The sequence below is a fragment of the Acetobacterium malicum subsp. dehalogenans DSM 11527 genome (assembly GCF_000472665.1).
Classification (GTDB): Bacteria; Bacillota; Clostridia; order Eubacteriales; family Eubacteriaceae; genus Acetobacterium; species Acetobacterium malicum.
On sequence record NZ_AXAC01000014.1, the window covers coordinates 1 to 57,671 of the forward strand.

Here is a 57,671-nt window from a genome sequence, read left to right on the forward strand (position 1 = left end):
CACAACCATTGTTTTTACCCGATACATCCTGCTGGAATGGCTTCGCCGAAACGAAAATGATGATAAAACCTTGTGTGAGTTATTCTTCAGGCTTTGTGATGACATCCAGGATATGGCACTCTCAACCGCTCTTCAAAGTTTGATGAGCTTATTTGTTGAACAATTGAATTCGGTAGGCTCTAGAAAGTCTACTCTGTTAAAAAATCAACTCCAGCAATGGATTGAATCTCAGGCCTCTTTTATCAAGGCTTTGTTTGGTCAATTGGGCTGGGAAAGTTGAGTTATTAAATTAATACCAAATCATCCGCCACTGTTAAATTCAAAATGACTGTATAAGAATCACGCCTAACAGTCCCCAGGCGGTTCCCAGCATCGCCCCGCCGAGGACATCCCGGGGGTAGTGCATGCCGACATAGATCCGGGTGATCCCGACCAAAAATGCCAGCAGATAACCAGCCAACCCGATAAAAAAGTTGACGTGAAAATAGGGTAAGAGAAAGGTTGCCATAAAAAAGGACTGACTGGTATGGCCACTGGGAAAAGAACAGCCTCTGGCTCGTGACCCGACAATGCGACTATTTTCAATCTTTTTATAGGGTCGGGTGCGATGAACCAGCATTTTTATCAGTTCTACCACAAACCATAATGATAAGGTGCCTAAGATAAAGGCATAGGCAAGGACGTGGTACCCCAAAAAATACAAAAGAGTGGCCAGGATCATCGCAAAAATCCCGTTGCCAAGCTGCGTCAATAACAGCATCGTCCCATCAAGCCAGCTCCGGCGGCGGCCATGCATATTAAAATAAGTAAAAACCCAGACATCAATCCGTTGACCAACCGACCACACCAGCGAAATCGTGGTTAAAGCAAAAATCAGGACCAGGATCAGCAGCGAATTTTGGCTTTTGACGGCGTCTGAAAAAATGATCCAGACATAATCAGGAATAACGAGCAGAAATGAAACAAGGACAATCGCAACCATAATTAACCAGTAAAGCGGGGGGATATGGCGGATCCCGGTTATGATTTTCTGCCCGGCGTCGCGAATTTTAGCCACCGGTAAGGGGCTTTTTTTAGTTGCTTTATGGCCATTGTCAGTACCGGACTGATCCGGCTTATTGCTCTTCATGTGACGCGGTCGCCCCGACCATAACCGACAAAGCCTGGGGCTGGACTTGGATACGCACCGACCCTTCGCCCAAACTGATGCCATCGGCCATCACCGCCATGGCCGGTTCGGTGTCGATGACCATTTCACGGACCTGATAGTGCAAAATCCGGGGATCCTCGGGGTTATCGGTGCCGACGCCAGTCAGAATATAATTGATTAAATCGAGCTTGGATAGATCGGCAAAAAACATCACATCCAGTAAGCCGTCATGATAGGCATCGGGCGCACCGACTTGGTAATTACGACCGATATAGGGCATATTGGAAATTAATGCGGCATGACCCAACTCGCTGATTTCCTGACTATCGTCCAGAAAAAGATGGATGTCTGAGGGCGGAGCAGTTGTCAGAATGCCCAGAAAATCGCCGATCCGGGTGATGTTACCGTGCTGAATGTCATCCCCGGCGGGGAACAGGGTCGAAAATAATCCCACCGAACAAAGTTCGATAAATGGTGTACTGACACCGTTGCAAATGACCAGGCCGAGATCTATTTTTAAACGCTGTCCTTCGCTGAGGATGGCGACGGCCGCCGCAATATCGGTGGGGATACAGAGACTCAAGGCGATATTGTTGCGGGTTCCGGTGGGAACAATGCCAAGCGTCGCCGCTGAACCGTAGAGCGCCTTGGTGACCGAAGAAACGGTGCCGTCGCCGCCACACACCACAAACAGCTCAATGCCCTGGGCAATGGCCTCATCGACCACTTCCTGCAAGTTACTGTCGGGTTCAATTAAATAAAGTTCCGGGATTAACTGCCGGGCCTGCATTTCTTTAACGACCGCCATGATCTGCAGTGGGGATTCGTCATTCACGCCAGAACCGGGATTAAAAATAAGTTTAACACGCTGTGGCTGTAGCTTGGTATCTACCGTTTTCATCGTTTTGTCCTCCGTTTTTTTGGTTTTTATTTCCTGACTGGGATCGTATACTCAATATAACGGTGCATTTTTCCATCGGCGTGGACCCGGGTCAGGATTTTGCCGATGATATCACCTTCCGGCACAATGCCGTGGTCGCGGATATAGGTCACCAGCGGGTCAAACTGGCGTAAGGTTAAATTGCCATAGTCGCCCAGATCCATCACCGTACACAAACATAAACTCGCCGGCCGGATCTGCACCTCCGCGTTCAGCGGCAGATTTAACAGCGCGGCGTCAGCGCTTTCGACACACAGCCCCCAGGCATCGCGGTCGATGCGGGGGTCGGCGATGTCAGCAAAGGAAATGTGATGGGTAAACTCGACAAAGGGGATTTGCTTGAGCCAGTTGGCAAACAAGGGCTTTTCCTCGACCTCGCCATAATGATCACCGTTTTCGCGTCGGACATAGGTAAAATAACGATACTCGGGGGTATTGACGAACCAATAGCAGCCGACATTGTAGGGCAGACTTGCCAGTTTATCCTTGTAGGCGGAAATCTTGCGCTCCAGCATCTGATAATAGCGCAGTTTTTCATCGATGACCTGTTGTTTAAAGCCAATCCGCTCGACAAAAAAGTCCAGCGAATCATTATGAAGCATCTTGGAAATATCTTTTAACGAAATGTCAAAGCTGCGGTAACGCATGCATTCCATCAGAAAAAAGATATCCCAGGTCTCATAGGTGCGGTAGTCACTGTTTTCCTGACGTTTGGGCGCAATAATCTGCTCTTTTTCATAATAGCGGATGGTCTCCACCGGCAGACCCAAGAGTTTGGAGACTTCCCCAATGCGATATGCCATGATTTTCCTCCCTCTAGTGGCTTCAGTTTTTTTTCATTGTATCACATTTATACACTAAGACAAATAAAAAAGGATAGGGCTTTAAAAAAGCACCTATCCTTTAGACTGTCAAAAAAGATAACCCAGTACCGACAATTGTTACATCATGTTGTACGCATCGGAGCGGACACGGCAGAGCCTGTCCGATTCCGCGGCGAACAACAGATTAACAATTGGTCGGTACGGTAGTTTATAGATAACCTCAAGGATAGGGCTTTTACAAGCACCGATCCTTTTTTTATCTTTAATTGTTAGCGGTGTAGTGGGGGTTACAGCGATAGGCCGGCATTAAAGCCGTCATTGATTGCCACCATGGCATTGCTGGTTTTAACAGCCCCGCCAACGACGATGACGTGGTTGTGAACAGCTGATAATGCTTCGGCCAGCTGGTTGTTGGGACGGTAGCCTAAAGCGATGACGACAGTATCGGCTGGCAGGGTCTGCTGGCCCTGGCTGTTTTCGATGATTACCCCATCATCCAGAATTTCGACCACTTTGGTTTGGGTCATTTGGTTGACCTCATATTCGCAGAGAATTTTCATCAGATTGAACTTGTTGACGCCATCGAGATCGCTGCAGATCTTGGGCAGCATTTCGATGATGGTCACATCCCGTTGCTGCATCGCCAGATGCGCCGCCGTTTCTGAACCGACCTCACCGCCGCCGGCGACAACGATCTGATCACCGGTGGCCACATTGCCCAGTAGGGCATCCTCAGCGGTGACAACCAGGGCTTTGTCGATCCCTTTGATCGCTGGTTTGCAGGGGGTTCCGCCGGTGGCGACGATAACGGTATCCGGTTTTTCAGCGGCGACCAGTTCTTTGGTCACTTGGCGGTTGAGATGAATCGTCACCCCTAACTGATCCAGTTCGCTCGTGATCCAGTTGGTATAAGTGGCCAACTCACCCTTGCAGGGGGGATAAGCGGCGGATTTAAACTGACCGCCTAAAAAGCTGCCCTCTTCATAAAGCGTGACCTCGTGGCCTTTGATCGCCGCAGCGCGAGCCGCTTCCAGGCCACCGGGTCCACCGCCGGCAATGAAGACTTTTTGCGGTTTGGTGACTTTGCTATAATCCAAGTGATATTCTTGGCCCAGCGAGGGATTGACCAGACAGGTGATGGCTTCACCCACCAGTAATTTGCCAACACAGCCTTGCATACACCCGATGCAGTAACGGATTGAGGTTAAATCACCAGCCTTGGCCTTGTTTGGCAACTCCGGATCGGCCAGGGAGCCCCGACCCATTCCGATGAAATCGGCTTTGCCCATTTCCAGCAGACCATCGGCCATGCGGGGATCATTGATGCGGTTGACCGTAAAGACCGGGATATCGACGAGCTGTTTGATCTCAGCAGCAAAATCGACAGTCCAGGCATGGGAAACATACATCGGTGAAACAATCCCCTTATTATGATCGCCATAGGCACCACTGGAAACATGCAGGGCATCAAAACCCCATTCGGCAAATAATTTAGCCAGCACCCGGGATTCAGAAATGTCCCGGCCGCCCTGAACCACTTCGTCAGCCGAAAAACGGATCATGACCGGGAAATCGTCGCCGACCTTGCCGCGGATATTGGCATAGATTTCTTTAACAAAGCGTAAGCGATTGTCCAGACAACCACCGTATTTATCAGTACGTTTGTTGACATAGGTGGACATGAATTCGGCAATTAAATAGCCATGTCCGGCATGCACTTCGATGCCATCAAATCCGGCCTGTTTAGCCCGTAAGGCACAGTCGCCAAAATCTTCAACAATCTGTTCAATCTCCGGAATGGTCAGCTCCCGGGGCAGTTGCCGCAACCACGGACAGGGGATTGCCGATGGGGCCACCGGCTGAACGCCGCCATTAACGAAGCTGGCGCTTTGGCGGCCGGCATGATAGATCTGGGCAAAGATTTTTGAATCATACTGATGAATGGTATCAGTCAGTTTTTTGTGACTGGCAATCTGATCATCATTCCACAGCCCGGCAATAAACTGATAGCCCATGGCATGTTGGCTGACGGCATAATCTTCGGTAATAATCAAGCCCCAGCCGCCCTTGGCCTTGGCTTCGTGATAGGCAATATAACGATCGGTGGCGGTGCCGTCTTCATTGCAATAGTTGGCCACCATGGCGGTGACCGCCAGACGATTGGGAATCTCACACTGATTGATTTTCTTGGGTGTAAATAATTTAGTGAACATCTTGTACCTCGTTTTCATATTTGGATTTACTCATAGGATAAACCCTCAAGTCACTTCAAGGTCAAGCTGTTAATTAAAAAACTATCAAAGTTTTTTGTGCCTTAATTGTTTGATCATTACTTCCAGAATGCGAAAAAGAAAATCCGTCTGCTGCGACAGTTTTATTCGAAAGAGAAGGAAGCGTGGCTGAGATAGGAAAGAATATTCAATGTCAGCAAAATTCGCTCTCGCTCAAAGGCATCATCCAGATTAAAAGAAAAGAGCTGATCAATTTTATCGAGTCGGTAGCTTAAGGTATTGCGATGAATATGGAGGGCCGCAGCAGTGGGCAGGCTGTGTCGTTCGTGTTTTAAATAGGTCTCCAAGGTTTGTACAAATTTTGTGTCATGTTCGGCATCGTAAGTCTTAAGAATCAGCATGCCCGGATGACACATAACGGCCAATTCATCTTTCTTGTCAAAACCGAGAAAGGGGTGATAGCGCATCACTTCCTGATAGCGATAAATCGTCGTCGACAGAGCCAACTGCTGTCCCAGGGTAATGGCGGTGGCAGCTTGAAGATAGAGGCGATGAAGATTGGCAAAACCCGGTATTTCATCGCTGATGCCGATGGTGCCGTTAATACTCTTGCTCAAGGTTTTTAATTTATTGATCAGACTGGATTGCTGCCGTTGAAGCTTTGGAAAAACAGCGACAATGGCATTTTTGTAAAAAACCGGTTTACAGCCGTTAATTTGTTCGAGTTGCCGCGAGATTTGTTCATTTTGCAGCTCGTCATGAAGGTCCGGATCGATCTTGACGACAGTGTAACCGTCATTGAGATCAAGCTTCAGGGCACTGACCTGATTTTTAATGTGAGCTAAGCGCATCGGTTTACCTTCTAGCATGTCGATAATAAAATGTTCATAATATCGGCCCCGGGTGGTCTGAAAATGCGGGTCAGAGCGGATCGCATCGAGGATATAGGGTCCTGCCAAATTAGTCAGTTCGACATCGCCCGGGGTGATTTTTTTGAGCATCCCAACCACAAAAAAATGGCCCTGGAGTTTACCTTTATAACGCATATTATAATTGATAAATGGTGTGTAGAAGAATTTAGAAACAATCAGATCAGCACAGCGACCGGATTCCATGGATTGTAGCTCATTGCTCTCGATCAGATTCATCACGATGTTATAAGGCAGGTAACCATCATTGAGAAGTCGCCGCCAGTTGGCACTCATTTCCGGCATTGTCTTCGGACCGTGGATCCCCAGCACCTTGAAACTGGAATCCACCAGATAAACCGGGTTGCTACAGATTTTTGAAATAATTTCAACCACCTGCTGGAGGCCCTTTTTCTGAATGATCGCCTCGGTCAGTTGTTCAAACTGGGTGCGCAGCTCGTAAAATAGTTGCGAAATGCGATTAAACAATTCAAATAAAGAGCATTCACCAGCAATTACCAGTGCATCACAGGGAAAGGGACCGGAGCTGTTGAGTAAACACAGACCACTGCCAGCTTCACAAATGAATTCATTTCCGAGGGAACCTTCGCCAACATATAAAATGCCGCTTTTCAAGGTAGCCAGTTTTGGTGAAAGCAGCCGCACATCCGAAAAAACGGAGTGATTGGGGGCCTCCAGCACGGCCTCGTCGGTATTTAAATTCAATTTTTCCCAGATAATCTGCAACGAAATTTTCATTTGCAGCTCCTTTTTTTCTCGTTTTTTGTATTGTGCCGACGGCACAGTTTTTTTTTATTTATTCTCGGGCCAACCGTCCGATGTTTTATTTTGTAAAAAGAAAGATAATACCAATAACAACGATTACAAAAGATGGATGTGTCCCTAGTATAGTGCATCGTTGGTTCTTTTGTCAAATTGTTGCATTGAAAATAATAGATTAAAAGGAGAAACACAAATGAATGAACGAAAAAACATGGAGTTGATTTTCCAACATAAAAAACCGGATTGGATTCCCCATCTGGGGAATGACACCTATGGTATCCGTGACTATATTGTCGAACGGCCAATCATGACCACCGGTGATGATGCCTGGGGCTGTCATTGGATCAGCTGCCCAACAGCACTTAACATTACCCATCCGGACACCAGCGATCTCAAATTTGAGGATCTGGATAACTGGCGGGAAAAAATCAACATCCCCGATCTGGACAAGGTCGATTTTACCCCAATGATCGAAGAAGCTAAGGCCTTTACCAACCGGGATCAAAAAATGACCCAATACGTCTCACTAAATGGAATTTTTGAGCGAACCCATATTCTGATGGGTTTTGAAAATGCCTTATGTGCCAGTATGGAAGAACCGGAGGAATTCGGGGAAATGCTGGAAGCCATTACCGAACATAAAATCCGGCTCTTTAAAAAAGTATTCGAAATTGCTCAGCCGGACATTCTCGTCTACCACGATGATATGGCAACCCAGGCGTCGCAATTTTTATCAACTGATTTTTATAAACAGTATTTGTTCCCACGTTACCAACGAATTGTTGCAGCAGCTCGGGAAATCGGCTACAAGTATGTGGTACAACACAGTTGCGGGCGAATTGAAAAAATTATTCCTGACTGGCTTTCCTGTGGTTTTGACGGCTGGGACAGTGTCATGCCCTGTAATGATCTCGTTCAGGTCAAAAAAGAATTCGGTGACAAAATTGTCTTTATGCCTGGGCTGGATACCCAGGGAGTGCTCGGTAAAGCCGGTTCCAGTCGCCAGGAAATTGAAGCAATGGTGGTTCGCTGGATGAACATGCTGGCCAGTGACGGCACCGGCCTGATTATTGATGCGACCGTTGCCTACAGCTTAAATCCCGCCAATGAAGCCGTCTGTCTGGAATTTATCAAAAAGCACGGGAAACCGTTTATGGATGCAAAAAAAGCGGGTATTGAATATGTTCCTGATTTGGAAATTTAGTCAACGGAATTAAGTTGCGACCAGCCCGAAGCTATCCATATTAGACGATTATATGTCATGATACTCCAGCCGAATCGATGACAAATCGGTCATCTCATACTCAATTCGACTGGCATAGCTTTTGGCCTCAGTAATAATCCTATCCTGCTCAATCGGATCCAAACCCAGCAGCTTGAGATGGAGGATGTTACACATATCGAGAATAGCTTCGGTCTTGGCGGTAATATCCCCATCTTTTTTTGCTCGGATCAACTGAACCAGGGAGGCCACAAAAATGTGAGCATACATCCGCAGGGTTTGGTCGTCTAAATTCAGTTTAAGAAAATCCGCCTGCTCGATAAAATGCTGGTGATCTGATTCAATTAACAGTTCGCTGAGAATATTCGCGCAAGCCAGTTCGTAGTAGAAGTTCATGGTTGGGTTGTGAGAATGAAATATGCTTATCCAAGTTCGGATGTGGATGGTGTCACGGAGGATTTTGTTCTGCTTGACCGGAATGATTTCAAATAATTCGGTATTCAGATTTCTGAGAAATTCTTTGCAGATAATTCCGGCCACCTCAGCTTTGCTGTTGAAATGATAATTTAATCGGCTCAGCGAGAGACCAGATTCTCTGGCAATATCCCGGATGGTGGTGGTATTGTAACCCTGGTTATAAAACAGGGCGGATGCGGTCTTGATGATTTTATCTTTTGTTTCGATGCTTTTTTTATAACTTGCCATAGTCTTCCTATTCTTAAAAAAGTTGATGATTGGTCATAACATTGAGCTGACAACCTAGATAGTTCAATTTTCGTATTTGTTGCGTATTTTACATTAAATCAACAGTCGGATTGCTGAGCCATCATGGTTCTCAAAAAAGGTCAGAGCTTCCTGGATATATTGCTGGGTTGTTTCTTCAGGAATTCGCATTAAACGGCCGGTCAAAGTCTGGATGGTGATGTACAGTTCGGTTACTGTTTTAGCTTGCGGGGCGTTGATATATTGCAGACCAAATTCCTTGCGTAGACAGGTATCCGCAAAAACAGCGGTATCAAAGTCCTCTTTTGTCATCCGGTTGGGTAGAGCGCGAAAATATGGGTTGTATAATTTCAGGATAATTTCCTGATAAACATATTCAGAGTGGAGCATTTCAGCATGAAAGGCTTGGGTTTGGGGATCACTGTAAATAGCATGGTAATGGTAGATCTGTTTGTGAAAATTGATCTGGATACCATTCATATGATCATGATAGGTGTTGGTTCGGACAAAGGATAATAGTCTGACAATGAATTCTGAATAGATTCGTTCGGCAATATCCTTTTTTTTCTTAAAATAATAGGTCAGTGTCCCCAATTGAATACCGGTTTCGGCGCAGATATCCCGCATCGAGGTTTTGGCATAGCCGTTTTTATAAAATAATAGTTTGGCGGTTTGAAGAATCATTTGTTCAGTCTGGAAGCCTTTTTTATATTTTTTCATGAGATCCTCTTTACGATATTCGCTATAAGTTTGAATTTATTATAGCACAGAAGGAAATAGATGGTTACTGAAAAATAATCGTACAAAAAATAAAATGTACGAAAAGGATTGCGTTCGCATTTCAAATGTGCTAATATAGTACAAAATAAACAATGTACGAAATCGGATCACACCGATTGAGAATTATGTTAAAAGGAGAATGAAATGCTAACAAAAAGACAAAACTTAATGGAAACGATTAAAGGTGGCCAGCCGGACCGGTTTGTCAATCAGTATGAATTTCTGGAACTGATCAGAGAATCGCCCAAAGAAGCATTTATGACACCTATGGGGACTGAAGTCAAAAATGCCTGGGGGATTACCATCCGCTGGCCGGAAGGTCAAATCGGGTCCTTCCCAGTTCATGATCATGGCCATAAGGTCTTAAATGACATTACCGAGTGGCGTGAATACGTGAAGGCTCCGTCAGTGGATTATCCAGCCGAACGCTGGACCGAAGCTATTGCTCATGCGAAAGCAGTCGATCGCAATGAAAAATTTGTGACCGCTTTTGTAACGCCGGGGATCTTTGAACTGACCCATTATCTGATGGGCATGGAAGATGCTTTAATGAGTTATTATGAAGAACCGGAAGCCATGCATGAACTGATCGAGTACCTGACTGAATATGAATTGCAGTACGCCCAGCAGCTTATTGACAACCTTCACCCGGATGCGCTGTTTCATCATGATGACTGGGGTAGCCAGATTTCGTCATTTATGTCGCCAGAAACATTTAAGGAATTTATTTTACCGGCTTACAAAAAAATCTATGGCTTCTATAAGGATAACGGCGTGGAACTGATTGTCCATCACAGCGACAGCTACGGCGTGAACCTGGTGCCCTTCATGATTGAAATGGGTATCGATATCTGGCAGGGCGTCATGAATACCAACAATATTCCCGAGCTGATCAAAGAATACGGCGGACAGATTTCATTTATGGGCGGCCTTCACAGCGGTGAAATTGATTTTCCTGACTGGACCCCTGAAATCGTCATGGAACATGTGGAGAGGGCTTGTAAAGAATGTGGCAAGCATTACTTTATTCCCAATCTCAGCCAGGGCGCACCAATCAGCTCATTCCCGGGTGTTTATGAGGCCACTTCGGAAGCCATCGACAAGATGAGTGCCGAACTGTTTTAACAATAAACAATAAATTAAATCACAGCTTTTGGAGGAAAAAATTGATAATTATTGGCGAAAAAATTAATGGGGCCATTCCCTCAACCGGGAAGGCCATAGCGGCAAAGGATGCCGAATTTATCCGGAACCTGGCCATCAAGCAGGCCGAAGCCGGGGCGAATTTCATCGACGTCTGTGCCTCAGTCGACGATGACATCGAACTGGAAACGATGAAGTGGTTGATCGACATCGTTCAGGATGCCACCGATGTGCCGATTGCGGTGGACAGCCCCAATGTTTATACCTGCATTGAATCGATGAAATTCTGCAACAAACCGGGACTATTTAACTCGGTGTCGCTGGAAGGCGGTAAGGTTGATGAGGCTTTCAAAGTACTGGCGGAGACCAAATGGGAATGTGTTGCCTTATTAAATAGTGACAAGGGCATCCCTAAAACAGCTAAAGACCGTCTGGACGTTTTCACTGATCTGATGGCAAAATGCAAAGAATATAAGATCGACCCCTCCCGCATGCACATTGATCCCTTGATTGAAATGCTTTGTACCTCGGAAGATGGCATTGCCATGGTGACCGAAGTGATCCGGGAAATAAAAAAACAATATCCAACCATTCATGTCACCGGCGCCGTCAGCAACATTTCCTTCAACCTGCCCGCCCGTCGGATTGCCAATCAGGCCTTTGCCGTTTTGGCCATGAGTGCCGGCATGGACAGCTTTATTCTCGATCCACTGAACAAGGATATGATGGGGATGTTGTTTGCCACTGAAGCGATGATGGGTGAAGATGAATACTGTATGGAATATATTGGCGCTTTCCGGGAAGGTATTTTCGTAAAATAAACAAGAGCAAAAATGGTTATACTAAACCCGGCACTCACACAGGTTCCGGGTGGGAATAAATGAAATACATAAAATTCGAATCAAAAATCAAGGAGAAAAAGATGTCAAAAATTGAAGAAGTAAAAGTATTGGTCGAAACTGGTAAATCAAAGAAGGTTGCTGCCGCTGTTCAGGAAGCTCTGGATGCTGGCGATAAAGCCCAGGATATTCTGGATGCGATGATCGCTTCCATGGGTGTGGTGGGGGATAGATTTTCTTCCGGTGAAATCTTTGTGCCGGAAATGTTAATTGCTGCTAAAGCCATGTCTAAGGGTGTGGAAGTGCTAAAACCAGTCATGGCTGGCGATGGCTCCAGTTCACTGGGTACCTGTATTATGGGAACCGTGGCCGGAGACCTTCACGATATCGGTAAAAACCTGGTCGTCATGATGCTTGAAAGCGCTGGATTTGATATGGTTGACCTGGGTGTTGACGTTCCAGCCGAGCGATTTGTGGAAGCTGTCAAAGAAAATAACAACGTGGTCCTGATTGCCTGTTCCGGACTATTGACAACGACGATGCCAGCTTTAAAAGAAGCGGTTCAAACCATTAAAGCAGCCTACCCAGATATGAAAGTCATTGTTGGTGGTGCGCCGGTTACTCAGGAATACGCCAATGAAATCGGCGCCGATGGTTACGCTCCTGACGCCGGTAGCTCCGCGTCAAAAGCCAAAGAACTGATTGGCGCTTAATTTAAATGAACCCCTATCTCTTTCGGGGATAAAGTGAGATTTGATTTTTTCTGTTTTTATCTCAGAAAGCCCCCTGATTGGACTCGCAGATTTTCTGCGAGTCCAATCAGGGGATCAAAAAACTGAAGTTTAGTAAGAAAACGTTTAAAATAAGAAAAAAGTAGGAGGATCATGACAATGATCAGAATGAATAATAAAATTAAGAATTTTTATGGTATTGGTGATATGTTCTTCTCGTTTATGGTTTGTATTGAACTTTATTTCATGATGGTGTTTTTAACCGATGTTTTGAAACTCAATGTCGCCATGGCCGGAACCATCGTTTCTATTACTGCAATGGGGGATTTAATTACTTCCTTTATTGCCGGTGGTATTGTCGATAAATCCAACTTGAAATGGGGGAAATACCGTTCCTGGTTACTGTTTGCCCCGGGGGTAGCATCAGTCTTCTTTGTGATGGAGTTCTCCGGTGTTGGTTCAGCCACAACAGCGGGCATCGTCTTTACAATCTGTTATCTTATCTCTCATACCTTATGGAATATTTTTTATACCGCCAGTCGGGCCCTTGCCGGTGCCGTTACCGATGATCCGACCGAACGGGCGCATATTTCGGGCCGAATTTCAGCCTGGATGAATGCTGGACGAATCGCCGGATCTAAAATAGTCATTCTGATGATCGGATTCTTTGCTGCCAGTTTTGGCAGCGGCGAAAGTCAGCTAATTGGTTATACGATAACTGCGCTGATTACCAGTGTCTTAATGTGTATTGGTTATCTGATTCACTTTAAAATAACTGATGGTTATGATAAGCCTCAGGAAGTATCTAAAGAAGACGCTGCTAAGCAGAAGGTGACGATTGCAGATATGTTCAAGGGTGTTGGGAAGAACCCACCGCTGATTTCGGTTCTGGTTTGTGAGTTTCTGCGACTCAGTGGTTATTATATGATGATGGCCTTAGCCGCTTACTACTGTAAACTGGTGCTTGGCAATCCCGCTGCAATTGGTAATCTTCTGATGGCGATGAACATCTGCTGTCTAATCGGTGCTCTTTGCTCAAAAACCTTTGTTACAAAGTTGGGAACAAAAATGACAACTGTATTAGGAATGGGTGGCGCAGCCATGATGATGGTGGTAGCTATGATGGTTTCCCCTAATCTTACTGGTGTCACGGTTTGTCTGGCAATCAGCCAATTGTTCTACGGAATTTCTTTTGGTCTGACAACCAGTCTTTATGCAAATGCAGCCACCTATGCAGAATTCTCCACCGGAAAAAACACGGCCGGCTTTATCATGGGTTTATTATCCTTCTCAATTAAGGGTGCGATCTTTATTCGTGGTCTGATTATCACCTTTGTGCTTGGTTTTATCGGTTACAGTGCTGATATGACCGTCAATCAGCAAGTAATTGGAAATACGACAATTGCTTTCTTCATTATCCCAGCGGTTCTGATTGCTATTGGTATTTTACCACTGTTCATGATGAAAATGAAAGACAGTGATGTCATCGATATGCGGAAAGAAATTGAAGCACGCAAAAATGTTCAAGTAAGTGTCGAAGCACAATAAACAACTTTTTAAAAGGTGCTGTTTAGTCTTACAAAGATTGAACAGCACCTTTAATTCAGTATCAGAATAAATGAGGTGATTGAGTGAGGACGGATAAAAGCTTACTATCAAAGATGATTTTAAAGCTGGGAATTCCTTCAGGGATATTGTTTGTAGTGATGTTTGGTGCGGTATTGTATTGTGTTAAGCAGAGTGTTATCGATGCAACACAACTGATCTTTGTGCAGAGGAGTATCATAATCATTTTCAGTACAGGTTTGATTTTTACTGTGTTATTGTTTCTTTTAACGATGAGTAATTTATCAAAAAAAGTCGAACGTATGGTAAAGATTGTGCAATTGATTGATAACGATGAGATTAATTTTGCAGCCATGAAAAAAACGGGCCGTTCAAAGGATTCATTAGATGAGATGATGTGTCATATCTATTCAATTGCGGCAAAACATAAAAATAATATTCTACTTGCTGAAGGCATAGTCGAAGGTAATTTTTCGCGAGACGATTCAGATTCAACTGTATCGAATCGACTCGGCCATAGTTTAAACAAGATCGGTAGTTCGATCAAAGATATGGAAATCGCAACCAAAAATTATTTGGAATTAACACAACAGGGAATATTTGAAAAAAGATCCCAGTCAGAGGCGCTGACAGGTGGTTTTACCAAGGTCAATCATAATGTTGATGAAATCATTAATACAATTATCGATAAAATGGATTTTTACTATTCCATTCTTGATGCAATTCCACACTCCTTTTTAGTAACCGATGCCGACATGAGATTCAAATATTTTAATAAACGTTATTCCGACTATTTAGTTTCATTTGGTATTATTGAAAATCGTCAATCAGCCATGGGGCTTGATTGTTGTATTTCGGCTGCAGATATGTGCGGAACTGAACGATGTGCCAGAAGATTATTGGTAGAAAAAGGCCTGTCAACAACCAATTTTGAAGCACGAGGCAAGTATTATAAAATGGACATGGTCTATCTTAAAAATAAAAATGGGGAATTGACATCTGACTTATTGGAAATGACCCTGGACCAGACTTCAATAATGAGCATTAATGAATTCACAAAAACAGAAGTAGCCCGATTTGAAAAAAACCTCATATGTCTGGCTGAAGGAGATCTGAATTTTGATTTAGCAATTGCTGATGTCAATGACTATACTGAAGAAGTCTACGGGCAATTCAATTCAATTGCTCAGAGCATGGATCGTGTCAAAGATTCGATTAGTGCCCTCACAAACAATGCGTCAATATTGATCAATGCCACGGTGAAAGGAGAATTAGATACCCGGGCCGATGTATTGCAGTTCAACGGTAACTGGAGAACACTGATCGACGGAATGAATAGAATTCTAGAGGAAACTTCCAAACCGCTAAATGAGGTTGTTCAAGTGATGGATTCAATTTCAAAAGGCCACTTGGATATCAGGATCAAGGGCAATTATCAAGGAGACTTTGAGAAATTGAAGCAATCGGTTAATCAAACAACAGAAAATCTAAATTTGGTGATTGGCGAAATAGCAGCCCTAACTGGAGAAATCAGCAGTGGAAATCTCAATATCAATCGTATCGAAAATTTTGGAGGTGATTACAACAGCATCTCAGATGCATTAAATACGATTGTTAAAACCCTCAACGGGTTATTACTTGAAATTAACGATTCTGCTCAACAAGTTAGTGCTGGGGCCAATCAGGTGGCGATGGGTAGTCAGTCTTTGGCTCAGGGCTCCACTGAACAGGCAAGTTCAATTGAGGAGTTGACAGCATCAATTACTGAAATAGCTAATCAAACAAAGAAAAGCGCTGAAGATGCCGGCAGTGCTCAGGGTTTGGCGACACGAGTGAAAGAAAATGCACTGAATGGAAACATCCGAATGATTGAGATGCAAAACTCAATGCTTGAGATAAATCGGTCTTCAATAGATATCTCGAAAATAATTAAAGTGATCGATGATATTGCTTTTCAGACAAATATTCTAGCCCTCAATGCCGCAGTAGAAGCAGCCAGAGCCGGCCAGCATGGAAGAGGCTTTGCAGTGGTTGCTGAAGAGGTAAGAACTCTCGCGGCACGAAGTGCAGAAGCCGCCAAAGAGACAACGATATTAATAGAAGGGTCCATTGGAAAAGTACAAATTGGAACGAAAATTGCTGACGAAACAGCAACTGCACTTTCTGAAATCGTGGATGGTATTGGCCAAGTAACCGATTTGATTGGTCGCATTGCCAGAGCTTCAAATGAGCAGGCTACTGGGATTGCTCAGATAAATATCGGCATTGAACAGGTTACCACGGTTGTTCACCAGAATTCTGCGACAGCAGAAGAAAGTGCTGCCGCCAGTGAAGAGCTGTCGGGACAGGCAGAATTACTTAAGAATAAATTGAGATATTTTACGTTGAGATCATAGTTTGAAGCGTAAACTATCGGAAAACATGCAGGTGAAAGATCCTGACACTATTTTGAGGTGATGTATGAATAAAAAACAGATTATCGGGTTGGTTTTCAGTATTGCGGTGTTGATTACTTTTTATTTGCTACCGATCCCGGAAGGTCTTAGCAACAATGGGATGATCACGATTGGCCTACTGTTCTTCTTTTTGATCATGTTGATCACAGAAGCCTTGCCAGTTGGGGTCATTTGTTTTTTGTGTTTAGCGTTGCTGCCGACCCTGGGGGTTACCAAAAACCTGGGCACAGCCTTAGGCGGTTTTACCAATACGATTTTATTTTTTGTGTTGGCATCGTTTGGTCTGGCCGAAGCGGTATCATCGACCCCGATTATCCAACGGGTTCTGCATCGGCTATTAAAAACTTTCGGACGCAATGTTAAAACCTGCGTGTTGGCAATCATGATTGCGGCCGCGGCCGTCTCGTCGATTGTAACCGATGTACCAACGGTGGTGGTTTTCATGGGGGTCGGAGCCAGCTTTCTGAAGTTGTTTAAAAATGAAACAGACCGCCATCAAACTGCTAAATCCCTGATGATGGGGATTCCGGTTGCCGTTATGCTGGGCGGGCTGATGACACCGGCCGGCAGTGGCATCAATATTTTGACAATTGGTTTGCTGCAAAGTATCGCCGGAATTCAGATTACCTTTATTCAATGGATGGTCTGTGCGATTCCGGTCGTTTTGGTGATGGTCCCATTGGCATGGTTTATCCTGACCAAAATCTATCCACCGGCAGAAATTGATGCCAGTGAAATCAAAGCCTATCTCAATCAGATTGCGGTTCACGAAAAGGTGAGTCAGCGGGAAGGGAAGGTGATCATCATCGCCGCGGCGATGATGCTATTCTGGATGATGAGCTCCTTTTTTCCCGTTATCGAGGTGGCCGTGGTATCGCTTTTTGGTTGTGCCTTGTTCTTTCTGCCCGGGATCAAAATTCTCACCTGGGAACAGTACATGAAAGCCGTCAGTTGGACTTCCTATCTCCTGATCGGGACGGTCTTATGTATTGCCAATACCATCGTCGCTAACGGAGTCAGTGAGTGGTTTGTTACTTATGTTTTACCCTCATCGCTGTCGCTTTCGACCATGGGTGGGGTCTTTTTTGTGGCGGTGATGATTTTTGTGATCATGTTGATTGTCCCGGTCGCACCGGCCTTGATTGGGGTGCTGACCCCAGTGATTGTCAGTCTAGCCGCAACGATGGGGATCAACCCGGCCCTATTGATCATTACCCTGGGCCTATGCGCCGGCAACTGCTATCTGTTTCCCATTGATACAATTCCGCTAATCACCTACACCGCCGGCTATTATAAAATGACCGATATGCCCAAGGCGACCATCTGGATGCAACTGGCCTTTATTTTATTGGCGACCTTGTGGCTGCCGCTGGCCGGTTTGATTACCAAAATTGTTTGAGGGGATTTTGGCGTAAGATGATTGTTAACAGATAATCTGATGTAAATAAGCGGGCCACACCATTTTTCCTGTTCACATTTCCATAAATTAAGAAAAACCCGAATTACTGGCACAATAATTGCTTAAATTAACGGTTAAACTTAAAAATTGGAAGCAGAGGAAAGGTTAACGATGGAAGAGAGAAAACGAAAGAGTAAAACGATTAAACGAAAATTACTGATTGTACCATTGTGTTCTGTGTTGCTAGGGGTGTTTGTGATTGGGGCCATCTCCGCTTATTTGACCCGGGAAAGCTTGATGGCGGAAATGAGAGCCAGCGGCTTTGCTACCTCTCAGCAGTTTGTCGACCGACTAGAAGACAACACGGAAGCCCTTGATGCCATGAACGTCATGATCGAAGAACAGATCCGCAGCATCGGGAACATTGTCATTGCCAACCGGGGCGCCATCAGCGATCCCTACCTGACCGCTCTGGCCCAGCAGTCTGGGATAAATCAGATTTACTGGTTTAATGCGGCCGGCGAAATTCTTAATGCGGTTAATGGCGAGTACGTAGGCTGGAAGGCTGCTCCTGGGGATCCCATCTATAATTTCATGATCAGCGGCGAAAATGAACTGATGGAGGCTATCCGCAAAAGCACCGAAACCGATGAAACCTTCAAATTTGGTTATCTGAAGACCAGTACCGGTGAATTTGTTCAGGCTGGGGTCACCGCTGACCGGATTACCGATCTGACTGAACGATTTGGTTATCAGGCTTTGATTGACGAATTGTCAGCCAACGACCAAATTGTTTATGCCAGTTTTATTGATCAGGATTTGACCGTGGTGGCCGATACTCATCCCGAGGATTTGGGGATCAGTTATGCGGAGGACGAAAAGGTTGCAGCGGTAGCCATTGATGGTCAATCATCAGCCTCTGAATATTTTTATGAGGCTGATCAAACCAAGGTCTATGACGTATTGTTTCCGGTGGTTATTAATGATGAATTGAAGGGGGCTTTAAATATCGGTTATTCAATGGACGCTATTGAGACCGCAATCTTTAAAAATATTCTGATGGTATCAGTTGTTGGTTTGCTAGTTTTTCTGGTGCTGGCCTTGATTCTCTATCGGGTGTCCACATCAATTACTAAGCCTATTTCCAGTGTCAATCATATGATTAAAGAAATGAGCCTGGGACATTTAGGCCTGCGGTTGGGCATTGACAGCGACGATGAAATCGGCGAAATGGCCACCGCCATGGATTCCTTTGCTGAAGATCTACAAAAAGTAGTGATCGGCACGATGATCGAAATATCGGATGGGAATGTCTCGGCAACAATCCGGGAAAAGGACGATGCGGATGAGATCTCGCCAGCACTGAAACGCACCATTGCATCGATACGCGGTTTGATCGATGAGGTTACCACCCTTTCCCAGGCGGGGGTGGCCGGGCGGTTGCATGTCCGTGGCAACAGCGACCAGTTTAAAGGTGGGTTTCGCGATATCGTCAAGGGGGTTAACGATACCCTCGATGCGGTCGTAGGCCCCATCAATATGGCGGCCGATTATGTTAAGCGCATCGGTGCCGGGGATATTCCATTAAAAATCACAGCCACCTATCAGGGTGAATTTGATGCCCTGAAAAACAGTATCAATGCCTGCATCGATGGTTTGGGGGCCTTGGAAGAAGGAAATCGGATTCTCGAACAAATGAGTCATCACGATTTCGGAGAAACCATGGATGGTCAGTATTTCGGCATCTATTCCGAGTTTGCCCAATCCATTAACATCCTTAATCAGCGACTTAACGATGTGATTGCGGTGATCAATCATATCGCCGGGGGTAATCTTCAGGATCTCGATAAGCTGAGACAATCGGGACAACTCAGCGACAAGGATGAGCTGGTCCCAAGTCTGATTGGAATGATCGAAACCATTGATCTGTTAATTGCCGAAGCCAACGAAATGGCCCGGATTGCCGTGGCGGGAAACACCGGTAATCGTGGCGATGAAAGCCGTTTCCCTGGTGAATATGCTATGGTTATCGCCGGTTTTAACAAAACTCTGGATGCCCTGGTGGGACCGATGATGGCCGCTTCAGAAACCCTGGAAGAACTGTCCCAAGGCAATCTCAACACCGCTATGAAAGGCGATTATCAGGGCGACTACGCCCTGATTCAGGATAATATGAATCATACCGTTGAGTTCTTAAAACGATATGTTGATGAAATTACCGCTGTTTTAGAAGCGGTGGGCAAGGGAAATCTCGCACAGGAAATTACCGCCGAGTATCGGGGCGATTTTCTGGCCATCAAACGAGCGCTCAACCAGATCACCACTAACCTCAGCTACACGATGACGGAAATCAATGTGGCTGCCGGACAGGTGGAGCTGGGTGCCCGGCAGATTTCTGATGGTGGCCAGGCGCTGTCCCAGGGCACCATGGAACAGGCCAGTTCAATACAACAACTGACGGCATCTATTGATGAGGTTTCCACGGAGACTAAACGCAATGCGACCAATGCCAACGAAGCCAATATCCGGGCCATCGAGGTTCGGAACAATGCCGAAATTGGCAATCAGCAAATGAAAAAAATGGTCACTGCCATGGTGGACATTAATGACTCATCCAATAATATTTCTAAAATCATCAAGGTTATCGATGATATCGCCTTCCAGACCAATATTCTGGCCCTGAATGCGGCGGTGGAAGCTGCCCGGGCCGGCCAGCATGGCAAGGGTTTTGCGGTGGTCGCGGAAGAAGTCCGGACCCTGGCCGCCCGGAGCGCTGAAGCCGCCAAGGAAACGACCGGGCTGATTGAAGGATCGATCGCCAAAGTGGAAGCAGGGACGAAAATTGCCGATGAAACCGCCGCGAGTCTTAAAGAAATCCTTGATGAAATCGAAAAGGTGTCGGATCTGGTGGGGAATATCGCCCAGGCTTCCAGCGATCAGGCCTCGGAAATTGCCCAGATTACCAAAGGTATTGAACAAGTTTCCCAGGTTGTCCAGACCAACTCAGCCACAGCAGAAGAAAGTGCCGCCTCCAGCGAAGAACTGTCGGGTCAGGCCGAACTACTGAAAAAGATGGTAGGAGAGTTTAAGCTAAAGTAAGGCTAAGCAGCAATTTCGAAAAGTGCTTGAAACCCGTAGTAAATAGCGAGAAAGTGATTGCTTTTAAACCGTACGAATCTGAAAAAAAATGATGCAAAAAATTGAGACATGCAAAATTATGATCATGCTGACAGAAAAAGAATCGGATTTGGCCGATACACAATAAAAATGATTATTAATGAGTCAGGTTTTAAGCGTTTAATGCATAATTATTTGCACTTTGAGATCATGATTGTGATAAAGTAATACCCCGTCAAAAGCTGTGATATGCTCCCCTTATAGTGGATAGTTAAAATTAAAAACTGTTTATTAAAAGGAGGAGCATATTTTTATGGAAAGAAAAAGTAAGTTACCCCTGGTCGATGCCATTTAGAGTGGTAGAAACCATTCTAAATAGCATCGACCCGGTTAATTTTAAAAGATTGATCCGTCAGATCTAAGTCACAGTAAGCAAAAGCCGGTACATCAGCTCCGGTACCTTGATCGTCAAGCAAACATCAGCTATAATAAAAGGAAAAGACTGAGCGGATCGGGTCTTTTATCAAATTCATAAATTTTAGGAGCGATGGCGATGTTTAATAATGGTATTGTGAACTATGAAAATTACAATAATGTTGAAAAAAATCTGAAAAATGTGCTGAATCTGGCCAATACCAGTCAGAATGCCAAGGCCGTTGAGGAAGAAATCTATTATAATACCGCCAAAAATGTTGGACGTAGCCTGAATGTCACCGATTATAACAGCTTATCCGAAAAAATCATGGAGTTGGGAATCGGTCAGATCGTCATTACCAACATGTCCGATGAAAAAGTCGTCTTTCGGCTGTACGATTGTTTTACCTGCAGCGACATGGAAAATATCGGGAAACCAGTCTGTTACTTTGAAGCTGGGATCCTGGCCGGGGCCGTCAGTACCATCAGCAAGCAGGATATGGACGCCGTGGAAGTCCGATGTAACGCCCTCGGCGACAGCTATTGCGAATTTGAAGTCACCAAGGCAAGTGGCACGAAGAAGAGCTTCAATGACGACAGCGATGGTGGAAAAACCGATATCAATATGCTTTACCTGACGATCAACTCATTGAAACTGGCCAAAAGCAAAAATCAGATCCAGTCCCAAAGTCAACGCTCCACCCAGGACAATAAAAAACTCAATGATGCGCTGGAAAATGCCTTGGAAGCCGACAATTTCAATCAGAACATCATCGACAGCATCCCCAATTATCTGGCGGTGATTGACAGTTCCGGGATGGTTGTTCGGATCAATAAAAAGTACCAGGAATTCTTATCATCAGCTTTTAAAAAAGATACCAGCATCATTTCATTGGCCTGGGAATCAAAATATCTTGAGGTTTTGGCGACCGGGGCACCGGCCATCTGGCAGCAGCAGATTTCCGGCAAGGAACATATCATTTTTGAAAGCCCGATTTTAGAAGCAAAGGCGGTGCTAAGACAGGTGATCCCGGTGGAATCTGACTTTATTAAGCTGCTCCTCGATAAAATATCGGTGCTGGAAGAACAGATTGACAGCAAAAAAAAGGCCGGCGAGACGGAGCACGCCACACTTCATGATCCCAACGTGATGGTTACCAGCGCTGAAATGATTGACCTGGTCAACTACATCAAGAAAGTGGCAAAAACGGATGCCTCAATTTTAATGCGCGGGGAAAGCGGCACCGGAAAAACAATGTTTGCTGAAGTTGTTCATCAGGAGAGTCCCAGAAGTCACCAGCCATTTATTTATATTGACTGCACCACCATTCCCAAGAATTTTTTTGAAACCGAACTGTTCGGATATACTCCCGGAGCCTTTACCGGGGCCAATAAAAAGGGGAAAATCGGAAAACTGGAAATGGCCCAGGGCGGCACGGTTTTTTTAGATGAAATCGCCGAGATTCCCATCGAAATCCAATCCAAACTGCTCCGTTTTCTGCAGGAAAAAAAGTTTGAAAAGATGGGCTCAGTAACAACCCAACAAGTTGATACCCGGGTGATTGCCGCCACCAGTCAAAACCTGGAAGCGATGATCGGGGCCGGTTTATTCCGAAAAGATCTCTATTACCGGCTCAATGTGATCAATATTATGCTGCCGCCGCTGCGCGAAAGAAGTCAGGAAATCCCTGGTCTGGTTGATCGAATCCTGACGCAAATCAGCCAGGAAACGGGTACGGCGGTGAAAAAGATTGAAGCCGCCGGTCTGCAGGAATTAATGAATTACAGTTGGCCGGGGAATATCCGCGAACTGGAGAATCTAATCAAAAGACTGACCTTTTTAGTTGATGATCCGGTCATTTCCAGGGCCGCGATTGATAAAGAACTGAATACGGCGGAATCGTTAAATGTCTTTGCCGGGGTCGTTAAAAACGAAATCAAAGAAAATGAAAAAGAGCTGATCGTCAGAGTGCTGCAAAATTGCCGCGACAACAAGTCGGCGGCGGCGGCCAAACTGGGGATCACGCGTCAAACACTTTATAATAAAATCAAAAAGTATAACATCACATTTTGACGCCCGAGTTCTTGCCGGCAGGTGTCAAATTGTGTCAAAAAGTGTCAAGCCATCTTTGACAGTGTCAAAAAAAATAGACACTGTCAAAGATGAAATATTAAACGAAACCCGCCTGAATGCTGAATCAGGTGGGTTTTATGCGCTTGGCACAAAAATTGCGATATATTTTAGAGATGAATAAACACTAAAACAATAAATTTCTTTGAAAAGGAAGAGTGAAAAATTATGAGTTTGACAGATTTAATTTATGCTGGTTCGAATGCGGTTGCCGGATTAACGGAAGGCGCAGTCAGTGATGCCATTGAAAAATATGGCGAAGGTCATGCGGTTGGCTACCCGGATACAGCTTATTTTTTACCGATCATTTACGCTGCCACCGGCGTTAAAATTAAAACATTGGGTGATTTGCCAGCGGCAGTGGGGATTCTGAAAAGTCTGATCACCAACAAGGAAGACCTGGGCGACGCTTTAAACGCTGGACTGGCTACCGCCGTCGGCGCTGAAATTATTGAAGCGATCCGTTACCTCGATGGCGACCCCTACGCCAACGATGCCGGTATTGGTTTTGTCGCCGATCCAATTATTCGTTCTTTGGGCGTGCCCCTGGTAACTGGCGATATTCCCGGGATTGCCGTGCTTTTAGGCGAATCCGCTGATCCGGCTGGATTGGCTGCGATAGTCAAAGATTATCAGGAAAAAGGCTTACTGACCTTTATGGTTGGTAATATCATTGAGCAAGCGCTCGAAGCCGGTGTGAAAATGGGACTGGACTATCGCGTCATCCCCCTTGGCCATGAAGTAACCTCGGTGATCCATGTGGTCTCCGTTGCAATTCGGGCCGCTCTGATTTTTGGTGGTATCGAGCCAGGTAAATTGCCAGAGTTTTTAACCTACACCAAAGAGCGGGTCCCGGCCTTTGTTAATACCTTTGGTGAATTAAACGAAGTGATTGTTTCCGTTGGCGCTGGCGCCATTGCTTTAGGCTTCCCAGTAATCGCTGATGTCCCGGTACCCGAAGTACCCGGTGCCTTAATGACCCAGGCTGATCACGCCAAAACCGTCGAGTTCTCGTTAGAAGCCCGGGAAATTAAAATTAAAGTCACCAAAATTGATGTCCCTGTTTCCGTGGCCTCCGCTTTTGAAGGTGAACGGGTCCGTAAAGACACCATGTTTGCGGAATTTGGCGGCAACAAAACCGAATGTTGGGAACTGGTTACCAGCGGTGATCCGGCCGAAATGGAAGATCACAAAATTACCCTGATCGGACCGGATATCGATGATGCCAGTTTTGCCGATGCCGACGTCGTCCGTTTACCACTGGGGATTGTCGTCACCGTAGGCGGTAAAGCGATGCAAAAAGATTTCGAAACCGTGCTGGAACGACGTATCCACTACTTCACCAACTATATTGATGGTGCCATGCATGTCGGCCAACGTAACATCGCCTGGATCCGCTTAACCAAAGAAGCCTTTGAAAAAGGATTCCGCTTAAAACACATCGGTGAAGTGCTCTATGCAAAAATGCGCTCTGACTTTGAAAAGGTCGTTGATAAATGCGAAATCACCATTTACACCAAGGCGGAAGATGTCAAACGGCTGGGCGAAGAAATGGTTAAACCGATTTATGCCGAACGTGATGCCCGGATGAATGCTTTAACCGATGCCAGCGTCGATGAGTTCTATACTTGTTTATTATGTCAGTCATTTGCCCCCAGTCATGTCTGTGTCGTTACCCCGGAACGTTTGGGCCTGTGCGGCGCCGTCTCCTGGTTGGACGCCAAAGCCACCAAAGAACTGGATCCATTGGGACCGAATCAGCCAATTGTCAAAGGTGAAGCCGTTGATGAACGACTAGGTATCTGGAATTCCGTCAACGAAGTGGTTAATGCCGCGTCCCAGGGTGCCGTTGAACGGGTAACCCTGTATTCAATTCTGGAAGATCCGATGACATCCTGTGGTTGTTTTGAATGTATTTGCGGAATTATGCCTGAAGCCAATGGCGTTATCATCGTCAACCGTGAATTCAGCGAGTCCTCACCGGTCGGGATGACCTTCGGTGAGCTGGCCTCAATGACCGGCGGCGGCGTGCAGACCCCCGGCTTTATGGGTCATGGCCGTTTCCTGATCGGTTCGAAAAAATTCATGTCAGCTGAAGGTGGCTTATCACGAATCGTCTGGATGCCCAAAGAATTGAAAGACGATGTGGCCGAACGGTTAAACAAAGCGGTCTTCGAAATGACCGGCATCGAAAACTTTGCCGATATGGTCTGCGACGAAACCATTGCCACCGATTCCGAAGCCGTTTTAGAATTCCTGGAAACTAAAAACCATCCCGCTTTGGCGATGGATCCGATTATGTAGGCAGTTTGCTGCACCGTTCTCCGACTCGATCGTTGGGAGGTAGAGCTGGTCGATAAATAGTCAGCCACCTACCGACCTCAGAAAATTAATAAAAAAGACGTATTTTATTTTGGAATACGTCTTTTTGTGATGCAATAAAGCTGAATAAAAAATAAAAATCTGCTAAAAAAGTTCTTGATTTTTCTTAGCAGGTTTTTATGCAAATGGTTAAGCGAATGCGGTTATTAAGTGATGTCTGATAACTTGGTTTCACCGGGCCTTTTCCAGATACGCGAGAAAAGGGCTGGACTGGAGCAGCGGACAGAAAAAGCAGGTAGGATGAAAAAAACATGTGTGTTATAATCAAAAATACAGAACGATGCGTAAGCGTTTAGGAGGGGAATCGATGAAAGACTATCTGAAACAGGCCGACTTTACTGAGATTGCAGAACTTAAGAATATCCATGACATTCACATTACCCAGGAGGTACGGGATCGCTGTGCTGATAATTATTGCGGATTTTTTGGTAAAAATCACATGTGTCCGCCAGCAGTGGGAGATCTGGATCATTACCGCCAGATGATTGAGCAGTATGACCAGGGATTGGTTTTTTCGAAAGCCTATCCGATCAAGTCCCGCAGTGATTTTGCCGGGATGATGGCAGCGGGGATTGCGTTTCGGGAAATCATCCAGGAAATAAATGGGAAGGCTAGAGCAAATCACCAGAATTGTGTGTTTTTCACAGCAGGAACCTGCGGTATTTGTGAAAAATGCGCCATTTTAGACAATGAGCCCTGCCGGTTTCCGGAGGAGGCCATTCCATCCTTGGAAGCCGCCGGTATCGATGTGGTGCGATTGAGTCGGGATCTGGGGATGAAGTACAATAACGGAGCTGATAAGGTGACATATTTTGGACTAGTGGTATATCGGGAAGGATAGCCCATAAATAGATAAAATATATGAATGATATCGATTGGAAATGGGGATAAAAACCACGAAATGACGATAAATATCAAAAAAACAGTGACCGGCGCAATTGGTGGGTTACTGTTTTTTTGCAGTTACTGACTGACCGCTTCGTTCAACTCGACGGGGGCATCCTCAGCCATATAATCTTTGCCCCATTCACACATGGCATCCAGAATCGGATAGAGGCTCAGGCCGAAACTAGTCAGGGCGTATTCGGTTTTAGGTGGCACCACCGGATAAACCGTCCGGGTGATCAGTCCGTCCCGTTCCAGCTCCCGGAGTTGCTGGGTGAGCATTTTGGGGGTAGCATGGTGGACGATTTTTTGTAGTTCGTTAAAGCGCAGAGTCTGGTTAACCAGGTTCCACAGAATTTTGGTTTTATATTTACCGCCAATCAGGCTAATTGTGGCATCAATTGGGCAGCAGAAATGTTTTTTTTCAGTCATTGGGGACTCCTTTTGAATTTTTATGGATACTTACTATCATTTTGGGTAGTAAGTGATTAATAAGTGCATACTTGTATTTTTGAAAATCATTGGTAAAATGATAGCATGAATAAAAGTAAGACGCAAGCAATTGCCAAAATACGATTATAAAAATTTATTGGAGGAAAAAATGAGCGCAATTTTTAGTCGAACCAGTGTTAGAAAGTATGAAAACAAAGAAGTGGAAGCGGAAAAAATCGATGCGATTCTAAGAGCTGCGATGGCCGCCCCATCAGCTGCCAATCAACAACCCTGGGAGTTTTATGTGGTTAAAAACAAAGAAACCCTGGCCGCACTGGCTGATTGTAGTCCCTATGGTGGATGTGTTAAGGATGCTGCCATGGCGATTGTACCGGTTTACCGTAAAGAAATGATGATGCCGGAATTTGCCAACATCGACATGGCTGCCGCCACCCAGAATATCCTGCTGGAAGTTACCGAGTTGGGCCTGGGCGCTGTCTGGATTGGTATTGCACCACTGGCAGACCGGATGGAAAATGTCCGCAAGGTGTTGCAGATACCGGATCATCTTAGCCCCTACGCGATCATTCCGATTGGTTATCCAGTGGAAGGTGCCGAGCAGAAAGACCGGTTTGATGCCGAACGGGTCCATTTTGAGTAAGCCGGAAAAATTCTGATTAACTGATCAAAAGCCGCAGCAGCCAATAAATGGTTGTTGCGGCTTTTTTAGAATTTTTGCATGGTTTGCAAGTATAGAAATTTTTTCGTTTGCGTTTCTTCTATAACCGGTTAATACTGGTTTAATTTGTTTGAAAACGTTAAATAGTCATTGACAGAAAAAATTGCACATAATATAATATTTACAATTTAACCGGTAAAATTTTTAATGTGAATCATAAATTTATCTGGGAAAAAACGCTATGATTGTTAGGAGAAAGTTTTGGAAAAGAAAAAAATTAAAATTGCGATTCTGTCGATATCATCATTACTGATGATATCCATGACCGCATCAGCGATTCTGGCCGATATTCAGGCTTATTTTGTGGGTGTCGATCCATCGTTGATTTCGATGGTTTTAACCATTCCAGCCTTGATGGGGTTGGTGTTTGCCTTTGCCTCCGGTCCACTGTCACTGCGGCTGCCGAAGAAAAGTCTGGTGATTTTCGGTCTGGTTTGTGGACTGACTGGGGGGATGATCGCGCTATTTTTTGGCTCCATCAGTATTTATGTGCTGCTTGGCTGCAGTTTGTTACTGGGAATCGCCCAGGGTATGAATTCCACCATGTCGATGGCCCTGATTGCCGATTATTTTGTGGCGGAAGAAAGTGGTGCCCTGATGGGGCTGCAGTCGGCCTTTGTCAATGGCGGTAGTATGGTGCTATTGTTCAGTTCCGGGATGCTAGCCGGGATTTCATGGCAGATGTCTTATTTAGTCTATCTGGTTTTTATTCCGGTGATCTTTCTGGTCATCAAAAACCTGCCTAAGGATCAGGCCCCGCCCCATGCCGAAGAAAAACATGCCGAGAAAAGTGCCAAGCTTAACGCCCGGGTTTATTTTACGGCCCTGACGATGTTTCTGTTTGGGGTTTTCCTGTTTGTCTTTCAAACCAATATTGCCCTTTACGTGTCTGGCAAGGGATTGGGGGATGCCTCTACCAGCGGGTTGATTAATACCTCCATGTCCGCCGCCGGGATGCTCACCGGAATCTTGTTTGGGCGGATGCAGCGGGTCCTGAAAAAGCTGGTGATCCCGGTATCACTACTAGTTGGGGGTATGGGGATGCTGCTGATCTTTGTGCTGGGTAGTTTGCCGTCACTCTTTATCGGGGCGATGTGCTGTGGTTTCTGTCTGGCCACCATCAATCCGGCGGGTACCTTCCAGGCGGCCAATGCCGTTCATCCGTCGATCAGTTCATTGGCCATCGCTATTGTCACCGCTGCCACCAGTGTTGGGATCTTTGTCTCGCCAATCGTTTCCAATGGGGTCGCTAGTTTAGCTGGCGGCAATATCGAAATTAAATTTCTGCTGGCGGCCGTCGGGCTGGCGGCGGTTGGGGTGATGTCTTTTATCGGCAATGCTATTCTCGACAAAAAACAAACGATCTAAAATCTGTCATCAACGTTAAAACCGCCCGGATTCATGAAGAATCCGGGCGGTTTTGTTTTTTGGATGCGTTTAATCAATTTGAAAATAGGGTTTAAAGCTGAAGGGCACGGTTTCCAGCACTGTTTTGCTCTCAGCAATTATTTCGTCAATCCGCGGGCTATCGATGTGCATCAGCATAAAGTTCAACCGGATAATATAATCCAGGCAGTCATCTCGGGTGCACTTGAACTCACCCCGGTCAAAGGCCCACATCAGGGAGAAACTGGAAGATCGGGCAGCATTGGCGATCATTGCCAGCTCATCGGTTTTTTCGTCAAAATCCAGATGATAGCGGCGTTGGTGCATTTTATAGAGGACATTGCCTTCGGTGCTGAACATATCCTCATACTTGTCATCGGCCAGCTCGCGGATAAACTGCATGGCTTTGGGGTCGGATAGAAACATCAGATGATAGAGCCGGATCTCTACCGCCGTACCGACCTGGAGATCGGTACGGCGGTCTTTAAAATAGTTGTTGTAAAGTTTTAAAGCAACGGTGTTCTTTAGATCAAAAAGGAAGGCGTCACCGACGGATCGGCCCAGGCTTGATTTTGATTTGAAATAGTAGGAGATCAGCGGTTTGGTAATTTCGCAGATCTCGGCAATCTGATCCAGGTATGTTTTTTTATAGCCTTGCTCGTAAAACAGCTGGCTGGCCACCTTGAGAATATTTTCTTTCTGGTTATTCATGGTCATCTCTCTCGCATTGGAATTTTTAAATATCTTTTTATTTTAGCCTTTTCGGCGGGGGGATGCAAGTTTATTTTACTGTACCGGTTTAAATTAAATTAATTTAAAAAAGATTGACTTTTCGTAAAAAACCGATTACAATACGATTACTGAACCGGTTAAAATATTTGAACCGGGAGAAATATTCTGGAGCAATCCCCGTTATCATAGGATAATTGCGATTATTATGCGTTTAAAAAGAGTTGAAAAAAATATGATGAAAACGGTGATATGTTTTCCAGACAGTCATATTTCGTAAGAACATTGAATTCATTTAACAGGAGGAAGAAAGATGTCAAAAATTGTAGAAGTCAAAGCCAAAGTTGAAGCAGGAAAATCTAAACTGGTGCCCGGACTGGTTCAGGAAGCATTGGATGCCGGTGCTGCACCGGAAGAGATTCTCCAGGCAATGGTTGATTCCATGGGTGTAGTTGGGGAGAAGTTCTCATCCGGAGAAATCTTTGTGCCGGAAATGCTGATCGCTGCTAAAGCCATGTCAAAAGGTGTGGAAGTTTTAAAACCATTGATGGCTGGCGATGGCTCGGCATCAATGGGTACCTGCGTCATCGGTACGGTTGCCGGAGATTTACATGATATCGGAAAGAATCTTGTTTCCATGATGATCGAAAGTGCGGGCTTTGATATGGTGGATCTGGGAGTTGATGTCCCCGCTGATAATTTTGTCAAGGCTGTTAAAGATAATGATAAGGTTGTTCTGGTTGCCTGCTCCGGTTTGCTGACAACAACGATGCCGGCGTTAAAAGAAGCAGTTCAGACCATTAAAACGGCTTGTCCTGACGTTAAAGTAATTGTTGGAGGCGCGCCAGTGACACCAGAATACGCAGCAGAAGTGGGTGCCGACGGTTATGCTCCTGATGCCGGCAGTGCTGCCGTGAAAGCTAAAGAACTGGTTACTGCTTAAAGTGCGCAAGTGCTTTCATTCCCTGTCAGACATCCGGTCTTCTCATCGATAATTCTGAAGGTGTTGCGTCACCGTCAGTAAAGAAATTGTCCGCATGATCAGGGTGCTATTTTAGAACCTTCCAGAATAAATTTATTTAATTTCAAGTATTTGCGAAACCTTCGTTGTTTCGCAAATACTGAATATACAAAAATAAGGAGGAAAAAAATGAACAAAACAGTAAAACCCATCTCAACCTTCACGATTTTGGCCATGGCGTTTTTCGGAATGGGTGTCGGGACCATTACCCCAGCCCTAAATGCAATTTTTGTACAGTTCTCAGATTTGCCGATTACAACTCTTTTGCTGGTGTCCACACTGCCCTCATTAACCGTTATTCCAGCCACTCTGATTGCCGGGTCTGTTGCCGGTAGTAAAGTAAAATACCGAACCCTGGCAATAATCGGGATGACCCTTTTTGTCCTTGGCGGTATTGCCCCGTATTTCGCAACTGACTTTACCGTGATTTTACTTGAACGAGCTATCTTTGGTATTGGTCTTGGGATCATGTCACCACTGGCTAATTCCCTGGTCATGGGCGTTTATGAAGGCGACAAAGTCGCCAGCATGACGGGTATGGTTACCCTGGCGATGAACATCGGCGGTATGGTGCTTCAATTTATGGGCGGTTATTTTGCCGGAATTGGCTGGAATTACAGCTTCTTGCCCCATGCATTAGGTATTATTTCTTTAATAATGGTTATCTTTTTCTTGCCAGAGCCACCAAAAGCTCCGGTAACAGCAGAAACCCAGGCCGCTCCCAAAGAAAAACTACCGGTCAAATTGTTTATTATCGTGCTGGTATATGGTCTTTACACCTTGTCCATTTATCCGATGCTCGTCAATATGTCCACCCTGATTGTTGATCGGGGAATGGGAACAACTGCAACCGCAGGTGTTGTCCTGGCGCTTTTGACCATTGGTGGAATGGTAGCCGGTTCTGTTTTTGGTAAGGTATTCAAGATGTCCGGTCGCTTTATTATGGCTCTGGGTTATGCTTTAGCAACAATCGGTCTGGTGATGGTGGTTTTTGCCAGCAACATTGCACTGTTGTCAGTTGGTGTCTTTATTGAAGGTTTTGCCATGTCCACCCTGATTCCGGCCAGTATGATGCTCATTTCGATGACCGTTAAACCAAGCCAGATGGCTATAGGTGTGTCCTTCTTCATGGCTGGTATGAACCTCTTCGGATTCCTGTCAACCTACTGGATTGGCGCTATTGCCGCCGTAACCGGTGACGCCGTGACCGCTCCAATTGCGGTTGGTGCTTGTGTAACAGCTGCTTTCTTTGTGATCTATCTCATTATCAATCCGTTAAAATCGGGTGCACCGGTTGCCCCTGAACGCGGATAAAGTGATCAAGAACCAGAACTGTTCTATTGAATAAAACTGAAATAAAGCCTTCCGTTGTAATTGAAAATGGGAGGCTTTTATTTATGTAAATTTAAGCATGGGTGATCTTAGTGAAACGGCTCTCATGAATTGAGTTGTTGCACAAAAAAACACCAGACCAATGCACGATATGATATTAGATGATATCAATACATTAGTCAGGTGTTTTTATTAGCTACGTCAGGTATTTGGTGCAAGTTGACCTCGATGAGAGGCTATGAGGGCGATGTCTGTCACTGAGCTAATTCGCTGAATGCCTGTGCCATCCGTTGATAAGTCGGCATCGGAACGCGGTAATGTGCACCCATCCGCAGGACTTCAAAAACCAGGCCGTCAATCTCTGACTTTTTGCCCAGACTAATATCACGTTGCATTGAAGTTGAAGCTGTTGGTGCCAGTGAGTCCAGGATATCCAGATTAAACTGGACGATATCAACATCGAAATGAATGTCCATGGCCAGGGCCAGCGCTTCGATTTCCCGCAGTAAAGCTATATAGGTGTCCCTAATTTTACCAGGCTTCTGAACCGCTCCGGCCTCAACCTGATAATACAAACCGCAGGCCGCCATTGCCGATACATAGGAAAATTTCTGTAAAGCGTCTTTGCGGATATCCGGGGATAGGATACCCAGAATAGCGCTGTCATTTAAATCTGCTTCAATTTGCTTCAGAACCGGGCGGAATTGGGCGGGATCACGGACTCCGAAAAAAACCCTGAAAATTTTGCCGTGCATCTTGATTTTTCCCGGTCCGGTAATATTGGCGGAGATATAAATGCAGCCGTCGGTAACCAGCAGCTCGGGGAGTAGGACCTGAAGTTTTCCACCGGTACCATAAATGTTTAAAATGGGAATTACCACGGTATTTTTATCAGCGATCCGTTTGATAAACGGAACAATATCGGCTAGTGAATAGCCTTTGACGCAGACAAAAATCACATCCGGACGTTCATCATAATGCTCGGAGTCGCAAACCTTGATCGGGGCGACCGTATAAGTCCCTTGCCAATTGGTTTCTAACTCAATTCCGTTTTCCCTGATCCGGTCAAGGTGTGGGCCTCTGGCAATTAAGGTCACATCTTTCCCGGCTTTGGCCAGATAGGCCCCAATGCATCCACCAGTCCCGCCGGCTCCGATAACCAGATATTTCATAAGCAGCTCCTTCTATACGATCAATAAGACGTTGTTTATTGATAGTATACAGCGAATAAGCATTATCAGCAACTGTGTCTTCGGTTACAAAATGCGAAATATTAAAATATTTTTGATCTTCAGCACTCGGCTTCCAGAAGCTTTGGAAAGAGGGGACAAACGGTGATTATAAATATTGCTGATTACTGGAATAAGAACCCTTAATCTTGTCGTCTTCAAAATCGTTCATGGCCAGGTTATAATTGGAAAGGAACAGCTTCTCAACGGCTGACAATTTATGCTTGCTGGCATTGAGGCATTCCTGACACTGGGGGTCGATGGTTTCCGGGATTTGAATATCCGTAGGCTTAGAAACCTGATCAAAATCAATATTGGTCAGCTTGCAGTGACTTTCAATATCGACGTCGGTCCAGAGGCTCTTTAAGAATTTTAGACATGATTTTTGAGGCTGCTCAAATAGTTGTTTTATTTGTGAGTGATTGATATGCTGGCTTATTTTGGTCACAGTATTTTCTAGATCGGACAGGCTAAAATAGTTGTTTAAAGTTAATTGATTCATGTTAATTCTCCTAATTTATATGTTATCAGGCAAAGTCAGACTCTGGTGAGTATCACTGCCAATTTTACTGTTTTAAACACCATCCCGATATGGAATTAATTGTTTGGTGAATAAATAAATAATAACAGATGAATGTGAACGTTATGTTAACAAGAGATTACGAATTTCTGAAGATTTAAGAATCGGGGCTTTATTTGTTGCACGCAAGCGCATTGAGCCGGGGGAATAATGGGTTGTCACGATTATTGGTTGAACAGCAATGATGATGAGTGTGGAAAATAAAAAGAACCATATGGGATTAATATGGTAGATTAACCCAAAATGGTTCTTATAATACAGTGAATTATTGATGATTTTGGGTTTTAATCCCTATTTAGCGGTATAAATACCGATGGCATCGCTCATAAACTGGGCCAGGCCTTCGGCGTGGGTATCAATGTTTACCTTGAACCGGTCATCATGGACGTACATCAGCCCCAGTCCGGACAGAATTTCTTTGGTACAGTCGTAGTAGTGCCGGGTGATGTTGTCTTGCCACTGGGCGACCAGCTCCTGAACCTCGGGGTCAGTGGCATCTTTTTCCATATTGGCAACAAAGCTGGCATAGATGGCTTCGGTTTCATTGTGGATTGCTTCCCATTGTTCCGGGCTGTAGCCGTTGGTTTTCTGCTGGCTCTGACGGTAGGCGTCAGTTTTCCCCCAGCGCTCTTTCACCTCGGTTTCGTATTTTTTCTTGTTCGCTTCAATTTCAGTCATATCAAATGGTTTAAAATTCATGGTTTTTTCTCCTTCTAATTTTTGGTCAAGCAAGGCAATCAGTTTGTCTAAACGGCGCCGTTTGAGCAGCAGCAGGTGACGTTGTTTTTTAAAGGCATCCATTTCATCATAGTTGGGGTCGGCCAGAATCCCTTTGATTTCCTGGATCGAAAAATCCAGCTCTCGTAAGAACAGAATATTCTGGAGCTGGGCCAGATTGGCCGCATCGTAGTATCGATACTTATTTTCGGTGACCTCACTGGGAATCAGAATTCCTTCACGATGGTAGTAGTGAAGGGTGCGCACACTGACCCCGGTAAGTGTCGCCACTTCCTTAACTGTCATTTTCATTGGCTTCTCCTTGCTGGATGTTTTTGGCTCGGTTTTCCCTGACCTGATTCTATCATAAACTATGACCTAAGGTTAGAGTCAAGAGGGGAATTAAAAAAGTTTTCGTCAGCCTGAAAATATTTGTAACCAGCGGCATTGATTTCATCTGGTTTATTGATCTATTTACAGGTTTATGTCATAATAAGAGATGAGTTTATTGAGATTAAGAAAGTGACAAAAAGAAGGAGATTAAAATGGGTAAGACAATAGCAGAAAAAATATTTGATGCACATCGGGTAGACGAGCCGTTTCCAGACACACATGTATTAAAACTGGACCGGGTTTTCTGTCATGAAATCACCACACCAATTGCCATCACTGATCTGATGGCCCGGGGGATGGATCGGGTTTTTGATCCCACCAAGATCAAGGCCGTTATCGACCATGTCACCCCAGCCAAGGATTCAAAAACTGCGGCGCAGGGTAAAATCCTCAGAGACTGGGCCCGGCGACATGATATTAAAGACTTTTTTGATATTGGCAAAAACGGCGTCTGTCATGCCATCTTCCCGGAAAAGGGATTTGTCCGACCTGGCTACACCATCATCATGGGCGACTCGCACACCTGTACCCATGGGGCTTTTGGGGCCTTTGCGGCCGGAATTGGTACCACTGACCTGGAAGTTGGGATTTTAAAAGGGGTTTGTGCCTTCCATTTTCCTAAAACCATTAAAATTGTTCTCACCGGCGCCCTGCAACCGGGAGTTTATGCCAAGGATCTGATCCTCTTTATCATCAAAGAGCTGACGGTCAACGGCGCCACCAACATGGTCATTGAATTTACCGGTCCGGTCGTCGATGCGATGTCGATGGAATCCCGGATGACCCTCTGTAACATGGCCATTGAAGCCGGCGGCACCTGCGGGATCTGCTATCCCGATATGACCACTGTCGATTATCTGTGGGACTTTATCCAGGACGAATTTGCCACCAAAGCTGATGCCCTGGCCGATTATTCAAAGTGGGTTTCCGATGCGGATGCCGAATACGAACGGGTGCTGGAATACAATGTTTCGGAACTGCAACCGATGGTTACCGTGGGTTTTAAGCCTGATCAGGTCAAAACCGTGGCCGAAATGACCGGCACCAAAGTCGATCAGATCTATATTGGTAGCTGCACCAATGGTCGGATTGAAGATTTACGGATCGCCGCTGAAGTCCTCAAAGGCAAAAAAATCAGCGATAATGTCCGCGCCATTGTCAGCCCGGCAACACCAGCCATTTATTCGATGGCTTTAAAAGAAGGCATCATCGAAATCTTCCAGGATGCCGGCTTCTGCGTCACCAACCCCACCTGCGGGGCCTGCTTGGGTATGAGCAACGGGGTCCTGGCTGAAGGCGAAGTCTGTGCTTCCACCACCAACCGTAATTTCAACGGCCGGATGGGTAAGGGTGGCATGGTTCATCTGATGAGCCCGGCCTCAGCCGCGGCGGCAGCCATTAGCGGCACGATTGAAAATTCTTTTTTATTCAAGGCTTAGAGGGGAGATTGAGATGAAGACATTTAAAGGAAACGTATTATTTTTAGATCGCAGTGATATTAACACCGATGAGATCATCCCGGCCAAATATCTGACCGAAATTACGAAAGAGGCGTTAAAACCGAATCTGCTGGAGGATCTGGTTTTGCCAGGTTTTTCCCGGGCTGATACCGAGGATAAGGCCGTCATTGTGACCCGCGAAAACTTCGGTTGCGGTTCATCCCGAGAACATGCGCCCTGGGCTTTGGAAGTCAATGGCATCAACGTCGTGATTGCCGAAAGTTTTGCCCGGATTTTTAGACAAAATATGTACAACTGCGGGATGTTCGCAATTGAACTGCCCAAAGAAACGATTGACGGCTTGTTTGCTAACTATGCCGGCAAAGCGGTGACCATGGCAGTTGATGTGGATCGTAACCAGATTACTATTCAGGCTGATGGGAAATCTGAAACGATTGACTTCAAGGTTGGCGAATTTGATCAGACTCTGGTCAAAGAAGGCGGCTGGGTTGGCTACGCCGATAAGAATTACTAGAATCGACGGGTACTGAATTTAATCATGAAAATAAAGAAGACTGCCATACCGCTGGGTTGGCAGTCTTTTTTTAGCACACTAAAGCAGCTGTAAGACGATGGTAGTATGTAGATGAGTCTCACAAAGAGCAGACCGTCGTGCTAAAATATGATCAAAATCAAGGTGAAAAAACGGAGACGGAAAGGGATTGCGTTATCGGGCACTAAAAATGAGCATTCTTGTTGATGATGACTTCAGTGTAATCACGGTACTGCTGATGCAAGGTCTGGATGGAAGGATTGGGTAGTTGTCCTAACTCAGTCTGGAGCAGAGTCCGCAATTCCTCGTAATGTAGGAAAAAGGAAGGGTAATCATCATCAAATAGAAATACATTTAATAAAAGCTCATGATAGTTTTCATTGAGATTATCCATATCGATCAGTTTGTTTAAGACTCGTTTTGTTGAAGGGTAATCACGTTTCAGAAAATAATATCGGGCCAGAGCGAAGGCGTATTTTTCAAATTGGTGCCGGTAGAAGGCTGCCTGAGAGTTTGCCCAGGGATAATCATTTTCAGCCAGATAATCCTCTTCATATAGTAAAAGGGCCCGTTCAGTTTTTTTGACTGCTTCGGTATCAAAGGAATTATAGGGATTTACTGAGGTTTTAATCAGGTTTTTTAATTCATCAAGGTCAGTGTAAAAACGGTGTTCATCATAACAGTAAAAACCGTTGACCAACTCCAGTTGAAAGGATACATTCACGGATTTCAAATCTTTCTTCAGATTATAAATGGAGGTATGAAGATGTTTGTTGGCTTTTTCCAGTTCGAGTTCCGGCCAGAGAGCTTCCAGTATTTCAGCTTTTGAAATATACTGGTTTTCTTTCTGCAGGATAAATGCAAACAGTTCTTCAGTCTTGCTGGTCCGCCACTTGATCGGTTTTAGGGCATTGTCGGTTAATGCTCTGAATTTTCCGAAAAAATACACAGAGAGTTCGGGTTTACCCACTTGTGGTGATTTCTGATCATTTATGAATTGTTGCTGATTCCTGATGGTGTCAATGAGTTTCTTTTCGTGCAGCTTGCGTTTGGTAATATCCCTGGAAACACCGGAGATCATGACGTGATTTGTATCGGTGTTGAGTTGGAGACGGGTAGAGATTTCGATGATTTTAATCGAGCCATCTTTACAGTATTGTTCGTATTCACTGAGATCATAGACGATGGCATCACTCCGGTCACCGTCAATAAACCGTTGATAACGACGTAGACCTTCATTCTTGATTTTCTGCAGCGATTCCATGGTTAAGCAGTCTTCCAGGCTTTCAGCCATTGCTTCGGCGACGGTGAGTCCTCTGAGCTGGTAAATGGAGGGACTGACATATAAAAATTTCTTTAAAGTGAGATCAAAAACCCAGACGCATTCTTTGAGTTCTTCAACTAGGATCTTAAAATCTATTGTCATCTCAGGTGTTGACTGTTTGCCCATTAATCATTTGCCTCCATAAAAATACGCTACTGTTTCGCGATATATTGCGCTGTCTTCAATAGTGATTGTTTCACTTTATTCTGTTTAGAATTTGTTGAGTTTATTATAGTATAATCCTAAACATTGCGGCTTTCAAGGGTTAAATATGAATAATTCCTAACTATTTATTTTCTCGTCTTTGACAAAAATATATAAATACTGGCACCTGCCAAGAGGTTTTAACATCAAAGAGTAATATATATTTAGAGAAGAGTAAAAAACAATAGCTGCATCTGAAAAACTGAAGGGAGTATGAGTAATGAAGGCAGAAAGAAATGATTTAAAGAACAATCAGAATGGAGGTGAAGGTTTTATTGTAAAAATGCGCTTGACGACTAAGCTTATTTTGTTAACCGTGCTGACCCTGGCGGCAGCCGTTATTACTCTGGGAATTCTGGTGGTCAATAGTGGGGCAGCTATTATTGACCAGGAAACGGAAGCAGATGCCCTGGAATATGTAGAGGAATCGGCGGGCCTGATTGGGGCTGAAATCTCAGGAAATCTGGAAACCCTGAATGAGATCGCCCTTCGGGAGCGAACCACTGGTATGGATTTTGGGATCCAGGTGGCATCTATTTCTGGTGATGTGGAACGGTTGGGCTATCAGGATATGGCGGTGATTGGAACGAATGGCCACGGTAAATATATAATTAGCGGCGGTGAGTTTGATGTACCCGATCAGATCTGGTATCAGGAAGCGTTAAAGGGTAATGCTTACGTTTCAGATGTGGCCATCAGTCAGGTAACGAAAAAGCCGGCGGTTTTTGAAGTAGTACCCATCAAAAAAGATAATCAGATTGTAGGCGTGCTCCTGGGAAGACGGGATGCCAATTTTTTAAGCGCTATTACCAATTCCCTCGGCGACGGTAAAATTAAATACGGCTATGTGATCAGTGCCAGTGGTGGCATGATGGCTCATCCCAGCGAAGAAATAGTCATGAACCAGACCAATGTTTTTGCCAATATTGAGAAAGACGGACCGCAGGGCTTTGGCGCTATGTTTAAAGCATTAGGATCAAACGAAGTTGCTGCTTTTGAATATGAATATAACGGTGAAACTAAACTGGCCTTTGTGGCACCTATCCCGGAAACCGATTGGACCCTGGTTATCACTGAGTCCGAAGCTGCCATGCTGGCACCGATTGTGCAACTGCGTAATACGATCATCATTTTTGCAATAGCGATTCTGGTAGCTGGGGCGGTGGTTTCTTATATTATTTCCCGGCGTATTGCCAAACCGGTGATTGCCGCCAATGTGCTGATCAAGGAAATCAATGCCGGTCACCTGGGTGAGCGGCTGGAAATCACCTCCAAAGATGAAGTTGGCGAAATGACTGATTCCCTCAATCAACTGGCTGATACCTTCCAGTTTGGGATTATTGGTCTGTTGAAGAAAATTTCAAATGGCGATGTTTCATCTGTTATTGAGGTTACAGACCCAACGAATGAGGTGATCCCGGTTCTCAAACTGACGGTAGAAACGATCCGGTCATTGATCGATGAAGCCACGATGCTGTCTAATGCAGCGCTGGCCGGTCATTGGGAAACCCGTGGCGATGCTGATGCCTTTAATGGCGGCTTTAAAGAAATCGTTCAGGGTGTTAACGCGACTCTGGATACGGTGGTGGACAAGATGGTCTGGTATGAAGCAATTATCGATTCAGTGCCTTTTCCGCTACACGTTACTGATAACGATATGAAATGGGCATTTATGAACAGGGCATTTGAAGATCTGATGATTGACGGTAAGGTAATCAAAGATCGGGCTTCCGCAGTCGGCATGGATTGCCACAATGCGGGAGCAAATATTTGTCAGACTGAAGGCTGTGGAATCCGCCGTTTGGTTGATCAGGGCATCGGTGAGACCTACTTTGAATGGTGTGGTCGGAATAATAAGCAGGATACGGCTTATCTGAAAAATGCCAAAGGTGAAAACGTCGGTTTTGTCGAAATCGTCTCCGATCTGACCCCGATGATCCGGGTGAGCAATTATACCAGCAACGAGGTAGCCAGACTGGCTAATAATCTGACCTGTCTGGCCCAGGGTAATCTGGAGTTTGATCTGGAAATCGGTCAGGCGGATGAGTACACTTCGGAAGTCAGTGCGCAGTTTGCTGAGATCCGCAATAGTTTGTCGGACGTGAAAGATTCGGTTGATCATCTGATTGCTGATGCCACGATGCTGGCTCAGGCCGGTATTGAAGGACAGTTAGATACCCGGGCCGATGCCAACCAGCATCAGGGCGACTTTGCTAAAATTGTTGACGGTGTCAATGCCACCCTGGATGCTGTGGTAGCGCCAATTCAGGAAGCTTCATCAACGCTCAAAGAACTCGCCAAGGGGAACCTCAATACAGGGATGGTGGGGAATTATAACGGCGACTATACCCAGATTAAAGACGACATGAACCAGACGGTGACCTTCCTGAAACGCTATGTTGATGAAATTTCAGATACCCTTAATGAAATCGGGCAGGGGAACCTGACGCTGGAAATAACCGATGATTATCTGGGCGACTTCCAAGCCATTAAGACTGCGCTAAACGAGATCACGACAAATCTCAGCACCACCATGGCGGATATCAATGAAGCCGCCGGTCAGGTAGAAGCTGGTGCGCTCCAGATTTCTGATGGTGGCCAGGCTCTGTCACAGGGAACCACGGAACAGGCCAGCTCGATCCAGGAACTTACGGCTTCCATGGAAGAAGTAGCTGGTGAAACGATGCGAAATGCAAAAAATGCCAATAACGCCAATGAACTGGCGTCTGAAGTTAAAACCAATGCTGAGGTTGGTAACCGGCAAATGGCTCAAATGGTTTCAGCGATGGTGGAAATCAATGAGGCGTCCAGTAATATTTCTAAAATCATTAAGGTTATTGATGATATCGCCTTCCAGACCAATATTCTGGCTCTCAACGCCGCGGTGGAAGCGGCCCGAGCCGGGCAACATGGCAAGGGTTTTGCAGTAGTGGCCGAAGAAGTACGGACCCTGGCGGCCCGAAGTGCTGATGCCGCCAAGGAAACAACCGCATTGATCGAGGGCTCGATTTCGAAAACTGAAGCGGGTTCAAAAATTGCTGGACAAACGGCCGATAGCTTAAAAGAAATCCTCAATCAAATTGAGAAGGTCACCAGTCTGGTCGGTGATATTGCCCGGGCATCCAATGACCAGGCATCGGAAATTGCTCAGATCAACCAGGGGATTGAACAGGTTTCCCAGGTGGTGCAAACCAATTCCGCCACCGCCGAAGAAAGTGCCGCCGCCAGTGAGGAGCTTTCTGGTCAGGCGGAAATCTTAAAACAGATGGTGGGTGCCTTCCGTCTCAAAGGTAAGCGTTTGGGCAGTAGTAACAGAACCCCGGCGCAACCGGCACCAAAGCTAGTAAGTTCATCGTCGCCAAAGATTGATATCTTCTTGGATGACGTAGAAATGGACAAGTATTAATAGCATCGACTCAATTAAAAAGCAACCTCGGCGTTTTATACGTCCAGGTTGCTTTTATTATCGGTGGATTAAATCTTTTAAAATCGTCAGCACCGCCTCCGGTTCCTCAAAGATGGGGCTGTGGGCGGAGTCTTCAAAAAGATAGAAATGCTTTTCCGGAGCCTGGATTTCTTCCAGATAAACCTCGGACAGATGATGATTGACGGTGTAATCATAAACACCGGAAAAAAACAGGACAGGAAGCTTCAGCCGGGTGACAATGTCACTGAGATTGGCCTGCCGGAATTCGTCGTTGAGGACGGTGTTTTGAGAAAATGCTTTGCCTTGCCAGATCTGGATCTTCTCCTTTAGCATATATTCCCGGTGCGTCATCACGGCCAGAAAAATCCCGGTAATCACCGAATACATTGTATGGGTGGTACCAATCCCGGCCTCATGCATCACCTGATCCCGAATTCGTTCGTAGGCGGCGGTGCCGTAAGGGGCTTTTTTTAGTAGTTCCAGGTTTTTCTTATCATCGGTATAGAAGTCCAGCATAAATTCATAGGCTAACTCCTCCGACAGGGGCAGATTGACCGACTGAGCTACCCCAATATAGGCATGGTAAAGCTCAGGTGCCTGGGCGGCGGCCTGAATCCCGACATAGGTCCCAAAGGAGTGAGCCATCAAATAGATTTTATTCTGCTGAAACCGTTGACGCAGATACTGGGTTACCGCAATGGTATCGGCCACCATCTGGGCGGTGGTCATCGTCTCCGGGGAAATTTTAGTATTGTATGATAGTCCGGCACCCCGCTGATCCCACCACACGACGGTAAAGAGTTCGTCGAGGCGGGAAGGATGACTGGCGTTCAGCCAATATTCGGGCATCCCCGGGCCACCATGGACAAAGAGCAGCACCGGCCGGGTCGGGTCTCGGGTTTTAATGATCATCCCCATTTCTACCCCGTTAATTGGGACCCAGGATTTTTCTGACAAACTGCCCGGCAGTACCTGGCCGTTGATATCGCTAAAGGGAATCATTTTACCGGAAACGAAGAGCATCAGCAGAATGGTGACAATGCTGATGAAAGTCAGTAGCAGAATAAAAAATAGCACCATGATTCGGTCCTCTTTCCAATGAATTTTTGAGGAGTGTCGCACTTAAACAGCCAACGCTTCGATTGACAGGATGTTTCGATTATATCGGAACACTTTGCAGGCGTCAAGCGGGAAGTGGGTTCTCAACAATAAGATTGGCAGGGCTGACTTGAACCGCGAGATCCGGCGTCATCAAAAAATCATTGAGGCTGATTCCGCATTACTGGTGCAGAATCAGCCTCTGTTTCGTTTTTTTATGGTCATTGGTTCGAACTCCCTTCTGGTTTGGTTGCAGTAATTTTAGTCAGGGCACATAGGTGCAAAGATAACCATTGATATAGATGGCATTGTCACCCAGGGGGTTACAGTCGATGTAGAGCTGGTCGCCGCCAGTATAAACGGTGCCAATGGTGCCGTTTGTTCCGGTGGTTACAGTTGAAGAGTAATAATCATAATAATAGTCGCTGCCGCCATCAGTTACCAGTAACATGCCATTGCTGAACTGATAATAAAGGGTAAATCCGCTGCCGTCGGTCCACTGCCATGTTCCGCTGATGTTATTTTCGAACTGCTGCCATTCACTGACTTCGGGCTCTACGGTAACTGCCGGGGTAGTCGTAGCTGCTGGTTGCTGAGTTGTGGCCTGTTGCGGAATGGTGATGGTGAAGGAGCCTGTTTTGATACCACTTGTATTGCCATTCTTGTCAATCGCAATACTCTTCAGGGTGGTCGTCGTGTTTAGCACGATGGCACTGTCATAACGGCTGGATTTGTCAGTCGGGTCGCTGCCGTCAATGGTAAAATACACAACAATTTCCTCACCGGCGGGCTTGTTGATTTCAACTTTCTGAGACGAGGTGTAACTGCCTTCGTTTAAGGAATAAGAAGGCAACTCGATGGTCCCCTGTTTTCCCCCTGTCAATCCCTGGGTGCTGTGATTGGCAGCGGTGTTAGTTGAATTTGAAATGAGCCTGCTTCCGAGACTAAACCATAAAAACGTTGCACCGCCGATTAAAACAACTACCCCCAGCAGAACCGACAGGATGATAATCGCCGTCTTCTGGGATCCGCTCGACGATGTTTTTGGGGGCCTGGGAATTTGAGCTGATACCATTGGAACCGGTTGAATCGGATCTTGCGGAACCAGCATGGCATTGGCGGTTGATTCGGTATCAAAGCCGCAATTTCCACAGAATGGTTCGCCAGGTTCCAGTTTTGCTCCGCACTTTGGACAAAATTCTGAGTCTTTCATGAATTTCACCTCCCTTCCACAGTGTGAAGGCTTTTGCGGTCATTTATACTAACTACATACCCGTCCGATTTGAAATATATCATCATCTCAATCGCCAATTAAAAAAAGTGACCGTGAGAAATTTCTGATTAATGCGGGTGTTTGGTAATTTAAAATGATTCCATTGATTGCTGATATCAGCTTACCAATTTGGTTGGATGATGGTATAATAAAGAAAAGTGTTAAGGAATGCGAAAAAAAAGCGTGTCTTATGTGCAGAGCTATGAATGAGCCGATAGCAGCGGCATGGGCTGTGGTGTATAATTGATCGACAGGAGATTGACGATGGAACCATTGCGAAAAAAATACCGTCTGACGTTGGTGGTTATTATTTTAATTCTCGGCGGGTTAAGCAGCCTGGCTTTTTTGCTGCTGTCCTTTCAAATAGAAGCCGTCTATGAAAAAAATATTGAAGCCAGTATCATCGATGTGAAAAAAACTTTTTTAAAAGATAATGTCGACAACCTGATTTTAACCATCGACCAGGAACGTCAGGCCCAGGAAACCCTATTTGCCAGACTTAACCAGTTGGCAGAAACCGCTTTGGATGGTTACTATGTCTATAATCCGGATGCTTTTCTGGAACAGGCGATCCTTTATTTTGAGGATCCGATCCGACAGACTTATTTAACGGTGCTGATCGCTGATTCAGCCACCAGCAGAATCCTTTATTCAGTGAACCTTTCTGATGTGGATCAAAGTCTGACCTTTTTAGAAAAAACCGAGCTGCTCACCCCGCAGATGACATCATCGGTTAAAAAGGATTATGGATCCTATCAGGTATTTTTTGGCGTGCGTCAAAGTCGGGTGGCGGAAATTGTGGAACAGAATATCCGGCAGCTGATTCACGCCTCCCGGTTTTCCAACGATGCCTATTTCTGGGTGAATGAAGTGGTCAGTTTTGAAGGCGGTGACAACTACGCCATTCGCCTGATTCATCCCAACTTAAAAGACACAGAGGGCCAGCTGTTGTCCACCAATATGACTGACATTCAAGGAAACTTTCCCTATCTGGAGGAGCTGGAGGGAGTCAAAGGCTCAGGTGAGATTTTTTACACCTACTTTTTTAAAAAATTGAATTCGGACGTGGTATCAGAAAAGCTTTCTTATGCCCGGCTATATCCCGACTACAATTGGATTGTCGCCATGGGCGTGCATCTCGATGATATCAGCTCCTATGTCAGCGCCGCTACGGCAGAAAGTAATCAAAGAATCATGTGGTTACTGCTGGGGCTGATTGGCTTTATTTTTGTCCTGATTGTGATTATGACTGTCGCCATGAGTCGGATTGAAGGCTGGTATTATCGGAATTCTGAGCAGGAACTAAAGGCTGCCGTTTATCTTGATCCCCTGACCCAAACCTATAACCGGCGGGCGGGGAATGAATGTCTGGAAAAAACATTCAAAACCTATAAACACGCTGGGGAAAGCCCGGCCTTTATTATGATCGACATTGATGGTTTTAAAATAGTTAATGATGAGTGTGGCCACGATGTCGGGGATGAGGTGCTGATCAAACTGGCCACCGTCATTAACCAGCATATTCGGGGCAAGGACAAACTTTTCCGTTGGGGTGGCGAAGAATTTCTGCTGGTCTGTCAGGGGCTTAAGGAAGACGATATTGAGGTCTTTACCACAAAACTGTTGGAAGTCGCCGCCTCCTTTTATTATGACTGTTGTGGTCAGTCCCGTCGGATCACGGTATCAATGGGGGTTTCTTACTGCAGCCCCGGCGATACCGACGAAAAGGATGTTATTAAACGGGCGGATCAGGGTCTTTACGAAGCCAAAAAAGCTGGCAAAAACCGCAGCTGTTATATCCGGCCCTAGAACCATCTAAATCGATGGTTTACAAGCGGATCTGCTTAATGGACTTCGTGAATGGTTGGTTTTCGGCGTGAACTGCGATTGTGGATGGCTGATGAATGGGTTAAACTTTGAAGAGAAGTGCTTTTTACTAGGACCGTAACCATTTCAATTAGCAGAGGAGTACAATTATGGGATTTTTTGACAAGTTTAAACAGGGATCGAAAGATATGATTAAAAGCTATGACAAGGTGAAACTCAACCAAAAACTAAGTTATGAAGAACTTCATGATATTATGAAAGCGGGAACCTATCCCTGCGGGGAACCCCAGTTGACCGGAAAAGGGATTATGCATTGCATTCAGTTTCCACCGGTAGACAAATATGTTATTCAGGTGGCTTTAAGCGGAACCACCGTGACGATCACCAAAACCTACAATGGCGTTGGCGGTATCCTTAAAGAAACCGTCGGCGATGCTGTGACCGGTGGCTGGTATGATGTCTTCAATGGCGAAAATATTGACCTTAATCAGATGACCCGGATCATCGGCGAAGAGCTGACCCGACTATGTGGCGAAAAAGGATTACTAAAAACCGCGTAAGCTGTCAGGGCGAGTGAAACAGCCAGTAAAAAATGCCGAAACAATAAAGGCAAAGCGCCATCAACGGTTTTGATATACATGGATGATTCCAAGCCGATAAAAACACTAAAATCCCCCGGCTGCCAAAGAACAGCAGCAGAGGGATTTTTTCAGCGATAAAACCGGATGATTTTTGCGGGACATTTTGCCACGGCATCCTTGATGGCCAGGCCGTCCCCGGGCGATAGGGTCTGGCTGATGACCATCGCTTTTTTGTCGACCATTTTAAAATGGCTGGGGGAGATTTTAGCGCACAGGCCGCAGCCCACACAATAGTCCGCATTCACAGCAATGGGACCATCCAGAGCGGCAGCTGCTTCATCGTCGGCGGGAAGATCCTCCGGCTTGACAAACCGGGAGGTGATATAGCCCATCAGAAAAATCGCCAGGGTGGTCAGAACCCAGCGGACGAGCATGAATTCGGGGCCTAGAAATTTGCTTTCAGTGATTAACATCGGGATTTTAATCACCGCCCAGGTGGACAGGATGATGACGATGTTAGCAATACTGGCGCCCTTACTCAGCAGCATTTTGCAGACCGGAAAGGCGGCGTAAATGGGACCGGCTGAAAAACTGCCCAGTAAAAAAGCAAACAGCGAACCTTTAAGGCCCGAGTTTTTGCCAAAGGCATTTTCGATGGTTTCTTTTGGTACCCAGGCGGATATCAGCGAGGTTAACAGCAGAATCACCGGCATGATCATCAGCATTTCCTTGACATAATACCAGGTGTTGCCCAGGGATGGCAGAAATTTGTCCGGAGCGAAAATGCCAACGGCCACATAAGCCAGGATCACGATCATCAGAAAGCGGTTGTTTTTGAGTTGGTTTTTTAAAAATGTCATAGGATCACCCCCATTGCCAGGGCAATCACCAGGGCAAAAGCAAAGCTCAGTGAGTTGCGGATCAGCGTGAATTTCAGACCGAATTCTCTTTTCTCAAGCGGAAAGGTCACCACTCCGACCATCGTCAGCGTGGTCAGAAAAGCGACAATTGGAACGATGCTGGCACCGGCGTCCACCAGTGAGGCCACCAGTGGAAAGGCGACAAAGGCGGGGATCAGGGTGATGCTTCCCAGCAGTGCGAAAAGCACCGTCGAAACAACCTCGTTGGTCTGACCAATGGTGGCTTTAATCGTTTCCGGCGGCACAAAGGTCAGGATCAGACCAATCAACAGCAAGATGCCGAGGATATCCCCGGCGATCCCTTTCATCATTCCCCCGGACATTTTTATGGCCTTAAGGGTTTTGCTCTTGTCTTTTTTCAGCGAAAATCCCAGCCATACCAGGGTAATCACCCAGAAAATCAGTGTAAAAATGTCCATCCGTTAACCTCCAAGTGGATTATGCGAATCTCAGCTTCAAAATTCGAATTTTCTATAGTATACTGTAGATCAGCGGAATAAAAAGTTACCATGGTCACACCTCAGGAGGTTATTTTATGAATTACCAGGATTTCATGACAATTTTATCCAGCCACAGCCTTTTTTCAGATTTTTCAGACGAAGCCCTGAATCAGATTTTCAGAGCCCATTACTATGAGAAACGGGAGTATGAAAAAGATCAGGTGATCCATTTTCAGAACGAATGCTGCCGAACCATGGATCTGATTCTTAGCGGCCGGGTGGCGGTTCAGAATCTCGACCGCGAGGGAAATGTGTTGACCATCAGTATTTTTCAGGATGGCGACGTGCTGGGGGCCAATCTGATTTTCTCCAGTCGCAACAACTATCCGATGACGGTGCTGGCTCAGTCGCCGGTGGAGATCCTCCATCTTCATCAGGAAATGATTCTGGAACTGTGCCAGATGAACCGCACCTTTATGATCGGGTTGATGAAAGCCATCTCCGATAAAACCCTGATTCTCACCGACAAGATCAATGCCATCTCGATGAAAACAATCCGCCAGTGTATCATTGATTTTTTACACTATGAGTCCCAGATTCAGAAAAGTCAGGTAATCCGGTTGCCATCATCTAAAAAAGATCTGGCCCAGCGCTTTGGGATTCAGCGATCATCCCTGAGCCGGGAGCTCAACAAAATGCGCCAGGATGGATTGATCGATTATGATGCCAAAACCATTACCATCAAAGATTTAGATGCCAGAACAGGTTGATAAACGACCCGCTTATATTCTGAGGCTAGGCGGATAATAAATGGTGATCTAATTGCCAGCAGTAATATTCCAAAGTAACCCAAAAAAGAACTAGAACCGATTCCGCCATTTAACCTGCGAAACCGGCCTAGTTCACAATCTCAGTAGTCATCCGTTTGGACTCCTTCTTTTGATTTTATCAAAAACCTTCTTTTTCACTATTCAGTTTAACTATTACACACTTATAAGGGGATATCCGGCAGTTAAAAAGATTTCGCTTTTTAATAGTTGGAAGATCTGACTTGTTGCAGATTGTTTTCCCGGCCTGTCAATCAATTATTTCATCATGGTCAAATTTTCACCTTCAACCTCGGGTCGGTACATTGATTTGTTTGCCAGCGTCGTAATTGTTATTGAGTGGTTGACACTATGATTCTTTCACTCGTTCCTGAAAATGATTGAGTTGATCTTTGATATGATCCTATTATATCACCATTTATCAGGAAGTAAATAGACAAACTGTAAACGTTTGTATAATATTCGTATACAGTTGTGATTATTTTTTGTTGGGAATAATAAAGAGATCAAACGGCGTTGTCAGCGGGCAATGAGAAACGTCTTCGGCAGCTCTGATCGGCTACAAAAACCGCGTTGATCTTGATTGAAGCTATTTAAAATTGTTTTCAAGCATCACTTTCTGTTATATAATGATTCGTAAATACGAAAAATGAAATGAAGAGGGCGTCAGCCGGTCAAAACTCGAGCTTTGTCGGATTCTTCAGGAAGGCGCAAGATATGAAACGGAGCAGCGCTCATGGAAAAAGTAAGTATTGCAAACTAATTTCAGGAATAATCATCCTTGGCTTTTTCACGGCAGTGGCGATGGTCACCGGTCTTTCATTGGCATCACCCGGGGAAATCGTAACAAACCCAGTCCCCCGTCGGGAAACTGCTACGCCCAACCAGATAGCTGAGGTGAGTGACAAGAAGGTGGAATTGACCGCCGCGGAACAAGCATATCTGGATGCCCTGGGGCCGGTGAAAATTTGTATCGATCCCGACTGGGAGCCCTATGAACGGATCAATGAGCAGGGTGTGGCCGAAGGGATTGCCGTTGATCTGGTTGCTCTCATCGCCAGCCGGACTGGCGTGGAGCTGGAATTGGTTGCCACATCGGATTGGGAAGAAAGTCTCAAAAATTCCCGGATGGGTAAATGTCAGGTGCTGGGACTTTTGTTGCAGACCCCCTATCGGGATCAATGGCTGGTTTTTACAGAACCCTATTTTTCTGACCCCAGTGTTCTGATTACCCGGGCGGAACATGATTATATTTCTGATCTGGCATCTCTTTCGGGAGAAACGCTGGTATTGCCGGAAGGAACCGGTACCGAAGAAGCCATCCGGCGGGATTATCCCAATCTGGAAATTATGACTGTCGAATCCGAGGCGGTTGCCTTTGAAATGGTGGAGACCAGGCAGGCCGATTTAACCATCCGCTCGCTGACTATGGCCGCCTTTACCATTAAGAGTCAGGGTTTTTTCAATCTCAAAATTGCCGGGCAGGTGCCCAATTATACCTACGCCTTCCGAATGGGCGTGGTGGAAGATGAGCCGATGCTCAGAGATATTTTAAACAAGGGCATTGCTACCCTGTCACCCCAGGAGATTCAGAAAATTTCTAATGAACATATTGCCGTCGAAATGCAATCAGCAATCGATTATGACTTGCTTTGGCGGGTGGTTCTGATTTTTGTCGTAGTGGCCATTGTCGGTTTGTTATGGATTCGGCAATTGCAGAATTTCAATAAGAAGTTGACCCAAAAAACAAAGGAGCTGGAGCAGGTCACTGAAGAGCTCAACGCCGATATCATCGCCCGGGAAAAAGCGGAAGCAGAAATCCGGATTTTATTGTATCATGATCAGCTCACCGGGTTATACAACCGTACCTTTTTGAATCAGATGGTCTTAGTTTCCGAGGAAGCCCATCCGATCACGGTGTTTATGTTTGATCTTGACGGCCTGAAAGAAGTTAATGACACCCACGGTCATCTCCAAGGGGACATCCTGATTAAAAATGCCGCCAATCTTTTTACCCAATGCTTTATCGAAAACGCCAGCATCATCCGGATTGGCGGCGATGAGTTCCTGGCGGTGGTGACGAACTGTAATGAGCAGCGGGCGGATGATCTCAGGGATTGCATCCGGCAGGCTGTGACGGCCTACAATCTTCAGAATCAGGATGCCAGTCTGGTGATCAGCATGTCGATGGGCTATGCCATCAGTAAAAATCCGGCAACGACCATGGCTGAGTTTATGCAGAAATCCGACGAACAGATGTATGCCGACAAGTTACGACATAAAAAAGGCATTTATGATACTGCAGCAAAGGGAATCTGGATTGAATGAACGGGGAAGAGGCATGATTACGGCAGCCCCCAACCTCATCATGTTAAGCTTTAATCATGTCAAAATGGTGTTATATTTTTCGGAGCACTAATGATTTATGGTAATCGATCCAGAAAATCCTCAACCACGGCATTAAAAACAACCGGATTATCAACATTGGCATTATGGCCGGCCGCGGGGATGACTTTCAGGGGATAGCCGGTTTTGGCCGCCCAGGCCCAGTTGTATTGGGAGACCTTGCCGAAGCGGTCATATTCGCCCAGCGTCAGCAGCACCGGGAACTCAAACGCCGTATCCTGATTTTCGCGGAGAAAGCTGGCATAAGCGATCCCCATGATCCGGCAGAGTTCCGCCTTGTCATAGGGTTTTAGCATCGCGACCATGTTATCAAAGCCCCGTTTCGTATGAGTGGCCCCTTTGGCAATGGCCGTTACCAGTTTGTCATGGCGATAACAGCGGGACAGCCACTCTACCTGCCGGACCCAGAAGCGGTCTGAACGAGAATAGTAGGAACGGCCAAAAGGGGAGGTATCCACCCCAATAAAGGCCAGCACCTTATCCGGAAAATCGAGGGCATATTGTTGACAGGCATAGCCTCCCAGCGACTGTCCGATCAGTACCGCCGCCGGGATGTTCTCCTGAATGAAGATGGCGTCCAGATCGGCGGCGGCATGCTGAAATGAAAAATCGGCATAGGGGCGCGAAGCCCCGTGGAGCGGCAGATCCCAGCTGATGACGGTGTAATGCTTTCTAAAATAAGCAACCTGGTGATCAAACATCCGATGATTGGCAGTAAGTCCATGAGTAAAGACCAGGCAAATTGCCTGAGGATCCCGGTGCCGGGCGATCCAATAATGAACGGTGCCCCGGGGAGAGGTGGTTGTTTTTTCCAGCATGACGACGACCTTCTTTCGCAGATTAGCCCATTCCCGGCGGAATGGGTCTTTTTTTAAGTGTACCGATAAAAAAAGGGTTCGTCAATGGCAGAATTGTAAAGGATGAAAAAAAGAATGGTTCACAGCAATCGGACTGACGATGATACTTGATGGTGCGCCGCTGTTAATTTACCAGAAGATCTGCACATCAGAAAAAAATAAAGCCGCGACAACCTACTTTAAATTAGGATGTCGCGGCTGTTTTTAATAGCGGATCCAATCAATCAGCAACTGCTGGGTTTGGGGTGCTGGCTTTTTATCAAGCCAGTTGGGAAACCAGGCATTAACCATCAGATACATCGGGTTGTGCGGAATCCCCTCGCTAAAGCGGGTCAGCAGAATATCATCGACATAAAAATCGATGGTGTCCGGCTGATAGTCAATCCGGTAGTGATGAAAATCAGCGGTCGGGTCAAAACTCAGATCGCTGGTCAGCGTTTGGGTCAGAGCACCGTTGGCATAGCTGGTAAACATGATTTTGCCATCCGGCTGATTATAGATTTCAATGTCAATTTCCTGATCATAATCCGGGGCGGCATAGAGAAAAAAACCGGTGATCGACGAGGGTGCATTGGGTAGTTTCATCGAAATCTCATAGCTGCCATAGCCCTTTAAATCAGTGCTGGAAACTTCACCGCTGGCCATTGTTCCGGCCGGGATGGTAATCGCCAGCTGGCCATCGGTGACGGCCACGTTTTCGGGCTTGAACTGGGTCTGGCCGAGGCGATGGCTGGAGGCTTTAAAGACGGCGGGATCGAGGCTGCCAGAAAATTTGGGCACAATCCGGATCTGGATGGCTTCCAGTCGTTTGGATTCACCGGCGGTGCCGGCGATGGCCCCGTCTTTTTTCCAGCCCTGGGACCAGCCGTAGTCCTGAATATGAACCCGGTATTCAACGGCATAATCGGTTGCCGGTTGACCAGCGGCGTCGGTGAGTTGCAGCTGAATTGCTTCCAGCCGCTGGCTTTTGCCCTGGGAACCGGCAAAGTCACCGTCCTTTTTCCAACTGAGCGGCTCGTCAGTGGCCGCCTGCCAGCCTTCGTTTTGTATATGGACATTATAGCGGATGCTGTAATTCCCGGTGGCTGCGGCTTCCCCGGTTAACTCCACAGTCAGCCCTTCAATCCGTTTGCCTTCGCCAGTGGTGCCCAACAGGCCGCCATCCGTGACGACACCGTTATCCGCCGGCAGATCTCCGTAATCCTGAATATGGCCGCGATAAACCGCCCCCAGAGAGGCGGTTGTGGCTGTCTGGGCGTAAAGGGGAACCGGGAACACGAACACAAACAGCAGCACACCGAGTAGCCCGACAATGGACATGATTTTCATGGGACACCTCCTCGCAATCGTTCATCAGCGATAATTATTCTTTGTTGGAATTCTATCAAAGGAATCTTAATTATAGAGCCATCGTAGTTGATTTTCGGCTGTCATCGGAGTCCTTTACCAATCACCGGAATTGGGCCGGACAAATGGCTGTCATTTATTAATAAAAGTGAAAATAGAGAAAAAGCGTGGCGGAAAAAGTACAATTTGCAATAGCCATTTTTTGTTAAAAGGCGTATAATTATAAACGAATGCAAAAATAAATGCACAAGATAAAACCACCAAATAAAAGCTGTCAAATTAAAAATAAAACTGGCAGATAAAATAGACACAGGAAATCAGGAGAAAAAATGATCACAGGCGAAGTAAAAAACAAAGTTGATAAAATATGGACCGATATCTGGGCCGGCGGGATCAGCAACCCCCTTACCGTCATCGAACAGCTGACCTATTTGATGTTTATCCGGTCACTGGACGAAAAAGAACTGGAAAACGAGAGTTTTGAAAATCTCACCGGCGAAACCATGCCCAAAATCTTTCCCCCCACCGAGGCCGGCCAGAACCTGCGCTGGAGCCGCACTGATCTGATCGATGGCAACTATACCGACAAGCGGCGCTTTTTTATCTTTGACTATCTCGGCAATTTTGAGTTTTTCCGGGCCCATAAGGAGGGCCTCGAAAGCCGCGAGACCGGATCTCTCAGTGAGGTCATCTTTGCCAAACGAGTGCGGCTGATCCGCCACCTGCAGGTCAGCACCTATGCTGCCAACAAGCTATCAGCACTGGCGCCAGGAGCTGGTAAAAACGGTGCTGGATCAGGTCCAGAGCCTCAACCCCGAGCTGATTGCGGTCAGTTTAAGACGGCGGTTTGTCGAACAATTCCGCCCGGCCAGCGCTTTCATCTGCCTGAGCGAGCAGGATCAGGGCGCCCTGGTCCATGAAATTGCGTCGCTGGACTTTATGGCCGACACCGACGAGCCGGCCAAGCGTTTTGACAACCTGATCTACGGCCTGATGCTGAGCCAGATTGAAGCTCTGCCGGCCTATCATACCGCTAAACGCCAGCCGTGCGGCCTGATGAACGAGCTGGAGCAGAAAATCACGATACCCCAGATCAAGGCCCGGCTACCGCTGATCCAGACGGTCACTACCGATGAATTTTGGACCGCCGGAGATCTGCTGGCCTTTGAAAAAGTGCGGCAGGAACTCCGCGAGCTGATAAAGTTTATCATTGAGAACGGCCAGGAAAAGTCAGCGGTGATCACCAACCTCTACGATCCGATTATCAATCGCAACGAGGGAGTGGTGATGGAAGCGGCCTATGACTACGGCGATTATAAAATGAAGGTAAACCGCTATGTCAATGACCATCAGGATACCCTGGCAATCCAGAAACTGCGCAAAAATATCCCCCTGACCCAGACGGACTACCAGGTGCTGGAGCACATCCTCACCATAGAACTGGGCAGCAAGGCTGATTATCAGCGCGAATTCGGCGAAACGCCATTTGGATTGCTGATCCGCAAGATCGCCAAACTGGAACCCCAGGCGGCGATGGCGGCCTTCTCCGACTTTATCGACGACCAGACCTTGAACCAATCCCAGATCGTCTTCGTCCGCAAGGTCATCGACTACGTGGTCCAGAACAGCTACATCGAAAACGTCACCGAACTGATGAAACCGCCCTTTGACAAACCACAAAGCTTCGGCAAGCTGTTCGATCTGACCAAACAGCAGCGGCTGGTGGAAATTGTTAAGGCAGTTAAGGAGAATGCGGTGCGGATTGGGTGAGGGGTGTAAAAATAAGGACCTGTACCAGATTTAGGAATAGTAATGTGGGATAATGTTTGTAACAATCGTTCGTTTAAAATCGGTTGAAGAGAATAAAACTTTTCAGGAGGAAAATGATGAATATTTGGCTGCATCGAATTTCGCACGGTTATGAGGCTGCAAAGCCTTTGTTGGACCAGAATTATGTAACCATCGGTTTTGCTGATTATGTCAGCGACTTCTTAAAATATGATAGTGACACCAAAGTTGTTCGGGATCAATTTGAAGCTGACATGGAAACGATTTACGGAGCAAGCTTTCGACCACGTCATAATTTGAAAAAATTTCTGTTTGAATTTGAAGTGGGTGATCAGGTAGTAATCCCATTATGGGGGGAGTTTTCTGTTTATAAAATAATTGAAACAGCTAAACCATTAACCAGTTTGCCTAACGAGGCGCTGGAAAAAATGAATACTAAAGTTTTTATAGACAAGGACGGTTTATTGTCCATTCAGCGAAATGATACAGAGATAGCAGAAATTGATCTAGGCTTTTTTATTCGGGTTGAACCAATCAAACTGAATATTCCCCGGGATGGCTATTGCAGTTCCGCCTTGATTTCTAGGATGAAGATACGGCAAGCAACGGCAAACATCAGTGATCTGGCGATGGATGTGAATGATGCTGTCGATCGGGCTCATACCAACAGTCGGATAGACTTTCATTATGAAGCAAGTAAGGCAATGGGTGAAAACCTGATCAGTGCAATTCTGAATAAGCTGAATGACCGGAAATTTGAAAAAATGGTGCAGTGGTACATGCAAAAAATTGGTGCAACGGAGACTACGATTCCAGCCAAAAATGAACCGGGGAAATATGATGGGGCGGATGCCGATGTTATTGCCATTTTTGAGCTCTTAAAGTGTATTATTTACGTACAGGTTAAACACCATGTCGGTCTGACATCTGAACGGGCAGTAAATCAGATCGCTCGATACAAAGAACAAAAAGAAGTGCCTGATGACGCCTATACCCGCATGACCTGGGTGGTTACCAGTGCTGAATTTTCTGATGAAACCAAGAAAAAAGCACAATTAGATGGGGTGCGTTTGATTGATCAACATGAATTTGCGAGTATGCTGATTGATGTAGGTCTTGATGGGATTAATGATGCGTTTAATTAAGAATTAATTTAAATAAGGAGGTCATAAAAATGGCAAAGTATTCAGGTTATACAGATCGTCCGACTTCTTCAATTAATGAAGATTTATTCAATATTGAAAAATATATACAGGGGTTATCTAGTTTTATATTGGAATGCAATACCCCAATGACAATCGCCATACAAGGAGATTGGGGAAGTGGCAAGACCAGCTTTATGAATATGATAAAAGAGACTGTGCAGGAGAAAGTTGTTGTTTCCTGGTTTAATACCTGGCGATATTCACAATTCAATATGGGCGATGAGATTTCATTATCTCTTATCAGACAGTTGATCAACACTTTACCGGGACTAGATGAAAAAATGAGCGATTCGATGAAAAAAATAATTAATGGAGTGGCAAAGGTTATAAAAGCAGGGGCGCTTGTTGCTGCAGAAGTTGGTGGTTTTGGTAACGTAGCTGAAGGTGTTGTAAAAGTTGTAGATAGTAATGCCTCAGCTAATGCTGATCAAATCGATGCAACACTTTCACTGGGAATGTTAAAAGAGCAGTTTCAAGAATGCATTCGACAAGTTCTTGTAACGTCAGGTAAAGATCGAGTGGTTGTGTTTGTTGATGATTTGGATCGACTAAACCCTGCAAAGGCAGTTGAATTATTAGAGGTATTAAAACTATTTTTGGATTGTGAAAATTGCGTATTTATTCTCGCCATTGATTACCAGGTCGTTTCGCAAGGAATTTCCGAAAAATATGGTAATACATTGGATGAGGAAAAAGGAAAGGCATTCTTTGATAAAATCATCCAGGTGCCTTTTAAAATGCCGGTGGCTTTATATGACATGTATAAATTCATCAATAATATGTTGGAAGAAATTGGTTTCCAATATGAGATGACAAACAAAAATCAAACGATTGATTATTATATTAAATTGATTCAAGCTTCAATAGGCTCAAACCCCAGAGCGATCAAACGCCTTTTTAATGCCTATCTTTTACTGAAAAAGATATATGGAGTTGATTCTGAATTAGATGAAGTTGGACAAAAATTACTGTT

General features: G+C 45.6%; 45 protein-coding genes and 2 pseudogenes (1 of these 47 running past the window's edge). 28 read left to right on the top strand and 19 right to left on the bottom strand.

Annotation, left to right across the window (positions count from 1 at the left end):
• A pseudogene (locus A3KS_RS23730) lies at positions 1-280 on the top strand (IS4 family transposase); the annotation flags it as partial.
• A 39-nt stretch (positions 281-319) separates the two neighbouring features.
• Here A3KS_RS23730 and A3KS_RS22420 read toward each other — a convergent pair.
• From A3KS_RS22420 to A3KS_RS0106455, 5 genes are all read right to left on the bottom strand, one after another.
• On the bottom strand, positions 320-1,129 hold the full coding sequence (locus A3KS_RS22420) for a phosphatase PAP2 family protein (protein WP_051355703.1): 810 nt from the start codon (positions 1,127-1,129) through the stop codon (positions 320-322).
• Positions 1,116-2,051, bottom strand: coding sequence for a diacylglycerol/lipid kinase family protein (locus A3KS_RS0106440; protein WP_026394221.1), 936 nt, complete (start codon positions 2,049-2,051; stop codon positions 1,116-1,118). Before A3KS_RS0106440 ends, A3KS_RS22420 begins: the two co-directional genes overlap by 14 nt.
• A gap of 26 nt (positions 2,052-2,077) precedes the next feature.
• A complete protein-coding gene (locus A3KS_RS0106445; protein WP_026394222.1) occupies positions 2,078-2,893 on the bottom strand; it encodes a MerR family transcriptional regulator in 816 nt (271 codons plus the stop codon).
• Positions 2,894-3,201: 308 nt separating this feature from the next.
• Entirely contained in the window at positions 3,202-5,127 is a 1,926-nt protein-coding gene (locus A3KS_RS0106450; protein WP_026394223.1) for an oxidoreductase, read from the bottom strand.
• Positions 5,128-5,288: 161 nt separating this feature from the next.
• Positions 5,289-6,812: a PucR family transcriptional regulator gene (locus tag A3KS_RS0106455; RefSeq protein WP_026394224.1), complete on the bottom strand. Its 1,524-nt coding sequence runs from the start codon at positions 6,810-6,812 to the stop codon at positions 5,289-5,291.
• Between the two features lie 217 nt (positions 6,813-7,029).
• Between A3KS_RS0106455 and A3KS_RS0106460 the strand changes: the two genes are divergently transcribed.
• Positions 7,030-8,040: a uroporphyrinogen decarboxylase family protein gene (locus A3KS_RS0106460; protein WP_026394225.1), complete on the top strand. Its 1,011-nt coding sequence runs from the start codon at positions 7,030-7,032 to the stop codon at positions 8,038-8,040.
• Positions 8,041-8,088: 48 nt separating this feature from the next.
• Here A3KS_RS0106460 and A3KS_RS22425 read toward each other — a convergent pair whose 3' ends face one another.
• The gene (locus A3KS_RS22425) at positions 8,089-8,763 is read right to left on the bottom strand and encodes a TetR/AcrR family transcriptional regulator (protein ID WP_026394226.1); all 675 of its coding nucleotides are present in this window, start codon (positions 8,761-8,763) and stop codon (positions 8,089-8,091) included.
• 93 nt (positions 8,764-8,856) lie between these two features.
• Positions 8,857-9,501, bottom strand: a complete 645-nt coding sequence (locus tag A3KS_RS22430) for a TetR/AcrR family transcriptional regulator (protein ID WP_026394227.1) — start codon at positions 9,499-9,501, stop codon at positions 8,857-8,859.
• A 204-nt stretch (positions 9,502-9,705) separates the two neighbouring features.
• Between A3KS_RS22430 and A3KS_RS0106475 the strand changes: the two genes are divergently transcribed.
• The 11 genes from A3KS_RS0106475 (at position 9,706) to A3KS_RS0106525 (ending at position 26,580) form a co-directional block, all read left to right on the top strand.
• The gene (locus A3KS_RS0106475; protein ID WP_026394228.1) at positions 9,706-10,686 is read left to right on the top strand and encodes a uroporphyrinogen decarboxylase family protein; all 981 of its coding nucleotides are present in this window, start codon (positions 9,706-9,708) and stop codon (positions 10,684-10,686) included.
• 41 nt (positions 10,687-10,727) lie between these two features.
• Positions 10,728-11,525 carry a methyltetrahydrofolate cobalamin methyltransferase gene (locus tag A3KS_RS0106480; RefSeq protein WP_026394229.1) on the top strand — a complete coding sequence of 266 codons (798 nt, stop codon included), beginning with the start codon at positions 10,728-10,730 and terminating at the stop codon, positions 11,523-11,525.
• 101 nt (positions 11,526-11,626) lie between these two features.
• Positions 11,627-12,256, top strand: a complete 630-nt coding sequence (locus A3KS_RS0106485; RefSeq protein WP_026394230.1) for a corrinoid protein — start codon at positions 11,627-11,629, stop codon at positions 12,254-12,256.
• A 177-nt stretch (positions 12,257-12,433) separates the two neighbouring features.
• On the top strand, positions 12,434-13,822 hold the full coding sequence (locus A3KS_RS0106490) for an MFS transporter (RefSeq protein WP_026394231.1): 1,389 nt from the start codon (positions 12,434-12,436) through the stop codon (positions 13,820-13,822).
• An 83-nt stretch (positions 13,823-13,905) separates the two neighbouring features.
• Positions 13,906-16,236 (top strand): methyl-accepting chemotaxis protein, encoded by a 2,331-nt coding sequence (locus tag A3KS_RS20345; RefSeq protein WP_156913211.1) that lies wholly within the window; start codon positions 13,906-13,908, stop codon positions 16,234-16,236.
• Between the two features lie 64 nt (positions 16,237-16,300).
• Positions 16,301-17,695: an SLC13 family permease gene (locus tag A3KS_RS0106500; RefSeq protein ID WP_026394232.1), complete on the top strand. Its 1,395-nt coding sequence runs from the start codon at positions 16,301-16,303 to the stop codon at positions 17,693-17,695.
• Between the two features lie 171 nt (positions 17,696-17,866).
• A complete protein-coding gene (locus A3KS_RS22435) occupies positions 17,867-20,794 on the top strand; it encodes a methyl-accepting chemotaxis protein (RefSeq protein ID WP_051355705.1) in 2,928 nt (975 codons plus the stop codon).
• A gap of 571 nt (positions 20,795-21,365) precedes the next feature.
• Positions 21,366-23,300, top strand: a complete 1,935-nt coding sequence (locus tag A3KS_RS0106510) for a sigma 54-interacting transcriptional regulator (RefSeq protein WP_051355706.1) — start codon at positions 21,366-21,368, stop codon at positions 23,298-23,300.
• Between the two features lie 31 nt (positions 23,301-23,331).
• Positions 23,332-23,481, top strand: a complete 150-nt coding sequence (locus A3KS_RS23435; protein WP_156913212.1) for a hypothetical protein — start codon at positions 23,332-23,334, stop codon at positions 23,479-23,481.
• A 44-nt stretch (positions 23,482-23,525) separates the two neighbouring features.
• Entirely contained in the window at positions 23,526-25,661 is a 2,136-nt protein-coding gene (gene acsB, locus A3KS_RS0106520; protein WP_026394234.1) for an acetyl-CoA decarbonylase/synthase complex subunit alpha/beta, read from the top strand.
• Between the two features lie 385 nt (positions 25,662-26,046).
• A complete protein-coding gene (locus A3KS_RS0106525; RefSeq protein ID WP_026394235.1) occupies positions 26,047-26,580 on the top strand; it encodes a DUF2284 domain-containing protein in 534 nt (177 codons plus the stop codon).
• 122 nt (positions 26,581-26,702) lie between these two features.
• Here A3KS_RS0106525 and A3KS_RS20355 read toward each other — a convergent pair whose 3' ends face one another.
• Entirely contained in the window at positions 26,703-27,056 is a 354-nt protein-coding gene (locus tag A3KS_RS20355; RefSeq protein ID WP_051355707.1) for a winged helix-turn-helix transcriptional regulator, read from the bottom strand.
• 169 nt (positions 27,057-27,225) lie between these two features.
• Between A3KS_RS20355 and A3KS_RS0106540 the strand changes: the two genes are divergently transcribed.
• Positions 27,226-27,717, top strand: a complete 492-nt coding sequence (locus tag A3KS_RS0106540; protein ID WP_026394236.1) for a nitroreductase family protein — start codon at positions 27,226-27,228, stop codon at positions 27,715-27,717.
• A 279-nt stretch (positions 27,718-27,996) separates the two neighbouring features.
• The gene (locus A3KS_RS0106545) at positions 27,997-29,163 is read left to right on the top strand and encodes an MFS transporter (RefSeq protein WP_026394237.1); all 1,167 of its coding nucleotides are present in this window, start codon (positions 27,997-27,999) and stop codon (positions 29,161-29,163) included.
• Between the two features lie 69 nt (positions 29,164-29,232).
• On the opposite strand, the gene A3KS_RS0106550 is transcribed toward A3KS_RS0106545, so the two are convergent.
• Entirely contained in the window at positions 29,233-29,892 is a 660-nt protein-coding gene (locus A3KS_RS0106550; protein WP_026394238.1) for a TetR/AcrR family transcriptional regulator, read from the bottom strand.
• A 331-nt stretch (positions 29,893-30,223) separates the two neighbouring features.
• Between A3KS_RS0106550 and A3KS_RS0106555 the strand changes: the two genes are divergently transcribed.
• Both A3KS_RS0106555 and A3KS_RS0106560 read left to right on the top strand, forming a co-directional pair.
• The gene (locus tag A3KS_RS0106555; protein ID WP_026394239.1) at positions 30,224-30,853 is read left to right on the top strand and encodes a corrinoid protein; all 630 of its coding nucleotides are present in this window, start codon (positions 30,224-30,226) and stop codon (positions 30,851-30,853) included.
• A 207-nt stretch (positions 30,854-31,060) separates the two neighbouring features.
• Positions 31,061-32,245: an MFS transporter gene (locus A3KS_RS0106560; RefSeq protein ID WP_026394240.1), complete on the top strand. Its 1,185-nt coding sequence runs from the start codon at positions 31,061-31,063 to the stop codon at positions 32,243-32,245.
• 272 nt (positions 32,246-32,517) lie between these two features.
• Here the strand turns inward: A3KS_RS0106560 and A3KS_RS0106565 are convergent, their stop codons facing one another.
• The 3 genes from A3KS_RS0106565 to A3KS_RS0106575 form a co-directional block, all read right to left on the bottom strand.
• On the bottom strand, positions 32,518-33,435 hold the full coding sequence (locus A3KS_RS0106565) for a ketopantoate reductase family protein (protein WP_026394241.1): 918 nt from the start codon (positions 33,433-33,435) through the stop codon (positions 32,518-32,520).
• 166 nt (positions 33,436-33,601) lie between these two features.
• On the bottom strand, positions 33,602-33,994 hold the full coding sequence (locus tag A3KS_RS0106570; RefSeq protein ID WP_026394242.1) for a hypothetical protein: 393 nt from the start codon (positions 33,992-33,994) through the stop codon (positions 33,602-33,604).
• A gap of 369 nt (positions 33,995-34,363) precedes the next feature.
• Positions 34,364-35,101: a MerR family transcriptional regulator gene (locus A3KS_RS0106575; RefSeq protein WP_026394243.1), complete on the bottom strand. Its 738-nt coding sequence runs from the start codon at positions 35,099-35,101 to the stop codon at positions 34,364-34,366.
• A gap of 233 nt (positions 35,102-35,334) precedes the next feature.
• On the opposite strand from A3KS_RS0106575, the gene A3KS_RS0106580 reads away from it, so the two are divergent.
• Positions 35,335-36,621, top strand: a complete 1,287-nt coding sequence (locus A3KS_RS0106580) for a 3-isopropylmalate dehydratase large subunit (RefSeq protein WP_026394244.1) — start codon at positions 35,335-35,337, stop codon at positions 36,619-36,621.
• 13 nt (positions 36,622-36,634) lie between these two features.
• Entirely contained in the window at positions 36,635-37,156 is a 522-nt protein-coding gene (locus A3KS_RS0106585) for a 3-isopropylmalate dehydratase small subunit (protein WP_026394245.1), read from the top strand.
• 202 nt (positions 37,157-37,358) lie between these two features.
• On the opposite strand, the gene A3KS_RS0106590 is transcribed toward A3KS_RS0106585, so the two are convergent.
• Complete coding sequence (locus A3KS_RS0106590) at positions 37,359-38,624, bottom strand: BTAD domain-containing putative transcriptional regulator (protein ID WP_026394246.1); 1,266 nt, start codon at positions 38,622-38,624, stop codon at positions 37,359-37,361.
• 298 nt (positions 38,625-38,922) lie between these two features.
• On the opposite strand from A3KS_RS0106590, the gene A3KS_RS22440 reads away from it, so the two are divergent.
• Entirely contained in the window at positions 38,923-42,108 is a 3,186-nt protein-coding gene (locus tag A3KS_RS22440; protein WP_051355708.1) for a methyl-accepting chemotaxis protein, read from the top strand.
• Positions 42,109-42,165: 57 nt separating this feature from the next.
• Here A3KS_RS22440 and A3KS_RS0106600 read toward each other — a convergent pair whose 3' ends face one another.
• Both A3KS_RS0106600 and A3KS_RS0106605 read right to left on the bottom strand, forming a co-directional pair.
• A complete protein-coding gene (locus A3KS_RS0106600; protein WP_051355709.1) occupies positions 42,166-43,209 on the bottom strand; it encodes an alpha/beta fold hydrolase in 1,044 nt (347 codons plus the stop codon).
• A gap of 283 nt (positions 43,210-43,492) precedes the next feature.
• Positions 43,493-44,440, bottom strand: a complete 948-nt coding sequence (locus tag A3KS_RS0106605; RefSeq protein ID WP_026394248.1) for a chitobiase/beta-hexosaminidase C-terminal domain-containing protein — start codon at positions 44,438-44,440, stop codon at positions 43,493-43,495.
• 324 nt (positions 44,441-44,764) lie between these two features.
• Between A3KS_RS0106605 and A3KS_RS0106615 the strand changes: the two genes are divergently transcribed.
• Together A3KS_RS0106615 and A3KS_RS0106620 are read left to right on the top strand one after the other, a co-directional pair.
• Positions 44,765-46,309 carry a sensor domain-containing diguanylate cyclase gene (locus A3KS_RS0106615; protein ID WP_026394249.1) on the top strand — a complete coding sequence of 515 codons (1,545 nt, stop codon included), beginning with the start codon at positions 44,765-44,767 and terminating at the stop codon, positions 46,307-46,309.
• 167 nt (positions 46,310-46,476) lie between these two features.
• Positions 46,477-46,887 carry a hypothetical protein gene (locus A3KS_RS0106620; protein WP_026394250.1) on the top strand — a complete coding sequence of 137 codons (411 nt, stop codon included), beginning with the start codon at positions 46,477-46,479 and terminating at the stop codon, positions 46,885-46,887.
• Between the two features lie 149 nt (positions 46,888-47,036).
• Here the strand turns inward: A3KS_RS0106620 and A3KS_RS0106625 are convergent, their stop codons facing one another.
• Entirely contained in the window at positions 47,037-47,768 is a 732-nt protein-coding gene (locus A3KS_RS0106625; protein ID WP_026394251.1) for a permease, read from the bottom strand.
• Positions 47,765-48,247 (bottom strand): permease, encoded by a 483-nt coding sequence (locus tag A3KS_RS0106630; RefSeq protein ID WP_026394252.1) that lies wholly within the window; start codon positions 48,245-48,247, stop codon positions 47,765-47,767. Before A3KS_RS0106630 ends, A3KS_RS0106625 begins: the two co-directional genes overlap by 4 nt.
• 116 nt (positions 48,248-48,363) lie before the next feature.
• Here A3KS_RS0106630 and A3KS_RS0106635 point away from each other — a divergent pair, with 116 nt between their 5' ends.
• Positions 48,364-49,038, top strand: a complete 675-nt coding sequence (locus tag A3KS_RS0106635; RefSeq protein WP_026394253.1) for a Crp/Fnr family transcriptional regulator — start codon at positions 48,364-48,366, stop codon at positions 49,036-49,038.
• 774 nt (positions 49,039-49,812) lie between these two features.
• Positions 49,813-51,423 (top strand): diguanylate cyclase domain-containing protein, encoded by a 1,611-nt coding sequence (locus A3KS_RS20365; protein WP_051355710.1) that lies wholly within the window; start codon positions 49,813-49,815, stop codon positions 51,421-51,423.
• Positions 51,424-51,518: 95 nt separating this feature from the next.
• Here the strand turns inward: A3KS_RS20365 and A3KS_RS0106645 are convergent, their stop codons facing one another.
• Together A3KS_RS0106645 and A3KS_RS22445 are read right to left on the bottom strand one after the other, a co-directional pair.
• A complete protein-coding gene (locus A3KS_RS0106645) occupies positions 51,519-52,319 on the bottom strand; it encodes an alpha/beta fold hydrolase (protein WP_026394254.1) in 801 nt (266 codons plus the stop codon).
• A 243-nt stretch (positions 52,320-52,562) separates the two neighbouring features.
• Positions 52,563-53,687, bottom strand: coding sequence for a family 16 glycosylhydrolase (locus tag A3KS_RS22445; RefSeq protein ID WP_026394255.1), 1,125 nt, complete (start codon positions 53,685-53,687; stop codon positions 52,563-52,565).
• A 347-nt stretch (positions 53,688-54,034) separates the two neighbouring features.
• Here A3KS_RS22445 and A3KS_RS23105 point away from each other — a divergent pair.
• The 4 genes and pseudogenes from A3KS_RS23105 to A3KS_RS20380 form a co-directional block, all read left to right on the top strand.
• Positions 54,035-54,262 (top strand): annotated as a pseudogene (locus A3KS_RS23105) (type I restriction-modification system subunit M N-terminal domain-containing protein); the annotation flags it as partial.
• Positions 54,263-54,443: 181 nt separating this feature from the next.
• Positions 54,444-55,475: a type I restriction endonuclease subunit R gene (locus tag A3KS_RS20375; protein ID WP_084504918.1), complete on the top strand. Its 1,032-nt coding sequence runs from the start codon at positions 54,444-54,446 to the stop codon at positions 55,473-55,475.
• Between the two features lie 116 nt (positions 55,476-55,591).
• On the top strand, positions 55,592-56,638 hold the full coding sequence (locus tag A3KS_RS22455) for a restriction endonuclease (protein WP_051355711.1): 1,047 nt from the start codon (positions 55,592-55,594) through the stop codon (positions 56,636-56,638).
• A 29-nt stretch (positions 56,639-56,667) separates the two neighbouring features.
• Positions 56,668-57,671, top strand: partial view of a KAP family P-loop NTPase fold protein gene (locus A3KS_RS20380; RefSeq protein ID WP_035355526.1) — the 5' portion only. The gene runs 787 nt beyond the window's last position; the window shows 1,004 of its 1,791 coding nt (coding positions 1-1,004); it begins with the start codon at positions 56,668-56,670; its stop codon lies off the right edge, out of view.

Coding starts and splice junctions, on each gene's coding strand:
- A3KS_RS22420 (WP_051355703.1), bottom strand. CDS start 1,129: ATGAAGAGCAATAAGCCGGATCAGTCCGGTACTGACAATGGCCATAAA.
- A3KS_RS0106440 (WP_026394221.1), bottom strand. CDS start 2,051: ATGAAAACGGTAGATACCAAGCTACAGCCACAGCGTGTTAAACTTATT.
- A3KS_RS0106445 (WP_026394222.1), bottom strand. CDS start 2,893: ATGGCATATCGCATTGGGGAAGTCTCCAAACTCTTGGGTCTGCCGGTG.
- A3KS_RS0106450 (WP_026394223.1), bottom strand. CDS start 5,127: ATGTTCACTAAATTATTTACACCCAAGAAAATCAATCAGTGTGAGATT.
- A3KS_RS0106455 (WP_026394224.1), bottom strand. CDS start 6,812: ATGAAAATTTCGTTGCAGATTATCTGGGAAAAATTGAATTTAAATACC.
- A3KS_RS0106460 (WP_026394225.1), top strand. CDS start 7,030: ATGAATGAACGAAAAAACATGGAGTTGATTTTCCAACATAAAAAACCG.
- A3KS_RS22425 (WP_026394226.1), bottom strand. CDS start 8,763: ATGGCAAGTTATAAAAAAAGCATCGAAACAAAAGATAAAATCATCAAG.
- A3KS_RS22430 (WP_026394227.1), bottom strand. CDS start 9,501: ATGAAAAAATATAAAAAAGGCTTCCAGACTGAACAAATGATTCTTCAA.
- A3KS_RS0106475 (WP_026394228.1), top strand. CDS start 9,706: ATGCTAACAAAAAGACAAAACTTAATGGAAACGATTAAAGGTGGCCAG.
- A3KS_RS0106485 (WP_026394230.1), top strand. CDS start 11,627: ATGTCAAAAATTGAAGAAGTAAAAGTATTGGTCGAAACTGGTAAATCA.
- A3KS_RS0106490 (WP_026394231.1), top strand. CDS start 12,434: ATGATCAGAATGAATAATAAAATTAAGAATTTTTATGGTATTGGTGAT.
- A3KS_RS0106500 (WP_026394232.1), top strand. CDS start 16,301: ATGAATAAAAAACAGATTATCGGGTTGGTTTTCAGTATTGCGGTGTTG.
- A3KS_RS22435 (WP_051355705.1), top strand. CDS start 17,867: ATGGAAGAGAGAAAACGAAAGAGTAAAACGATTAAACGAAAATTACTG.
- A3KS_RS0106510 (WP_051355706.1), top strand. CDS start 21,366: ATGTTTAATAATGGTATTGTGAACTATGAAAATTACAATAATGTTGAA.
- acsB (WP_026394234.1), top strand. CDS start 23,526: ATGAGTTTGACAGATTTAATTTATGCTGGTTCGAATGCGGTTGCCGGA.
- A3KS_RS0106525 (WP_026394235.1), top strand. CDS start 26,047: ATGAAAGACTATCTGAAACAGGCCGACTTTACTGAGATTGCAGAACTT.
- A3KS_RS20355 (WP_051355707.1), bottom strand. CDS start 27,056: ATGACTGAAAAAAAACATTTCTGCTGCCCAATTGATGCCACAATTAGC.
- A3KS_RS0106540 (WP_026394236.1), top strand. CDS start 27,226: ATGAGCGCAATTTTTAGTCGAACCAGTGTTAGAAAGTATGAAAACAAA.
- A3KS_RS0106550 (WP_026394238.1), bottom strand. CDS start 29,892: ATGAATAACCAGAAAGAAAATATTCTCAAGGTGGCCAGCCAGCTGTTT.
- A3KS_RS0106555 (WP_026394239.1), top strand. CDS start 30,224: ATGTCAAAAATTGTAGAAGTCAAAGCCAAAGTTGAAGCAGGAAAATCT.
- A3KS_RS0106560 (WP_026394240.1), top strand. CDS start 31,061: ATGAACAAAACAGTAAAACCCATCTCAACCTTCACGATTTTGGCCATG.
- A3KS_RS0106565 (WP_026394241.1), bottom strand. CDS start 33,435: ATGAAATATCTGGTTATCGGAGCCGGCGGGACTGGTGGATGCATTGGG.
- A3KS_RS0106570 (WP_026394242.1), bottom strand. CDS start 33,994: ATGAATCAATTAACTTTAAACAACTATTTTAGCCTGTCCGATCTAGAA.
- A3KS_RS0106575 (WP_026394243.1), bottom strand. CDS start 35,101: ATGAAAATGACAGTTAAGGAAGTGGCGACACTTACCGGGGTCAGTGTG.
- A3KS_RS0106580 (WP_026394244.1), top strand. CDS start 35,335: ATGGGTAAGACAATAGCAGAAAAAATATTTGATGCACATCGGGTAGAC.
- A3KS_RS0106585 (WP_026394245.1), top strand. CDS start 36,635: ATGAAGACATTTAAAGGAAACGTATTATTTTTAGATCGCAGTGATATT.
- A3KS_RS0106590 (WP_026394246.1), bottom strand. CDS start 38,624: ATGGGCAAACAGTCAACACCTGAGATGACAATAGATTTTAAGATCCTA.
- A3KS_RS22440 (WP_051355708.1), top strand. CDS start 38,923: ATGAAGGCAGAAAGAAATGATTTAAAGAACAATCAGAATGGAGGTGAA.
- A3KS_RS0106600 (WP_051355709.1), bottom strand. CDS start 43,209: ATGGTGCTATTTTTTATTCTGCTACTGACTTTCATCAGCATTGTCACC.
- A3KS_RS0106605 (WP_026394248.1), bottom strand. CDS start 44,440: ATGAAAGACTCAGAATTTTGTCCAAAGTGCGGAGCAAAACTGGAACCT.
- A3KS_RS0106615 (WP_026394249.1), top strand. CDS start 44,765: ATGGAACCATTGCGAAAAAAATACCGTCTGACGTTGGTGGTTATTATT.
- A3KS_RS0106620 (WP_026394250.1), top strand. CDS start 46,477: ATGGGATTTTTTGACAAGTTTAAACAGGGATCGAAAGATATGATTAAA.
- A3KS_RS0106625 (WP_026394251.1), bottom strand. CDS start 47,768: ATGACATTTTTAAAAAACCAACTCAAAAACAACCGCTTTCTGATGATC.
- A3KS_RS0106630 (WP_026394252.1), bottom strand. CDS start 48,247: ATGGACATTTTTACACTGATTTTCTGGGTGATTACCCTGGTATGGCTG.
- A3KS_RS0106635 (WP_026394253.1), top strand. CDS start 48,364: ATGAATTACCAGGATTTCATGACAATTTTATCCAGCCACAGCCTTTTT.
- A3KS_RS20365 (WP_051355710.1), top strand. CDS start 49,813: ATGAAACGGAGCAGCGCTCATGGAAAAAGTAAGTATTGCAAACTAATT.
- A3KS_RS0106645 (WP_026394254.1), bottom strand. CDS start 52,319: ATGCTGGAAAAAACAACCACCTCTCCCCGGGGCACCGTTCATTATTGG.
- A3KS_RS22445 (WP_026394255.1), bottom strand. CDS start 53,687: ATGAAAATCATGTCCATTGTCGGGCTACTCGGTGTGCTGCTGTTTGTG.
- A3KS_RS20375 (WP_084504918.1), top strand. CDS start 54,444: ATGCTGCCAACAAGCTATCAGCACTGGCGCCAGGAGCTGGTAAAAACG.
- A3KS_RS22455 (WP_051355711.1), top strand. CDS start 55,592: ATGAATATTTGGCTGCATCGAATTTCGCACGGTTATGAGGCTGCAAAG.